Origin of the sequence: Streptomyces sp. NPDC049887, assembly GCF_040656535.1 — a bacterium.
Taxonomy (GTDB): Bacteria; Actinomycetota; Actinomycetes; order Streptomycetales; family Streptomycetaceae; genus Streptomyces.
In genome coordinates this window covers 1-57671 of the sequence record NZ_JBFAMM010000022.1, presented here as the reverse complement: position 1 = coordinate 57671, position 57671 = coordinate 1, and the positions used below count along the sequence as shown (strand labels likewise).

The 57671-nt window shown below is 72.9% G+C and carries 46 protein-coding genes and 1 pseudogene (1 of these 47 running past the window's edge); 22 read left to right on the top strand and 25 right to left on the bottom strand.

Going from position 1 to position 57671, the window contains the following annotated elements:
* Nucleotides 1-1361, bottom strand: the 5' portion of a protein-coding gene (locus tag AB0J10_RS24510) for a dipeptidase (protein WP_363064625.1). Its footprint begins 4 nt before the window's first position; the window shows 1361 of its 1365 coding nt (coding positions 1-1361); the start codon lies at nucleotides 1359-1361; its stop codon lies beyond the left edge, outside the window.
* Between the two features lie 139 nt (nucleotides 1362-1500).
* On the opposite strand from AB0J10_RS24510, the gene AB0J10_RS24505 reads away from it, so the two are divergent.
* Nucleotides 1501-2799: a geranylgeranyl reductase family protein gene (locus AB0J10_RS24505; RefSeq protein ID WP_363064624.1), complete on the top strand. Its 1299-nt coding sequence runs from the start codon at nucleotides 1501-1503 to the stop codon at nucleotides 2797-2799.
* Nucleotides 2800-2912: 113 nt separating this feature from the next.
* Here the strand turns inward: AB0J10_RS24505 and AB0J10_RS24500 are convergent, their stop codons facing one another.
* A complete protein-coding gene (locus AB0J10_RS24500; protein ID WP_363064623.1) occupies nucleotides 2913-3368 on the bottom strand; it encodes a nitroreductase family deazaflavin-dependent oxidoreductase in 456 nt (151 codons plus the stop codon).
* Between the two features lie 157 nt (nucleotides 3369-3525).
* Between AB0J10_RS24500 and AB0J10_RS24495 the strand changes: the two genes are divergently transcribed.
* Entirely contained in the window at nucleotides 3526-4266 is a 741-nt protein-coding gene (locus AB0J10_RS24495; RefSeq protein ID WP_363064622.1) for a TetR/AcrR family transcriptional regulator, read from the top strand.
* Between the two features lie 150 nt (nucleotides 4267-4416).
* Nucleotides 4417-4737 (top strand): annotated as a pseudogene (locus AB0J10_RS24490) (hypothetical protein); the annotation flags it as partial.
* Here the strand turns inward: AB0J10_RS24490 and AB0J10_RS24485 are convergent.
* The 3 genes from AB0J10_RS24485 to AB0J10_RS24475 form a co-directional block, all read right to left on the bottom strand.
* Nucleotides 4701-5027, bottom strand: a complete 327-nt coding sequence (locus AB0J10_RS24485; RefSeq protein WP_363064621.1) for a DUF6332 family protein — start codon at nucleotides 5025-5027, stop codon at nucleotides 4701-4703. The pseudogene AB0J10_RS24490 and the gene AB0J10_RS24485 sit on opposite strands and share 37 nt — an antisense overlap.
* A 408-nt stretch (nucleotides 5028-5435) precedes the next feature.
* Entirely contained in the window at nucleotides 5436-6176 is a 741-nt protein-coding gene (locus AB0J10_RS24480; RefSeq protein WP_363064620.1) for a maleylpyruvate isomerase family mycothiol-dependent enzyme, read from the bottom strand.
* Nucleotides 6177-6384: 208 nt separating this feature from the next.
* Nucleotides 6385-7671 (bottom strand): MFS transporter, encoded by a 1287-nt coding sequence (locus AB0J10_RS24475; protein WP_363064619.1) that lies wholly within the window; start codon nucleotides 7669-7671, stop codon nucleotides 6385-6387.
* 213 nt (nucleotides 7672-7884) lie between these two features.
* Between AB0J10_RS24475 and AB0J10_RS24470 the strand changes: the two genes are divergently transcribed.
* On the top strand, nucleotides 7885-9111 hold the full coding sequence (locus AB0J10_RS24470) for an ROK family protein (protein WP_363064618.1): 1227 nt from the start codon (nucleotides 7885-7887) through the stop codon (nucleotides 9109-9111).
* Nucleotides 9112-9415: 304 nt separating this feature from the next.
* Nucleotides 9416-10234 carry a class I SAM-dependent methyltransferase gene (locus tag AB0J10_RS24465; RefSeq protein ID WP_363064617.1) on the top strand — a complete coding sequence of 273 codons (819 nt, stop codon included), beginning with the start codon at nucleotides 9416-9418 and terminating at the stop codon, nucleotides 10232-10234.
* A 235-nt stretch (nucleotides 10235-10469) separates the two neighbouring features.
* On the opposite strand, the gene AB0J10_RS24460 is transcribed toward AB0J10_RS24465, so the two are convergent.
* Together AB0J10_RS24460 and AB0J10_RS24455 are read right to left on the bottom strand one after the other, a co-directional pair.
* A complete protein-coding gene (locus AB0J10_RS24460) occupies nucleotides 10470-10991 on the bottom strand; it encodes an ATP-binding protein (RefSeq protein WP_363064616.1) in 522 nt (173 codons plus the stop codon).
* Between the two features lie 209 nt (nucleotides 10992-11200).
* Nucleotides 11201-11539 carry a hypothetical protein gene (locus AB0J10_RS24455; RefSeq protein WP_363064615.1) on the bottom strand — a complete coding sequence of 113 codons (339 nt, stop codon included), beginning with the start codon at nucleotides 11537-11539 and terminating at the stop codon, nucleotides 11201-11203.
* 182 nt (nucleotides 11540-11721) lie between these two features.
* Here AB0J10_RS24455 and AB0J10_RS24450 point away from each other — a divergent pair, with 182 nt between their 5' ends.
* Complete coding sequence (locus AB0J10_RS24450; RefSeq protein ID WP_363064614.1) at nucleotides 11722-12837, top strand: PLP-dependent cysteine synthase family protein; 1116 nt, start codon at nucleotides 11722-11724, stop codon at nucleotides 12835-12837.
* A 152-nt stretch (nucleotides 12838-12989) separates the two neighbouring features.
* On the opposite strand, the gene AB0J10_RS24445 is transcribed toward AB0J10_RS24450, so the two are convergent.
* The 3 genes from AB0J10_RS24445 to AB0J10_RS24435 form a co-directional block, all read right to left on the bottom strand.
* A complete protein-coding gene (locus tag AB0J10_RS24445; protein ID WP_363064613.1) occupies nucleotides 12990-13469 on the bottom strand; it encodes an SRPBCC family protein in 480 nt (159 codons plus the stop codon).
* 321 nt (nucleotides 13470-13790) lie between these two features.
* The gene (locus AB0J10_RS24440; protein WP_363064612.1) at nucleotides 13791-14246 is read right to left on the bottom strand and encodes an SRPBCC family protein; all 456 of its coding nucleotides are present in this window, start codon (nucleotides 14244-14246) and stop codon (nucleotides 13791-13793) included.
* Entirely contained in the window at nucleotides 14243-15097 is an 855-nt protein-coding gene (locus AB0J10_RS24435; protein ID WP_363064611.1) for a DeoR/GlpR family DNA-binding transcription regulator, read from the bottom strand. The genes AB0J10_RS24440 and AB0J10_RS24435 overlap by 4 nt, the downstream gene beginning before the upstream one ends.
* A gap of 220 nt (nucleotides 15098-15317) precedes the next feature.
* Here AB0J10_RS24435 and AB0J10_RS24430 point away from each other — a divergent pair, with 220 nt between their 5' ends.
* Nucleotides 15318-17786: a hypothetical protein gene (locus AB0J10_RS24430; protein WP_363064610.1), complete on the top strand. Its 2469-nt coding sequence runs from the start codon at nucleotides 15318-15320 to the stop codon at nucleotides 17784-17786.
* Here AB0J10_RS24430 and AB0J10_RS24425 read toward each other — a convergent pair.
* The 3 genes from AB0J10_RS24425 to AB0J10_RS24415 form a co-directional block, all read right to left on the bottom strand.
* Nucleotides 17756-20173 (bottom strand): right-handed parallel beta-helix repeat-containing protein, encoded by a 2418-nt coding sequence (locus tag AB0J10_RS24425; protein WP_363064609.1) that lies wholly within the window; start codon nucleotides 20171-20173, stop codon nucleotides 17756-17758. The genes AB0J10_RS24430 and AB0J10_RS24425 overlap by 31 nt on opposite strands.
* 474 nt (nucleotides 20174-20647) lie before the next feature.
* Nucleotides 20648-21472 (bottom strand): MOSC N-terminal beta barrel domain-containing protein, encoded by an 825-nt coding sequence (locus tag AB0J10_RS24420; RefSeq protein ID WP_363064608.1) that lies wholly within the window; start codon nucleotides 21470-21472, stop codon nucleotides 20648-20650.
* Between the two features lie 57 nt (nucleotides 21473-21529).
* Entirely contained in the window at nucleotides 21530-21982 is a 453-nt protein-coding gene (locus tag AB0J10_RS24415) for a DUF6643 family protein (RefSeq protein ID WP_363064607.1), read from the bottom strand.
* A gap of 250 nt (nucleotides 21983-22232) precedes the next feature.
* On the opposite strand from AB0J10_RS24415, the gene AB0J10_RS24410 reads away from it, so the two are divergent.
* Nucleotides 22233-23495, top strand: coding sequence for a TerD family protein (locus AB0J10_RS24410; RefSeq protein WP_363064606.1), 1263 nt, complete (start codon nucleotides 22233-22235; stop codon nucleotides 23493-23495).
* Nucleotides 23496-23508: 13 nt separating this feature from the next.
* Here the strand turns inward: AB0J10_RS24410 and AB0J10_RS24405 are convergent, their stop codons facing one another.
* Nucleotides 23509-24690, bottom strand: a complete 1182-nt coding sequence (locus tag AB0J10_RS24405; RefSeq protein WP_363064605.1) for a glycosyltransferase — start codon at nucleotides 24688-24690, stop codon at nucleotides 23509-23511.
* Nucleotides 24691-24748: 58 nt separating this feature from the next.
* On the opposite strand from AB0J10_RS24405, the gene AB0J10_RS24400 reads away from it, so the two are divergent.
* The 6 genes from AB0J10_RS24400 (at nucleotide 24749) to AB0J10_RS24375 (ending at nucleotide 31484) form a co-directional block, all read left to right on the top strand.
* Nucleotides 24749-25552 (top strand): aspartate/glutamate racemase family protein, encoded by an 804-nt coding sequence (locus AB0J10_RS24400; protein ID WP_363064604.1) that lies wholly within the window; start codon nucleotides 24749-24751, stop codon nucleotides 25550-25552.
* 133 nt (nucleotides 25553-25685) lie between these two features.
* Nucleotides 25686-26249 (top strand): hypothetical protein, encoded by a 564-nt coding sequence (locus tag AB0J10_RS24395; RefSeq protein WP_363064603.1) that lies wholly within the window; start codon nucleotides 25686-25688, stop codon nucleotides 26247-26249.
* Nucleotides 26250-26502: 253 nt separating this feature from the next.
* Nucleotides 26503-28107, top strand: coding sequence for an apolipoprotein N-acyltransferase (lnt, locus tag AB0J10_RS24390; RefSeq protein WP_363064602.1), 1605 nt, complete (start codon nucleotides 26503-26505; stop codon nucleotides 28105-28107).
* Between the two features lie 9 nt (nucleotides 28108-28116).
* The gene (locus tag AB0J10_RS24385) at nucleotides 28117-28599 is read left to right on the top strand and encodes an NUDIX domain-containing protein (RefSeq protein WP_363064601.1); all 483 of its coding nucleotides are present in this window, start codon (nucleotides 28117-28119) and stop codon (nucleotides 28597-28599) included.
* A 55-nt stretch (nucleotides 28600-28654) separates the two neighbouring features.
* Complete coding sequence (locus AB0J10_RS24380) at nucleotides 28655-29482, top strand: 3-hydroxybutyrate dehydrogenase (protein WP_363064600.1); 828 nt, start codon at nucleotides 28655-28657, stop codon at nucleotides 29480-29482.
* Between the two features lie 109 nt (nucleotides 29483-29591).
* Nucleotides 29592-31484, top strand: a complete 1893-nt coding sequence (locus tag AB0J10_RS24375; RefSeq protein WP_363064599.1) for a GAF domain-containing protein — start codon at nucleotides 29592-29594, stop codon at nucleotides 31482-31484.
* 337 nt (nucleotides 31485-31821) lie between these two features.
* Here AB0J10_RS24375 and AB0J10_RS24370 read toward each other — a convergent pair whose 3' ends face one another.
* The 8 genes from AB0J10_RS24370 to AB0J10_RS24335 all read right to left on the bottom strand — a co-directional run bounded on the left by AB0J10_RS24370 (nucleotide 31822) and on the right by AB0J10_RS24335 (nucleotide 40901).
* The gene (locus tag AB0J10_RS24370) at nucleotides 31822-33219 is read right to left on the bottom strand and encodes an MFS transporter (RefSeq protein ID WP_363064598.1); all 1398 of its coding nucleotides are present in this window, start codon (nucleotides 33217-33219) and stop codon (nucleotides 31822-31824) included.
* Nucleotides 33220-33610: 391 nt separating this feature from the next.
* A complete protein-coding gene (locus AB0J10_RS24365) occupies nucleotides 33611-33943 on the bottom strand; it encodes a putative quinol monooxygenase (RefSeq protein WP_363064597.1) in 333 nt (110 codons plus the stop codon).
* Between the two features lie 347 nt (nucleotides 33944-34290).
* Nucleotides 34291-35370, bottom strand: a complete 1080-nt coding sequence (locus AB0J10_RS24360; RefSeq protein ID WP_363064596.1) for an ABC transporter ATP-binding protein — start codon at nucleotides 35368-35370, stop codon at nucleotides 34291-34293.
* A 1-nt stretch (nucleotide 35371) separates the two neighbouring features.
* The gene (locus AB0J10_RS24355) at nucleotides 35372-36460 is read right to left on the bottom strand and encodes an ABC transporter ATP-binding protein (RefSeq protein WP_363064595.1); all 1089 of its coding nucleotides are present in this window, start codon (nucleotides 36458-36460) and stop codon (nucleotides 35372-35374) included.
* Nucleotides 36457-37302 carry a carbohydrate ABC transporter permease gene (locus tag AB0J10_RS24350; protein ID WP_363064594.1) on the bottom strand — a complete coding sequence of 282 codons (846 nt, stop codon included), beginning with the start codon at nucleotides 37300-37302 and terminating at the stop codon, nucleotides 36457-36459. Before AB0J10_RS24350 ends, AB0J10_RS24355 begins: the two co-directional genes overlap by 4 nt.
* Nucleotides 37299-38177, bottom strand: coding sequence for a sugar ABC transporter permease (locus AB0J10_RS24345; protein ID WP_363064593.1), 879 nt, complete (start codon nucleotides 38175-38177; stop codon nucleotides 37299-37301). Before AB0J10_RS24345 ends, AB0J10_RS24350 begins: the two co-directional genes overlap by 4 nt.
* Nucleotides 38178-38255: 78 nt before the next feature.
* Nucleotides 38256-39857 carry an extracellular solute-binding protein gene (locus AB0J10_RS24340; RefSeq protein ID WP_363064592.1) on the bottom strand — a complete coding sequence of 534 codons (1602 nt, stop codon included), beginning with the start codon at nucleotides 39855-39857 and terminating at the stop codon, nucleotides 38256-38258.
* A gap of 18 nt (nucleotides 39858-39875) precedes the next feature.
* Nucleotides 39876-40901 (bottom strand): NAD(P)-dependent alcohol dehydrogenase, encoded by a 1026-nt coding sequence (locus AB0J10_RS24335; RefSeq protein ID WP_363064591.1) that lies wholly within the window; start codon nucleotides 40899-40901, stop codon nucleotides 39876-39878.
* A 181-nt stretch (nucleotides 40902-41082) separates the two neighbouring features.
* Here AB0J10_RS24335 and AB0J10_RS24330 point away from each other — a divergent pair, with 181 nt between their 5' ends.
* On the top strand, nucleotides 41083-42867 hold the full coding sequence (locus AB0J10_RS24330; protein ID WP_363064590.1) for a GAF domain-containing protein: 1785 nt from the start codon (nucleotides 41083-41085) through the stop codon (nucleotides 42865-42867).
* A gap of 125 nt (nucleotides 42868-42992) precedes the next feature.
* Here the strand turns inward: AB0J10_RS24330 and AB0J10_RS24325 are convergent, their stop codons facing one another.
* The 3 genes from AB0J10_RS24325 to AB0J10_RS24315 all read right to left on the bottom strand — a co-directional run bounded on the left by AB0J10_RS24325 (nucleotide 42993) and on the right by AB0J10_RS24315 (nucleotide 46696).
* Nucleotides 42993-44282 carry a cation:proton antiporter gene (locus AB0J10_RS24325; RefSeq protein ID WP_363064589.1) on the bottom strand — a complete coding sequence of 430 codons (1290 nt, stop codon included), beginning with the start codon at nucleotides 44280-44282 and terminating at the stop codon, nucleotides 42993-42995.
* Nucleotides 44269-44910, bottom strand: coding sequence for a flavin reductase family protein (locus AB0J10_RS24320; protein WP_363064588.1), 642 nt, complete (start codon nucleotides 44908-44910; stop codon nucleotides 44269-44271). Before AB0J10_RS24320 ends, AB0J10_RS24325 begins: the two co-directional genes overlap by 14 nt.
* Nucleotides 44911-45097: 187 nt before the next feature.
* Nucleotides 45098-46696: a tryptophan halogenase family protein gene (locus tag AB0J10_RS24315; protein ID WP_363064587.1), complete on the bottom strand. Its 1599-nt coding sequence runs from the start codon at nucleotides 46694-46696 to the stop codon at nucleotides 45098-45100.
* Nucleotides 46697-46953: 257 nt separating this feature from the next.
* Here AB0J10_RS24315 and AB0J10_RS24310 point away from each other — a divergent pair, with 257 nt between their 5' ends.
* The 7 genes from AB0J10_RS24310 to AB0J10_RS24280 all read left to right on the top strand — a co-directional run bounded on the left by AB0J10_RS24310 (nucleotide 46954) and on the right by AB0J10_RS24280 (nucleotide 57589).
* Entirely contained in the window at nucleotides 46954-47940 is a 987-nt protein-coding gene (locus AB0J10_RS24310; protein ID WP_363064586.1) for a BTAD domain-containing putative transcriptional regulator, read from the top strand.
* Between the two features lie 26 nt (nucleotides 47941-47966).
* Complete coding sequence (locus tag AB0J10_RS24305) at nucleotides 47967-49541, top strand: aldehyde dehydrogenase family protein (RefSeq protein WP_363064585.1); 1575 nt, start codon at nucleotides 47967-47969, stop codon at nucleotides 49539-49541.
* Entirely contained in the window at nucleotides 49538-51370 is a 1833-nt protein-coding gene (locus tag AB0J10_RS24300) for a non-ribosomal peptide synthetase (protein WP_363064584.1), read from the top strand. Before AB0J10_RS24305 ends, AB0J10_RS24300 begins: the two co-directional genes overlap by 4 nt.
* Before the next feature lie 3 nt (nucleotides 51371-51373).
* On the top strand, nucleotides 51374-52123 hold the full coding sequence (locus AB0J10_RS24295; protein ID WP_363064583.1) for an alpha/beta fold hydrolase: 750 nt from the start codon (nucleotides 51374-51376) through the stop codon (nucleotides 52121-52123).
* A gap of 66 nt (nucleotides 52124-52189) precedes the next feature.
* A complete protein-coding gene (locus AB0J10_RS24290) occupies nucleotides 52190-52411 on the top strand; it encodes an MbtH family NRPS accessory protein (RefSeq protein ID WP_363064582.1) in 222 nt (73 codons plus the stop codon).
* 1 nt (nucleotide 52412) lies between these two features.
* Complete coding sequence (locus AB0J10_RS24285) at nucleotides 52413-53645, top strand: cytochrome P450 (RefSeq protein WP_363064581.1); 1233 nt, start codon at nucleotides 52413-52415, stop codon at nucleotides 53643-53645.
* Nucleotides 53642-57589: an amino acid adenylation domain-containing protein gene (locus AB0J10_RS24280; protein WP_363064580.1), complete on the top strand. Its 3948-nt coding sequence runs from the start codon at nucleotides 53642-53644 to the stop codon at nucleotides 57587-57589. Before AB0J10_RS24285 ends, AB0J10_RS24280 begins: the two co-directional genes overlap by 4 nt.
* Nucleotides 57590-57671: the final 82 nt, after the last annotated feature.

Below are 57671 nucleotides of genomic sequence, written 5' to 3'. Positions count from 1 at the left end.
GCCCGGCGGGAGCGCGCGTAGTTGACCAGGAAGTGCGCCTCGGCCACGGACAGACGCTCCAGTTCCTCCGGCGAGACGCTCTCGTTGACGGCGTGGATCCGGGCGTCGGGCTCGCTCAGCCCGATCAGCAGGATCTCCGCCGACGGGTACAGCTCGGCGAGCGTGTTGCACAGCGGGATCGAGCCGCCCATGCCGGCGGCCTGCATCTCCTGGCCCGGGTAGGCGATCCGCATGGCGTCGGCCATGGCCGTGTACGCCGGGCTCCGCACGTCGGCGAGGAACGGCTGGCCCTGGCCGACCTGCTCGACGCTCACCCGGGCGTTCCACGGCGTGTGCTTCTCGATGTGGGCGAACAGCAGCTTCGTCGCCTCGGCGGCGTCCTGGCCGGGCGGGACCCGCAGACTGATCTGTGCGCGGGCGCTCGCCGGCACCGACGGGGTGGCGCCCGCGACGGGGGCGCAGTCGATGCCGATCACCGTGACGGCCGGGCGCGCCCAGATCCGGTCGGCCACCGTGCCGCTGCCGATCAGGTCCACACCGTCGAGGACCTTGGCGTCCTCGCGGAAGTCGGCGTCCGGGTACTGGAGTCCCTCCCAGGCGGTGTCGGCGTCGAGCCCCTCGATCACCGTCGATCCGTCCTCGGCGCGAAGCGAGTCCAGGACGCGGATCAGCGCCGCCAGCGCGTCGGGGGCGGCGCCGCCGAACTGCCCGGAGTGCAGATTGCCCGCCAGGGTGTCGATCGTGACCCGGATCATCGTCATGCCGCGCAGCGTCGCCGTGACGGTGGGCAGTCCCACCCGGAAGTTGCCGGCGTCGCCGATGACGATCGTGTCGGCGGCGAGCAGGTCCGGATGCGCCTCGGCGTACCGCTCGAGGCCGCCGGTTCCCTGCTCCTCGGAGCCCTCGACGATCACCTTGACGGAGACGGGCACCCCGCCGTTCGCCTTGAGGGCGCGCAGCGCGAGCAGGTGCATGATGAAGCCGCCCTTGCAGTCGGCGGCGCCGCGCCCGTACCAGCGGCCGTCGCGCTCCGTCAGCTCGAACGGGGGCGACACCCACGCCGACTCGTCGAGCTTCGGCTGTACGTCGTAGTGCGCGTACAGCAGGACGGTGCCGGCGCCCTCGGGGCCGGGCAGGAAGCCGTACACGGACTGCGAGCCGTCGGGGGTGTCGAGCAGCGCCACGTCCTGGAAGCCCTCGGCGCGCAGCGCGTCCGCGACCCAGTTCGCGGCGGCCTCGCACTCGCTCCTGGGAGCCACCGCCGGGTCCGCCACCGATTCGAACGCGACCAGCTCCGCGAGCTCCGCCTTCGCGCGGGGCATCAGGGACGCGACGGTCTCGGCGATCGGATTCGCGGTCATGGGCACGCTCCTTGTGGGTGCGACGTTGTGTGTAGTGCGAAGGTACGGCGATCCTCCCACAGCGGGACGGGCGGGGGTCGCGCCGTAGGATGCCGTGGAGACCTTGGACCGAGCGTCGGATCGGGAGCAGAAGCACATCGTGAGCAGCGAGAACGCAGATGCCGTCAACGGGCGGGACGAGCCGGTGTGGGACGTCGTCGTGGTCGGCGCGGGCCCCGCGGGAGCGTCGGCGGCCTACGCGGCCGCGGTGACCGGCAGACGGGTGCTCCTTCTGGAGAAGGCCGAGCTGCCTCGCTACAAGACCTGCGGCGGCGGGATCATCGGTCCCTCGCGGGACGCACTGCCGCCCGGTTTCGAACTTCCCCTGAAGGACCGGGTGCACGCGGTCACGTTCTCGATGAACGGCAGGCTGGCCCGTACCCGTCGTTCGCGGCGGATGCTGTTCGGGCTCATCAACCGCCCGGAGTTCGACGCCGCTCTGGTGCAGCACGCGGAGAAGGCCGGCGCGGTCCTGCGCACCGGTGCGACCGTCTCCCGGGTCGAGCAGCACGGACCGGCCGTGCCCGATCGCCGTACCGTCGCGGTCGTGCTCGCCGACGGCGAGACCGTCCTCGCCCGCGCCGTTGTCGGGGCGGACGGCAGCGCCGGCCGCATAGGAGCCCATGTCGGGGTGAGGACGGACCAGGTGGATCTGGGCCTGGAGGCCGAGATCCCCGTGCCCGCCACGGTCGCGGAGGACTGGGCGGGCCGGGTGCTCATCGACTGGGGCCCGATGCCGGGGAGTTACGGCTGGGTGTTCCCGAAGGGCGACGTGCTGACGGTCGGGGTGATCTCCGCCCGCGGTGAGGGCGCCGCCACCAAACGCTATCTGGAGGACTTCATCGCCCGGCTGGGACTGGCCGGGTTCGAACCGGCCGTCTCCTCCGGTCATCTGACCCGCTGCCGCAGTGACGACTCGCCGCTGTCGAGGGGGCGGGTGCTGGTCTGCGGTGACGCGGCGGGACTGCTGGAGCCGTGGACCCGGGAGGGCATCTCCTTCGCGCTGCGCTCGGGCCGGCTGGCCGGGGAGTGGGCGGTGCGGGTCGCGGAGGCGAACGACGCCGTCGACGCCCGCCGCCAGGCGCTCAACTACGCGTTCGCCATCAAGGCGGGGCTGGGCGTGGAGATGGGCGTCGGTCGGCGGATGCTCGCGGTGTTCGAGCGGCGCCCGGGAATCCTGCACGCGGTGATCACGGGTTTCCGTCCGGCCTGGAAGGCGTTCTCGGACATCACCCGCGGGGCCACGACGCTGGCCGGCATCGTGCGGACGCACGGGTTCGCCCGGCGCGCCCTGGAGGCCATGGACCGCTCCCGCCCCGCGCCGCCGGCCCCGCTGGACGGGACGGCGGACGCCGCCCGTGGGAGCGACGGGGAGGACGGGGCGCGCGTCACGCCCTGATCGCCGGCCGCGCGGTGATCACCGTGCGATGTGCGGTCCGGGCGCGGCCGCCCGCGGCCGGGGTCGCTTCTCCGTGCGGGGGGCCTCCGCACGGGGACGCCGCTCCACGGGGATCACTTCTCCACCGTGATCAGGAACACCGGATGGTCGGCGGCGGCCGCCAGGAGCTCCTGGTCCGAGGACTTGGCGGTCACGCCCTTGAAGTACTGGTTCACCTCCCAGCCCCAGCGCTTCAGATAGGCGCGAAGGACGGGGACCTTCTCGGTGTCGTCCACCATCTCGGTGGCGGTGAACGTACGGACCCTGCGGCCGACGCGGAGTTCCCCGCCGCCCGCCGCGCGCATGTTGCGGACCCACTGGGAGTGGCCGCGGGCCGAGACCAGGTACTGCTCGCCTCCGTGGCTGTGCGGATTGACGGGGATGCGCTGCATCCGGCCGCTCTTGCGGCCCCGCACGGAGAGCTCTGCGGACCCGAGCAGGCTGACGCCGTGCCGGGCCAGCCGGCCGACGAGGTTGTTGAAACTCCGAGCGATCGGTCCGGCCTTGATGTAGTGCGGCGACGACGACATGGCGACGACCTCCGTGGACGTGACCCCGGACCGGGCACCGGATCCGGGAGAGAGCACTGCTCTCGCTCGAGGGCAGTGTGCACGAGGCTCGCCCGTCCGTGCAAGAGCAGTGCTCTCGTCGTTGGTCGGTGCTCTCGGTCGTGGCAGACTGCTCCCCATGAACAGTGAGCACCGCACCGGCCGGTCCGGCGGCACCGGCCCCGCCGTCCGGGGAGCGAGGGAGCGGGCCCGCGGTGAGATCACCGCGGCCATCAAGGCAGAGGCGCGCAGGCAACTCGCCGCCGACGGCGCCGCCAGGCTCTCCCTGCGCGCCGTCGCCCGGGAGCTCGGTATGGTCTCCTCGGCCCTCTACCGGTACTTCCCCAGCCGGGACGATCTGCTCACCGCGCTGATCGTGGACGCGTACGACTCCGTCGGCGCCGCCGCCGAGAAGGCCGCCGGTACCGACGGCGACCCACTCACCCGCTGGGTCGCCGTCTGCGCCGCCGTGCGCGCCTGGGCCCTCGGGCACCCGCACGAGTACGCGCTGATCTACGGCTCGCCCGTACCCGGCTACGCCGCCCCGCAGACCACCGTCGCGCCCGCCTCCCGGGTGGGCCTCGCCCTTGTCGGCATCGCAAGCGACGCCCACCGCGGACCCGGTACCGCGCCCCCCGAACTCCCCGAGGAGATGCGCCCTGAGGCCGGGCGGATGGCGGCGGACCTCGCCCCCGAACTGCCGCCGGAGCTCGTGGTCTCCCTGGTGGCCGCCTGGTCGCAGCTCTTCGGGCTGATCTCCTTCGAGGTGTTCGGGCAGTTCCACCGGATCGTGGAGGACAGGGACGCGTTCTTCGCACAGGCCGCGGCCCGGATCGGCCGGGAGGCGGGGATCGCCCCGTCCGCCGGGGCCCGGGGCTGACCCCGGCCGGGGCGTCACGACCGGCACCGTGCTCCGCGGGAGTGCGTGTGGCCACCGTTCGCCGAGCCGAGGAGCGCGACGGCCGGCCGGGTCCGGGCGCTTTGGAACCGCGGTGTGCGGCACGGGCGGTGGTGGGGGCGACGCCCCGCTGCCGCGGGCGCGACGCGCCGGCTCATCGCCGTGTCCGCGGCCCCCTCCAAGGAACCCGCCGGTGCCGGTGCCCTCGCAGAACTCACCGAGCGGGAAAGGGAGGTGACGGTTCTCGTCGACATCGGTCTGCCCGGCGAGGAGATCGCCCGCCGCCTCGTGGCCTGCCCGCCCACGGCCAGGACGCACGTCGGCCGGACGACGGTGGAGCCGGGCGCCCGGGACCGTGCCCGATCCGTCGTCCCCGGCCACGATTCGCGGCCGGTCCGGCGGCCCGCCCGGGCGGATCAGGGGCCACCGGCCGCCCCGTTCCCTCCGGTCTGACCGGGCCGCACCGGTCGACCGGCCTGACCGGCCCGGTCCGGCAGGCCGCGTCGGTCCGCCTCGCGGGAGAACCGCCGCAGCACCGTCACCACCCGCAGCGGGAAGACCAGCGCCGCCGCTGCCGTGGCGGCGAGGAGCAGCCCGCGCTCGACTGCGTACGGCATGGCGAACATCAGCTTCGGTCCCGCGATCGCCCCGAACACCGCCGCGGCCGCGAAGGCCGCGCTGAGCAGTGCGTAACCGATCTCGACGGTCATCTCGTCCCGCTGTGCCTGTGTACGTTCCCCCATGCGGGGAGTGTCTCAGGGCTGCGGTGAGTCCGGCCAGAGCTCCCCGTCCCGGCTGACAGCCCGGCTGGAGAAGGGCGGCCCGGTGTCCCGCCACACGTGCGGCGACGACCGGCGCGGGGCACGGGTGGTGCTCAACCGACGGGGCACGCGAGTGCCACGCGAAGGTCGGGCCGCTCCGGCGGGCGGTGCCTTCCCGGCCGCCTGCGGACCGGACGGCCCGCTGACGGCAGGGCGTTCGCCCGCCCGCGGAGGGCCCCACCGGGTCCCGTGTGTCCGACGGAGCGACGGGCGCGGGAGGGGCCGCGGCTCACGGGTCGGACGCGGGGCCGCTCCGGCGCGCGGTGTCTCGGTGCGGGAACGCGGCGCGGTGGTCGCCGGTGGCCGGTACGGTCGGCGGAGCGGGGACGCTCAGGCCCAGGTGATCGCCGAGTTGTCCCGCCACAGTCGGGCGATTTCCTCGTCGCCGTCCAGCGTCACGGCCGTTACCGGAAGCCGGTTCCACAGCACGAGGTGCAGCCGTTCTGCCGGACCGCTCAGCTCGCAGTCCGCGGGCCCTTCCGACGAGCGGTCGGTGCGCGGCGGTTCGGTCGACAGCCGCACGGTCCACACGTCGCCGGTGTCCGTGGTCCGCACTCGCAGGACTTTCGGTGCGTCGCTCCTCACCCGGCTTCGCCGGCGGCCGTGGAACGCGCGCAGCAGCTCGTCGATGCCGTCGGCGGCCGGCCGCTCGGGTACGGGGCCCGGTTCGCCGAGCGCGGCCTCGGCGTCCACACGGTGGACGGCCGTCTCATGGGCCTGACGGCGCGCCCAGAAGGCCAGCGGAGAGGGCGCAGGGAGGAAGGTCCAGCAGTCGAGGTCGGCCGGGGCCCCGGACAGTGCCTCCACGAGCAGACCGTGTCCCTCTTCGAACCACTCCAGCAGGGCCCTCCCGTCCAGCTCGGGCTCACCCGCGTCCGGGCGGTACTCCGCGTACCGCTCGGTCACGAACGCCGTCGCCCAGCGGTGCACCGTGCCGGTGTGCCGCAGCAGGTCCCTGACTTGCCACCCCGGGCAGGTCGGCACGGCTGCGTCCGGTCCCGCCGCCTCGGCGGCTCCGGCCAGCAACCGGCCCTCCGCGCCCAGGTACTCGATCAGTTCGGCCGTCTCCATGGCGGCATTCTGCCGGAGGCGCGCCGACAAGGGGGCTCCGCCCGGGAGTTCGGCCCGGAGTGGGTGGGGACGGGAGGCGGCGGGGGCGTCCTTCAGGCACCGCGCGGTCGCGAAGTATGCGGCCGCTCCGCGGCGGCAGCCGTAGGAACAGGCCGTGCGGGACCACCTGGACGAGGACCGAGACCTTCGCGTCGGCACCCCCACCGCGTCAGCGCGGCTCGCTCCGGCACTGCTCCGCTCCGGCAGGCGACGCGGTGACGGGTGGACGCCGGTCGTCGGCCGGCACCTCCGCGGTCGTTCCGGCCGGGATTCGGCGGACGGCACAACCGATCACCGAGGCCGTGGCGGCGAGCGCGGCCACCGTCGTCAGTGCCACCGGCAGCGAGAACCAGTCGGCGAGGAAGCCGATCGCCGGAGGCCCCAGCAGCATGCCGCCGTACCCCAGGGTGGAGGCGGTGGCCACACCGGCGGGCCCGGCGAGCGCACCCGCTCGCGCCACCGCGACGGGAAAGATGTTCGCCAGTCCGAGTCCGGTCACGGCGAATCCCAGCAGGGCCGCCCAGACCGTCGGCGCCAGTGCGCCGAGCAGCATTCCGGCGGCTGCCGTCGCGCCGCCCGCGACCAACGTCCGGGTCTGGCCGAGCCGTTCCAGCAGGGTCGTGCCGGAGAGCCGCCCCGCCGTCATCGCCAGGGCGAACAGCGAGTATCCGGCTGCCGCCACCCCCGAGTGCGCCCCGAGGTCCTGTTCCAGGTGGAGCGCTCCCCAGTCGGCCAGCGCCCCTTCGCCGTACGCGGTGCACAGGGCGATGACGCCGAAGACCGCGACGAGCCGCCTTGTGCGGCGGGAGGGGCGGACCGGGTCGTTCCCGCGCTCGCCGGGGGACGCGGACCGGCCGGTGCTCTCGTGGACGGCGGGAGTGGGGTGCCGCAGCAGCACCGGTCCGGCCGCGGCCGTGACGGCGAGCCCGGTGACGGTGAGGGCGAGCAGGTGCGAGGAGGCCGAGAGGCCCGCGGCCACCAGTCCGCCGAGGCCGGCGCCGATCATGCCGCCCAGGCTGAAGGCGGCGTGGAAGCCGGGCATGACGGGCCTTCGCAGCGCCGCGACCAGGTCCACCGCGGCGCTGTTCATGGCCACGTTGATCCCGCCGTACGCGGCTCCGAACACCAGCAGCACCAGGCCGAGGTCGAGTGCGGAGTGGGTCTGTGCGGGCAGCGCGATGCCGAGCGAGAGCAGAACCGCGGCCGCGACGGTCAGTGGACGGCTTCCGAAGCGCCGGCACAGGCGCCCGGTGAGCGTCATCGTCACCACGGCGCCGGCGGAGACGCCGAGGAGAGCGAGGCCGAGATCGCTCGCCGAGGCGCCGGTCTGTTCCTTGATGGCGGGGATGCGGACGACCCAGCCCGCGAAGAGGAAGCCGTCGAGGGCGAAGAAGGCCGTGAGCGCGATCCGGAGCCGGGTGAGGGAGTGGGGCGAGGGTTTGTTTAGTAGCGGCACAAAATGAGGATAGGGGCCGCCGCCACCCCCGCACAACCGCGCCGACCGACCGGGCCCATGTACGGGGAACCTGCGCGATCCGCGTCCGGTCGCGCTCGGGGGACGGGGTACGCAGGCCGCGTCGGCCTCTTCCCCGGAGCCGTCCTCCGCCCGCAGGGCGCCGCCCCCCGACGGAACGCCCCTCCGTCTGCGGGATCATGGGAGACTTCGCCCATGAACGGCAAGGCGACGAGCACCAGGACGCGGCTTGAGCGAGGCCGCAGCGCCCTCGGACCCGCACTGGAACTGGTCCACACGGGCCGCGCGCCCACCCGGGCCGTGCTGACCGCCGAGCTGGGCGTCACCAGGGCCACGGCCGGTGCGGTCGCAGCGGAACTGGAGGCGCTCGGTCTCATCAGGGTGGACTCCCGGCCCGGAGCGGCCGCCGGCTCCCAGGGTCGTCCCTCCCACCGGCTCGCCGTCGACGAGAACGGCCCCGTCGCCCTCGCCGCCCAGGTGCACGCCGACGGATTCCGGGCCGCGCTGGTCGGACTCGGCGGCACGATGGTCGCGACCGCGCCCGGCTGCGTCACGGTTTCCGCCGATCCCGCCCAGGTGCTCGGCGAGGTCGTCGAGGCGGGCGCGGAACTGCTGGCGGAGTCCGGCCGACGCTGCGTGGGTGCCGGGCTCGCCGTGCCCTCCGCCGTCGCCGAGCCCGAGGGCACCGCCCTCAACCCGCTGCACCTCGCCTGGCCGGCGGGTGCACCGGTCCGCGACATCTTCGCCGACTGCGTGCAGGCGGCCGGCATCACAGGACCCGCTTTCACCGGCAACGACGTCAACCTCGCCGCCCTCGCCGAGCACCGGCACGGTGCCGGCCGCGGTGCCCGGCACCTCCTCTGCGTCGCCACCGGGCACCGTGGCGTCGGCGGTGCGCTCGTCCTCGACGGCAGACTGCACACCGGCAGCGCGGGCCTGGCCCTGGAAGTGGGCCATGTCACGGTCAACCCCGAGGGGCGCGCCTGCCATTGCGGCAGCCGCGGCTGTCTCGACGTGGAGGCCGACCCGCTCGCGTTCCTCACCGCGGCCGACCGCGACCCCGGTCCCGAGGTCTCCCTGCTCCAGCAGGCCAGGGATCTGCTGCGCACGGAGTACGGCGACCCGACCGTGCGGGCGGCGGCCGAGGAGATCGTCGACCGGCTGGGCCTCGGGCTCGCGGGGCTCGTCAACATCCTCAACCCCGACCGCATCATCCTCGGCGGCCTGCACCGCGAACTTCTCGACGCCGACCCGGAACGCCTGCGGGCCGTGGTCGCCGACCGCAGCCTGTGGGGCCGGAGCGGCAGTGTGCCCATCCTGCCGTGCACCCTCGACCACAACAGCCTGGTGGGTGCGGCGGAACTGGCCTGGCAGCCGGTGCTCGACGATCCGCTGAGCGCGGCGGCGCAGCGCGTTTCGTGAGCGCCCGCGGACAGTGAGGCCGGTGTGCGGCCCGGGCACCGCGGGCGTGGCCCTGGAGTTCGCCCCGATCGCCTGCCGGGCGCGGCGCCCGGGAGCTTCGGTACGTCGGAACGGCGGCCTCAGGAGGTCCGCGGCAGGAGCGCCGGGGACCGGGGATGCCGGGGCGGCCGTGCCGCCGGCCTTGCGCTCCGACACCGGGTCGTGGGCGACGGGCGTGCCGCGGGACCTGAGGGCGGACAGTCGTCGCGCCGCGGGCGGCCGCCCGGGGCCAGAGCCGACACGCCGGTGGCCCACGGGAATTCGGATGCGGCCACGGGCCGGTCGCCGTACGGTCCACGGCATGGCCGACGACGCTCTCCCGCCCCGCCTGACCCGCCTCACCTTCCACGGGCCGCTGTCCGAGGAGCGTGCCGACCGACTCGTCGCGCGACTCGCCCGCCGGGAGCCGGCCTGTGTGCTCGACATCGGCTGCGGCTGGGGCGAGTTGATGCTGCGGCTTCTGGAGGCGGCGCCCGGAGCCAGGGGCGTGGGGATCGACCTGAACGGGGACGACCTGGCCCGCGGACGCCGCAGCGCCGAGGAGCGCGGGCTCCTCGAGCGGGCCCGGTTCCTCGATGAGTCCGCCGCCGGCACCCGGCACGGGCCCGCCGACGTCGTGCTGTGCGTGGGCTCCGGCCAGGCGCTGCTCGGTCCGGACGGCACCGACGCCTCCGCGGCTCTCCCGGCGACCACCACCGCGCTCCGCGCGCTGCGTTCACTGGTGGTCCCGGGCGGGCGCGTGCTCTTCGGCGAGGGGTTCTGGCAGCGCGTTCCCGCGGCGGAGGAGCTGGCCGCGATGTGGCCGGACGCCCGGGCCGACGACCACCTCCTGTTGGCCGATGTCGTCGAGGCCGCCACCGCGGCCGGATTCCGTGTCGAGGCGATCGAGACCGCGGGCGAATCGGAGTGGGAGGACTTCGAGTCGGGCTATCTGGCCGACGTGGAGGAGTGGCTCGCCCACCACCAGGGGCACCCGCTCGCCGGCAGCACCCGCGAGCGGGTGGACCGTCACCGGGCGAGCTGGCTGCGTGGTTACCGGAACGTGCTGGGCTTCGCCTACCTCACGCTGATCCCGGTCGTCTGACCTCGGCGCACCCGTACTCCCCGGGCAGTGGGCACACCGCCGCCGGCCGCACGACGGCCGGAACGCCCTTCCGGGGTGACGCTCCTGCCGTGCGGGGGAACGTCATGAGCGGTTCGGACCGCAGGCGACGGGCGGCCCGGCCCGACACCCGCACCTCGACCGGCCGCCCCGGAGTGCGGGGCGGCCGGTCGGACGGCATGGACGTGGTCGGCCGGGTCCGGCCCGCGGTGCCGCCTCAGGTCGCCACGGCCGCCCGCACCGGGGCGCGTTCCCGCGGTTCCGCCTCGACGACGGGGAAGGGGGTGGTGGCCGCACCGAACACCGCGGTGACCGCGTACGGCGACGGTGCCGCCGGGGCCGGGAGTGCCGTGGGCAGCGTGAACCAGACGACCTTGCCCGCGTCGCCCTTGGGCAGCACTCCCCAGCTCTCGCTCACGGCCTCGATCAGCGCGAGTCCACGGCCGGTGGTCTCGAGCGGTCCCGCGGATCCGAGCACCGGTATCCGGGGGTCGTGGTCGTGCACCGAAACGGTGAGCCGGTCGAAGAGCAGCTCCATCTCCACGGTGCACAGTTTGTCGGGCTGTGCGTGCCGGTGGACGTTGGTCAGGAGCTCGGTGACGCCGAGAGCCGCCTGGTCGATCAAGCGATCGAGCTGCCAGTAGCGCAATTGCGCCGACACGATTCTGCGGACCTGACCGATCCGCGACGGAAGAGCCTGGAGCTCCACCGTGCAATGCCTGCTTGCCTCGCTGATCACGGCTGCGACTCCCCGAATGAGGTCCGGAAGAAGACGAAGGATCGGATCCAGCAGTTGGCTGCTGCCTGCTGTCTGTGCCGGCGGGACTGAATCACAGTGTCACCACCGGTGAACCCTGAGTGATGAGTCAAGAGTGAACCCGGCGTGACACATCCGCAACTCCGCGCACACGCGGCGCAGGTGGGGGACGGTTCGGCGGCTCAGCCGGGTCAGCTCCCGGCCTTGCGGAGCACCTTCAGGAGCCGCCCGGTCAGCGCCTCGTCGCCGAGATCCCGTCGGGGGCCGCTCAGCGTCAGCCGGTAGCGGGTGCCGTTGACCGTGGCGACCGCGCTGTCGCCGCTTCCGGTGAACCAGGGCCTGCCCACCCTGACCGCCTGCACGGGCGCGCTGTCGATGACCCGTCCGTAACTGGTCAGCAGGGCGAGTGTGCCGCCCTCGACCAGCACCTGACCGGCCGTCGTGAGCGAGCGTGGCCACCGCTCGATCCGCACGCCCGTGGCGCTGAACTCCGGCTCCGGCATGGCTGCCGTGAACTCCGCATCCGACATGGCCGCCCCCTTCGCGCCCGCTCCTGCACCTCAGTCTGCACAGGCACCCGCACGGGCACCAGAGCGCCTCCCCGCCGCTTCCACAAGCAACCCCTATGGATCCCCAAAGTGAACGTTTGTGCAGGTGAGGGGCTTATCGTGGACAGTGGGAAGCGTCGGTCTGAGAGTGAGGAGCGGGGCGCATGACCACCTACGAGGCGATGGCCACCGTCGATGTGGACCGCAGCGATCCCGAGTACCGGGCCTGGCTCAAAGAAGCCGTACGGAAAGTGCAGGCCGATGCCAACCGCTCGGCCGACACCCATCTGCTGCGCTTCCCGCTGCCCGAGTCGTGGGGCATCGATCTCTACCTCAAGGACGAGTCCACCCACCCGACGGGGAGCCTCAAGCACCGGCTGGCGCGATCGCTCTTCCTGTACGGGCTGTGCAACGGCTGGATCCGGCCGGGCAAGCCGGTCATCGAGGCGTCGAGCGGCTCGACCGCCGTCTCCGAGGCGTACTTCGCCAAGCTGATCGGCGTGCCCTTCATCGCCGTGATGCCTCGCACCACCAGTGCGGAGAAGTGCCGCCTCATCGAATTCCACGGTGGCAGGTGCCACTTCGTCGACGACTCGCGGAAGATGTACGAGGAGTCCGCGACCCTCGCCGCCCGGACCGGCGGGCACTACATGGACCAGTTCACCTACGCCGAGCGGGCGACCGACTGGCGCGGCAACAACAACATAGCCGAATCGATCTACCAGCAGCTGAAGTTGGAGCGCTACCCGGAGCCCGCGTGGATCGTGGCCACCGCCGGTACCGGCGGCACCTCGGCGACCATCGCCCGCTACGTCCACTACATGCAGTACGACACCAGGGTCTGCGTCCCCGACCCGGAGAACTCCTGCTTCTTCGACGGCTGGACCCGGGGCGACGCGCTGGCCACGAGTGACTGCGGATCGCGTATCGAGGGCATCGGACGGCCCCGCATGGAGCCGAGCTTCGTGCCCGGAGCCGTCGACCGGATGATGAAGGTGCCCGACGCGGCGACCGTCGCCGCCGTGCGGGCCCTGGAGAAGGCCATCGGCCGCAAGGCCGGCGGCTCCACCGGCACGGGGCTGTGGAGTGCGCTGAAGATCGTCGCGGAGATGGTGGCTGCGGGCGAGCAGGGGAGTGTCGTGACCCTGATCTGCGACCCCGGCGACCGCTACCTGGACAAGTACTACTCCGACGACTGGCTGGCGGGGCAGGGGCTCGACATCGCCCCGTACACCGCCGCCATCGAGGAGTTCCTGAGTACCGGGGTCTGGCCAGGCTGACCCCGGGGACGGCTGCCGCGGGGACGACCGGCCCCGGTCCGGCTGACGGGCCCGGCCGAGTGGGCCCGCCGTCCGGCCGGCGGCCCCGCCGGCACGGGTGGACCGACCCAGCCGCCGCACCCTCTTCCGCGCGGACTCCCGGCGCCGGCCGGTCACACCGCGGGCGAGGCGAGCCGCCGGTCCAGGTTGCGTACCGCGTCACGGAAGGCGCGGCCCAAGACCGGCTTCGCGAGCCCCATCAGCAGGCGCAGCGGAGCGGTGCCGTCGACCGCCATCGTCCACCTCACCCGGGTTCCGGATCCGGCGGGAGTCAGCCGCCACTCCTCGAGCATCGCCCGCACGCCCGGGGCGTTGGTCTCGTCGATGCGGTACGCGTAGCGCTCGCCCGGCTCCGTGCTCATGATCGTCTCCCGGAATCGCGTACCGCCGCGAAGCCGGACCTCCCGGCCTTGTCCGCCCCGGGTCGGCCGGGCGGACGTGACCGCAGTGAACCAACCCGGCCAGCCCTCGACGTCCTCCGCGAGCGCGCGGTACACGGCCTGGGGGTCGGCCCGCACCTCCCCGGTGAACACCAGCCGGACGGGTGCGGACCCGGCGAAGTCCAGCTCCACGGGCCTGAGTCGGTGAACCATGAGCCGTACCTCCGGGGGCGGTGGCGCAGGAGTGGTCGAAGGGGGCGAGCACGAGGCGCCCGGGCTGCCGGGGAACCGGAAGCGGGCGAACGACGGACGGGGAGACGACTGGACGGAAGCGAGCGGGCGGGCGAACGACGGACGGGGAGACGACTGGACGGAAGCGGGCGGGCGGGCGAACGACGGACGGGGAGACGACTGGACGGAAGCGGGCGGGCGGGCGAACGACGGCCGGTCTCCCGTCCGACGGCGGATGGGGGAACCGGGCGTGAGGCCGGGCAGATGGGACCCGCACACGATATCCGGCTACCCGCCGGACGGTCACCGCTCCGGTGGATCCGGGCCACGGCCCAGCAGACCGTCCACCGCGCGGCCGAAGACCCGCCGCCCCGCCCGGGCCAGGAGCGGGCCCGCCGCAGCCGGCAGGCCCCGCACCCGTAGCTCCTCGGTCCAGCTCACCACCGAGCCGTCCGGGGACTCCCGCACCTCGATCTCCGCCCAGCCCAGTACGACCCGGCCGCGTTTCTCCAGCCGGCAGCGGCCGGGCCGTCCGGCCACCGGCGGCTCCCAGCGCACGATCTCCATCGGATCGTCGAAGTGCGCCCGGCCCACGCCCGTACGGGCCACGAACAGGGTGCCCTCGCCGCTCGGGCCCTCCGTCGTCACGGAGATCCGTGTCAGGGGCACCTGCGCGGCATGCGCCGGCCAGTCGGTCAGCCGCCGCCATGCCTCCCCGGCCGGCAGTGGCGTCGCACGCACCACCCGGAAGGCCGTCATCGCCCATGCTCCGGCCGCTCCGACGGCTCGTCGGGTCCACCGGCGAGCACCAGGTTCGGCAGGTGCTCGGCGATCTCCTCGCGTGCCCCCTCCGGCAGCCCCGAGTCCGTGACCAGCGTGTCCACCTCGTCCAGCCGGGCGAACGAACTCAGCCCGACGGTGCCCCACTTGGTGTGGTCCGCGACGACCACCACCCGGCGGGCCGAGCGGACCAGCCGACGGTTGGTCTCGGCCTCCGCCAGATTGGGCGTCGACAGCCCCGCCTCCACCGAGATGCCGTGGACCCCCAGGAACAGCACGTCGAAGTGGAGGGAACGGATCGCCTGATCGGCGACCGGACCCACCAACGAGTCCGAAGGGGTGCGTACCCCTCCTGTGAGGACCACGGCGGGGGCGCCCGGAGGCCGCCCGGAGGCCCCGCCCGCCCGCTGGACCGTGTGGAGCACATCGGCCACCCGCACCGAATTGGTCACCACCGTCAGATCGGCGACGTCGAGGAGGTGGTGGGCGAGGGCGTAGGTCGTCGTGCCGCCCGAGAGGGCGATGGCGCTCCCCGGGACGACCATCTCGGCCGCGGCACGGGCGATGTCCTCCTTGGCGCTCAGCTCCAGGGACGACTTGGCCTCGAAACCGGGCTCGTGCGCGCTGGCCTCGGCGACCGGCACGGCGCCTCCGTGCACCTTCTCCAGGACGCCCAGCCGGGCGAGGGCGTCCAGGTCGCGGCGCACGGTCATGTCGGAGACGTTCAGCCGGCGGGTGAGTTCGTTGACCCGCACGCCGCCGCGCCGCCGCACCTCGTCGAGGATCAGAGCACGACGCTGCTCCGCCAGGAGGTTCTGATTGTCGCTCACCGCCGGGGCCGGTCCTTCCGCTTCACGGTCGGGTTCGCTGCCGAGCCCGCTGTCGCTGTGTCCGTTCACCGAGGAACCTCATCCTCCCACGGTGGCTTCGCCCCGGTGGTGGGGAGAATCGGTGGAGGGGCACGCGGCGCTGCTCCGTGTTCCGGGATTCTGGTCGCGCCGCCGATCCTCCCACCGCCGTGATGCCACCGGCAGAGAGCGAGCCGCAGAAGTGTCCCCAGCCGCACCGGACCCCGCGCCGCAGCCCGGGGGAGCCGCACTGGAACTGCTGGTCCACGGCGTCGGCGGAGCCACCCCGCAGGACATGCTCGGCGATCCCCGCACGGTGCGGGTCACCGGCGACGCCACGGCCGCCGTGTACCGGCGTACCGACGACTCCGACGCCGAGCACCGTCCCGACCTCGATCGTGACGGGCCGATCCCCGAGGCGTACTGCTGGTCCAATCTCACCTCCGGCAACGGAGCCAGGGCCCTGTGGCTGCTCCTCCTGCCGTTCATGGTCGTCAATCTGGCCCACTGGATGCGGCCCGCCGCCACCGGCAGGACCCGGACCTTACGGCTGTACGGGATGCTCGTCCGGCTTGTCGCGCTCAGCCTCACGGTGCTGTTCACCGCGGCGGCCTGCGAGGTCGCCCTCGACCTGACGGCGTGGCAGTGCGCCGGCTCCGCCCGCTGCTCCCGGGACAGCTCCTGGATCGGCTTCCTCTCCGCCTCCAACGACGGCTGGTGGTCCCAGCCCGGCCGCCGGCTCTCCCTCGCCGCCCTGCTGCCGGCGGCCCTGGTGGGTCTGCTCTGGTACCTGTCCAACCGCACCTGGAGCGCCTACGAGGCCCAGCGTCCGCCGAACCCCACCGCCACACCCCCCGACGCCTCCGCTCGCCCGCAGGGCGAGGACTCCGCGGACACGGCGAGCGGCCACGGAGCCCACGGCCCCGAGGCGGGCGACAGCTCCCCCGGAACCGGGAACGGCGAGAGCCCCGCCCTCACCGCGCGGACCGTCCGGCCGGCGCTCGGCCGGCCTGGATTCTGGTACGGCCGCCGGCTGGTCGCCCGGCTGCGCGCGGCGCACACCGCCGCCGGGATCCTGGTCGTCGCGGCAGCCGTGACCGGCGCCGCCGCGCGTCACGACCGGAGCGCGGGCGTCCGCGCCCTGGAGGTCTCCGGCTGGGTCCTCGAGGCGGTGCTGGTACTCGCCGGCGTCTTCGTCGTCGCCGTCGTCATCCGCCGCGGACGCGGCGAGGAGCTCATCGACAACCGGATCGACCGTGCCGTCGTCCGCCGGCTGCCCTGCGCCTCACTCGTCCTGCTCGCCGTCGCGATGGTGTACGGGTCCTGGTCCCGCCCCGGCTGGGAGTCCCAGGGCACGCTCCCCGGCGAGGTCGCCTTCCGCGTCATCGCCCTCGCCCAGGGGGCGCTCGTCGTCGTCCTCGCCGTCGCCGCGCACCTGCTGCACCGCCGCGCCCGGCACGGCCGGGCCGTCCTGCGGGGCCTGGGCGGTCCCGCGGTCGCCCTGCTCGCCTGCGCGCTCGGGGGCGTGATGACGGGTGGCGTCGCCCAGCGGGTCGCCGACTGGCTCGACGGGTCGGGCACCCCCGGGGAGGGGGAGGGGGCGATCCCGGGGCCGCCGGTGCTGCTGAGCTGGCAGGCGTCCGTCATCCCCGTCCTGCTGCTCCTGCTGCTGGTGCCGCTCTGCGTCCTCGGCGCACGGACCTGGCGCAGGGCGCGGGCCCTCGGGGAGCGTGTCGAGCAGGACTATCCGCACGAGCGGCCGGACCACGTGCGTACCCGCCGGATCGCGGGCACTCGCGCCCGGGCGGGTCTCACCGACGCCGCGCCCGTCGTCCTCGGCGTCGTGTGCGTCGCGACGCTGCTGCTCGGCGCGGGCGCCGTCGCGGGGGCGTGGGCCAGTGCGGAGGTCCCGGGCGAAGCGTTCGACCGGGCCCACCCGGTCGTCGAGGCGGCGGCCGACGTCGCGCAGGCCCTCGGCTCCTGGCTGATCGGACTGCTCTTCATCCTCTTCGTCACCTGGGGCAGGCGTGCCTACCGGGACGCCGCCGCCCGCCGCACCGTCGGCATCCTGTGGGACGTCGGCACGTTCTGGCCGCGCGCCGCGCACCCCTTCGCACCGCCCTGCTACGCCGAGCGGGCCGTTCCCGATCTGACCTGGCGCATGGCCTCATGGACGTCGGCCACCGGGGGGCGGCTCGTGATCTCCGGCCATTCGCAGGGCAGTGTGCTCGCCGCGGCCGCGGTCTGGCAGCTCACCCCGGCCACCCGTCGGCGCGTCGCCCTGCTCACCTACGGCTCACCGCTGGAGCGGCTCTACGGCCGCTGGTTCCCCGCCTACTTCGGTGCCGTGCAGCTGCGCGGGCTGCACCGGGAACTGCACTGCTGGCGGAATCTGTGGCGGCACACCGACCCGATCGGCGGCCCGGTCCGGCTCCCCGCCGAGGACGGCAAGCCCGAGGTCGACCGGGAAGCACTCAAGGACCCCGTGGTGTACGGGCGCACGGACACCCACCCCCTGCCGGAGCCCGTTCTCGGCCACTCCGACTACCAGGCCGACCCGGCGTTCGCCGAGGAGCGCCGGGCACTGCTGGAACGGCTGCCGCCCGCACTGCCCCGTCAGCGCGACGAGGCCGCCCCGGCTCAGGGCAGTTCGGGCAGGTCCTCGGGGTAGAGCAGCGACAGGTCGTCCGTGTTCGGCTCGGTGAGATCGGCGACCCGGCCCGCGTGCCGTTCGACCATCGACTCGAAGGTCTGGCGCGCGGTCCGTCCGTTGCCGAACGCCGGGCCCTTCGGCAGTGCCGTGAAGTACTTCTGCAGGGCCTCGGCCGTGCCCTCGGCCAGCCGGTACTCGTGCTCCTCGGCCTGCTGCTCCACGATGCGCAGCAGCTCGACGGGGGCGTAGTCGCTGAAGGTGATGGTCCGTGAGAAGCGGGACGCCACACCGGGGTTGACCGAGAGGAACCGCTCCATCTCGGCGGTGTACCCGGCGACGATCACGACCACGGCGTCCCGATGGTCCTCCATCAGCTTCACCAGCGTGTCGATGGCCTCCCGGCCGAAGTCCCGGCCGGAGTCCTCCGGGGAGAGGGCGTACGCCTCGTCGATGAACAGCACTCCGCCGCGGGCCCGTTCGAAGGCCTCCTGGGTGCGGATGGCGGTGGATCCGATGTGCTCGCCGACCAGGTCGACCCGGGACACCTCGACGAGATGGCCGCGCTCCAGCACCCCGAGCGACGCCAGGATCTCGCCGTACAGCCGCGCCACGGTGGTCTTGCCGGTGCCGGGAGAGCCGGTGAAGACCAGATGGCGGCGGACCGAAGCGGCCTTGAGGCCCGCCTCCTGGCGGCGCCGGCCCACCTCGATCATGTTCGTGAGCGTCCGCACCTCGCGCTTGACGCTCTCCAGGCCGACCAGGGCGTCCAGTTCACCGAGGACGGCGTCGGACGTCCTGGCCGCCGTCGTGGGCGCGGGCGCGGGGGTGGCGGCGGGCTCGGGTTCCGCGGTCCGCTGGCCGGGGATCACAGGCAGCAGCCCGGGGGTCTGCGCGACGGTGGCCACCGCCGGGGCCGTCACGGGCGGAGCCGAGCACACACCGCTCTCGTCGCTGGTGCAGTCCTCCACGACCGTCCCGTCCTCGGGGTACTCGTACCCTCCGCGTGCGCAGCGCTCCGTGCGGCAGCGCGTCAGGGTCGTACGGCAGCCGTCCATCACATGGAAGCCGTAGCCTCCGCTGCCCGAGACCCGGCAGCCGTGGAAGGTGCCGCGGCCCTCGGCGGATACGTAGAAGCCGGCCTCGGCCGGCGAGGTGACCGTGCACCGCTCGATGGACGGATCCGCGCCCTTGGTGACGATGACACCCGTCTGGGCGCCGTCGATGGTGCAGTTGCTGAGCGTGCCGCCGCTGCCGTGGTCGCGGAACCAGGCGCCCGTGGAGGCCTCCCGGACACGGCAGTCGTCGAGCTGGGCGGTGGCCCCGTCGCTGACGGACACGGCGGTGTTGCGCACCTGGGACAGATCGCTGTCGACCACGTCGGCACGCGAGCCCCGGTCCAGGACGAACAGGGCGTCCGGGACGTCGTGCACGCGACAGGACTCGAGCACCGCGGTCGCGCCGTCACTGACCCATACCGCCGGGTAGTCGCCCGTGCTGTCGTGGATCTCGCACTGATTGGCGTCGACGCGGGTCCCCGGGTCCCACACCGAGAGGCCGTTGCGGCCGAACCGCCGCACCGTGGAGCGGGTGAGCGTGAGCACCGAACGCGACCTGAGGTCCACCGCGTTCTCCGGTACGTCGTGGATGTCGCAGTCGGCGAGGGTGAGCACCGCGTCGGTGTCGAGCGTGATGCCGTCGGAGGAGGTGCGGTGCACCCGCGAGTCCGTCAGATGGGCCGTCGCCCGCGACGTGACCTGCATACCCGCGCCCTTGATCTCGTAGACTTCGCAGCCGAGCGCCTCCAACGAGCTGCCCTCGCCGGTCACACTCAGCCCGGTGCCGGAGGCGTGGTGCACCCGGCAGCGCTCCAGCCGCGGGTGCGCACCACCGCGCACCGACACCCCGGCCTGCCCGGCGGCGACGACCTCGCACTCCTCGAACACCCCGCCCGCGCCGTCCAGTACGCCGATCCCGACGCCGGCCGGATTGTCCACCGTGCACCTGCGGACCGTCGGCCGGGCCGCCCCGCGGACCTCGATGCCCGACGCCGAGCGCGTCACGATCCGCAGATCCGTGAGCTCGGGGGCGCCGTCCTCGACGAGCAGCGCCGGCGCCGTGGCGTCCTGCCCCTCGACGTGCAGGTCCTGTACGGTCGCCGAGGCGCGCACCGTCAGCGGCACCCCGTCGGAGGGGGCGATGCGCACCGAGCCCGCCGATCCGTCCGTCCCGCGCAGGGTCACGGCACGCCGGAGTACGAGGTTCTCCCGGTACGTGCCGGGAGAGACGGTGAGGATGTCGCCGTCGGCCGCCGCCTCCAGGGCCGCGGCGAGGGAGGCGTACTCACCCGTGCGGCGCCGCCACCGCGATGTGCCGGTGTGCGTCACCTGGACCGTGCCCTGTGCCATGGTGCTGCTCTGCCCCCACCTCGTGCGTCGGTCGCGCCCGTGCCGCGCGTCGCACCACCGTAGCGTGCGCGGGAACCGGGGGTTGACCGGTCAGCCGCCCGTGCGTGTGCGGCCCCGGTCGGGACCGGCTTTCGCCCGCGCCCGGTCGAGCGCCTCGTATCGCCGCCGCGGCTGCCGCAGCGATGCCGGCGAGCACGGAGTGGGCCCGTGCGGGGTGCGGGGCCATCGGGCGGGACCGCCGGTCCGTCCGGGTCCGGAAGGTGTCGCCCCGAGGCCGCCCGCACCGCTCCGCCCCCCCTTGCGCGCCAGCCGTGGCGTCCTTGATCAGCGGGGCGGTCCCGGGGCACCGATCAGGTGTCCCTCGCTCTCCCAACGAGCGTGCCCCGCGACGGGTTCCCACGGAAAGGGTGGTTGACGCGGGTTCGGCCGGGACGGCCGGGCGAGGACGGGTACACGCGGGTTCGGCCGGGCGGATCAGGCGAGGACGCGCACCGGGTCGCCGACGCGGACGGTGCCGGTGTGCTCGGGCACCAGGTTCTGGCCGAAGACCAGCCGGTCCCCGAAGCGGCGGTGCCGGGCGAGGGTGCGCAGCGGCTCCTTGCCGCGCTCGGCCGTGGCCTGGTCGGTGGTCGTCACGACACAGCGGCCGCACGGCTTGGCCACCCGGAAGGACACGTCGCCGACCGCGATCCGCCGCCAGTGGTCCTCGGCCCACGGGGCCGTGCCGTCCACGACGAGATTGGGACGGAAGCGGTTCACCGGCAAGGGGCCCTCGTCCGCGTGGTCGCCCTGGGCGATCAGCGAGTTGAGCGCGTCCAGGGAGGCGACGGAGACGAGGAGCAGCGGGAAGCCGTCGGCGAAGGACACCGTCTCGCCCGGCAGCGCGTAGTCCGCGTCGATCGGGCGGCGGTACGCGGGGTCGTCGAGATGCACCAGCCGGACCGGCACTCCCAGGTACGCGCTGAACCACCGGTCGGAGGCGGCACCCGCGGGCACCGCCTCCACCTTCTCCCCGAACATCTCCACGGCGGCGGTGCCGGACGGCTCGGGCACCGCCACGGTCAGCGGTGCGGCACCCGGCGCGGTCAGCCGGACGGCGCCGTCCGCGAGGGGCGCGGCGGCGGCCAACGCCAGGCGCGGCTGCTGGCGTTGGGTGACCACCCTGCCCGCCGCGTCGACGAGCATCCACCGCCGGTCGCCCGCTAGTCCCCAGGGCTCCACGGCGGCCTCGGCCGGCGCGTGCCCGGTGACGGACTTGACCGGATGGACGTGGAGGGAGCGGAGCACGGGGGTCGCCATACGGCCATCCTGCCAGGTGCTCCGCACCTTCCGCCGGTCACGCCGGTCGGACCGGCGTCAGTAGCCGCCTCCCTGGTACGGCCGGTTGTACGGATCGTCGTACGGCGCGGGTGTGGGTATCGGCCGCGGTGCCACGGCCGGCCGCATCGCCTCGTAACCGCCCGCCATCGGGCGGGTCATCGGCTGCGGGTGGCCGCCCGGGTAGCCGCGCGGACCGGCGGGCTGCTGGGGGATGTACGGGGCCGCCGCCTGCTGCAGCGGGACCGGTTGCGGCACGGGCTGGGGGTAGCCGTAGGCCGGACCGGGCTGGGAGGGGGCCGCCGGGAGGGCGGGGAGGGCCGCGGGCAGCGCCGGCAGGTAGCTGCTGCCGGTGTCGTACGCGGAAGGCACTCGGATCGGTGCGATCTGAGGCGTGCCCCGCTCAGCGACCAGGGAGTCGTAGATCGGGGTGTCGGGGAACGACGGCGCGGAGTAGTAACCGCCACCGTAGGTGGAGCGGGGGGAGGTCATGGCACATAAGTTAAGCCCACGATGTGCTGGTTGGGGAGCCCGATAAGAGGGTTGTTTGACGTGTTACCTGTGACTGGGATTCCCCAATCAGAGCGAATCTGGGAAAAACGGTCGTCCCGCGGCGACCGGATCGTGTAAAGAGCAAGCTGAGAAGGGGTTACCCACGGGTCGCGGGGGGTGTGCGGGCGGCACCGCGGCTACCTTGTCCGCACACACTTCTCCGGGCACGAGGACCGCGATGGGGGCGAGGATGTCCATGCTCAAAGGAGCCAATGTTCCGGTACCCGCACTGAACGTCCAGGTCGAGTTGGGCTGGAGTTCGGGAACGGGGGTCCCGGACGTGGACGCGTCGGCGCTGCTGCTCGACTCCGGATCGGGAAAGGTCCGCTCCGACGCGGACTTCGTCTTCTACAACCAGCCGACCCACGCGTCGGGCGCGGTGCGCCACGAGGGCAAGCACGCCGCCGGTGGTGCCACGACCGACCGGCTCGCGGTCGATCTCGGTCGCGTCGAGCCCGACGTCGAGCGGATCGTGCTCGCCGCCTCCGCCGACGGAGGCAGCTTCGGGCAGGTGCCAGGGCTGTACGTACGGGTCGTGGACGCCGCGGCGGGCACCGAGATCGCGCGCTACGAGAGCCAGGACGCGACGGTCGAGACGGCCTTCGTCCTCGGTGAGCTCTACCGGCGCCAGGGCGCCTGGAAGTTCCGGGCCGTGGGGCAGGGGTACGCCAGCGGACTGGAGGGCCTCGCCACCGACTTCGGCATCACCGTCGACGAACCCCGGCAGGCGGCGCCCGTGGCGCCGCAGGTGCCGGCGACTCCGGTGGCGCCGGCGTACACCCCGGCACCCGTCACCGCGCCGCCGCACGCGCCCGTACGGCTCACCAAGGTCACACTGACCAAGGAGTCGCCGACCGTCTCGCTCAGCAAGCAGGGCGGCACCTCCGGCGTCATGCGGGTCAACCTCAACTGGGAGGTGCGCAAGCAGTTCACGGGCTGGGGGGCCAAGCTCGGCCGGGCCGTGGCCATGCACGCCGATCTCGACCTCGACCTGTGCGCGCTCTTCGAACTCACCGACGGTCGCAAGGGAGTCGTCCAGGCCCTCGGCAACGCCTTCGGCGCCCTCCACCAGCCCCCGTACATCCACCTCGACGGCGACGACCGCACCGGCGCGGTGGCCGCCGGCGAGAACCTCACCATCAACCTCGACCACCGGGACAAGCTCCGCCGCGTGGTCATCTTCGTCACCGTCTACGAGGGCGCGCGCAGCTTCGCCGGCCTGAACGCCACCGTCACCCTCCAGCCGCAGCACGGCGCCCCCGTCGACTTCTCGCTCGACGAGTGCACCGTCCCGTCCACCGTCTGCGCCCTCGCCCTGATCACCAACCAGGGCGGCGACCTCGTCGTCCAGCGGGAGGCCCGTTACCTGGTGCCGGAACGCGGAGTGAGCCCCCAGCGCACCATCGACCACGCCTACGGCTGGGGCATGAACTGGACACCGGGGAGGAAGTGACCTAGGCGGGGCGTCAACGGTCGGGTGCGGCCTCGGGGCGGGAGTACGTACGCCCCTTCCAGGCCGCGCCCCGCCCCCGGTAGTGCTGCACCGCCGAGTCCACCGTCATCAGCAGGTAGAGCAGAGCGGTGAACGGCAGCGTCGGGGCGAGCCACAGCGTCTGCCGGTAGTAGCGGAGCACCGGGACGTACGTCGCCGCCATCACCGCCCACGCCACGAGTCCCGCCCAGCCGGCCACGGCGGACCCCGGTGCCCCCGGGAGCGCCGCGGCGTACACCGCGACGGGCGGCACCAGATAGACGACCGTGAGCCCCGCGACCGTCCCCGCGAGCAGCAGCGGACTGTGGCGAAGCTGGGCGTAGGCGCTCCGGGACACCATCCGCCACAGGTCCGCGAGCCGTGGATAGGGGCGGACGCTGTCCACCCGCTCCGCGAGCCCCAGCCAGATCCGTCCGCCCGCCCGGCGCACCGCCCGCGCCACGGCGACGTCGTCGATCACCTCCTGCCGCACCGACTCCGGGACAGCGGCGCGTTCGGCGGTCTCCGTGCGCATCAGCACACATCCACCCGCCGCGGCCGTGGCACGCGCGGGTTCACGGTTGATCCAGCGGAAGGGGTAGAGCTGGGCGAAGAAGTACACGAAGGCGGGCACGACCAGACGCTCCCAGCCGGTCGCCACCCGCAGGCGGGCCATCTGCGACACCATGTCCAGGCCGTTCGCGTTCGCGGCCGCGACCAGTTCGCTCAGACTGTCCGGCTCGTGCGCGATGTCCGCGTCGGTGAGCAGCAGGTAGTCGGGCCGGAGGGCGCGGGCCAGGGCGATGCCGTGCCGAAGGGCCCACAGCTTGCCCGTCCACCCCGGCTCCGGGTCGCCCGGCGAGGTCACCGTCAGCGGCAGCCCGTCGTACTGCTCGCCCAGCTTGCGGGCCAGTTCGCCCGTGCCGTCCGTACTGCCGTCGTCCACGAGCACCACCGCCGCCCTGCCCGGGTAGGTCTGCCGCAGCAGCGACGGCAGGCTCTCCGGCAGCACACCGGCCTCGTCCCTGGCCGGCACGACGATCACCACCGAGGGCCATCGCACCGGCGCCGACCGCTGCGGCAGCCGCTGGTCCGTACGCCAGAAGAAGCCCTGCCCCAGCAGCAGCCACAGCCACGCGGCAAGGGAAGTCAGGGCGATCCACGCAAGGGGGCTCATTCGCCGCAGTGTGCACCACATCGCGGGAACCGCAAGGCCCGTCGGCTAGGGTGACCGGGTGAAGATCGCGCTCATGGACTCGGGAATCGGCCTCCTCGCGGCGGCCGCCGCGGTGCGCCGGCTGCGGCCCGACGCCGATCTCGTCCTCTCCTCCGATCCCGACGGCATGCCGTGGGGTCCGCGCACCACGGAGGATGTCACCGAGCGCGCCCTCACCGTCGCCGGGGCAGCGGCAGCGCACCGCCCGGACGCCCTGATCGTCGCCTGCAACACCGCGTCCGTCCATGCCCTCCCGGCGCTGCGCGCCGCGCTGGAGCCCGACCTTCCGGTCATCGGCACCGTACCCGCGATCAAGCCCGCGGCCACCGGCGGCGGCAGCGTCGCCATCTGGGCCACCCCGCTCACCACCGGGAGCCCCTACCAGCGGCGGCTCATAGCGGACTTCGCCGACGGTGCCCAGGTCACCGAGGTGCCGTGCCCCGGCCTCGCCGACGCCGTCCAGTGGGCGGACGAGGCGGGAGTGGCCCGCGCCGTGGCCGCCGCGGCAGCACTCACCCCTTCGGACGTACGCGCCGTGGTCCTCGGCTGCACCCACTACGAACTCGTCGCCGAGCAGATCCGCGCCGCCGTGGCGGTGGGCCGCCCGGAAGGGCTCCCGCCGGTGGTGCTGCACGGCTCCGCCGTCGCCGTCGCCACCCAGGCGCTGCGTCGCGCGGGTGCCCGTCCCGCGCCTTCGGCCGCACCGGACGGCGGGCTCACGGTGCTGCTCAGCGGCCGTGAGTCGGAGCTTCCCGGAGCGGCCCGGGCGTACGCAGAGGGCAGGCTGCTCGAAGCGGTGCAACCGGTCACGCCCGCACACTGAGCGACAGGCTGCCGAGAGCCGGTTTGCGCGGGACGACCTGGGCAGAAGCGGAGCAGAGGAGCCGCTTCCACGGCTTCGCGGACCTGCCCACGAGGCAGTGCTCCCGAGCCGGAAGGTGAGTACTGTGCGAAGCATGACGGACCACCCCCGTGACAAGGGGCAGGCCGGAGAGCCGCCGCCCGCACTCTGGACCGGTCGCGCGACCAACCGACTCCAGTGGGTCCTGGCCGCCGCAGGAGCGGCCTGTATGGCCCTCGGGATCGAAATCGCCGTCGACGCGCCGTGGACGTCGGGCGTCGTCGCCCTGCTGATGTCGGTCGTCGGCTGCGTCGCCGCCGGTCTGCTGATGCTCTTCGGGACCCTCGCCTTCGTCCACGTGGCGGTGAAGGTCGACAAGGACGCCATGGAGGTGCGCTGCGGCCACATGGGGGTGCCCCGGCGCAGGATTCCGCTCGCACAGGTCGTCGGCGCCGAGTTCGTCCCCCAGGTCACGCCCTGCCACTGGGGCGGCTGGGGCTGCCGCTGGCGTCCGGAGCAGGGCACCGCCGTGATCGTCCGACGGGGCGAGGGAATCGCGCTCACCCTCGGCGACGGCCGCACCTTCACGGTCACCGTGGACGACGCCGAGACGGCGGTGCAGGTGATCCGCGACCACCTCCGGCCGGGCGCGTCCACGGGGCCGACGAAGGCCGCCTGACCGGCGGTGGAGCCCGTCCTCCCGCTGCCGAACCCGTTCTCCCGTCCGCACCGGGCGGCCGCCTCCTCCACCGCCGGGACGAGCGCCGGCCGGATGCCGGGACGATCAGCGGCCCCGTGCTACGCCGCCGACCTCCGCACCGAAGCCGCGAGCCGCCGGGGCGTCCTCCGTGCCGGGGCCCGCGAGTGGCACGGTCGGCGCCGTGCCGGGCCGAGCCGACGTCGGCGGGTCGCGCCGCCGTAGACTCCGGCACGTGAGCGCCACCATCACCCCCACCGGTACCCGGCAGCCCGTGCCCGCCTCCTCCGACCGGGCCGGCCGGCTGCTGCGGCGGCTCGCCAGGCCCGCCGGGGCCCTGCTGTCCGGCGGCATGCTGTTCCTGAGCTTCCCGCCGCGCCCCCTGTGGTGGCTGGCGCTCCCCGCCTTCGCCGTGCTCGGCCGGTGCCTCCACGGACGGCGGGCGCGGGCCGCGTTCGGGCTCGGCCACCTCGCCGGGCTGGGCTTCCTGCTGCCGTTGCTGATCTGGACGGGGGAGGAGGTCGGCGCCGTCCCGTGGCTGGCCCTGGCCACGGTCGAGGCGCTGTTCGTCGCGGTGACCGGTGTCGGGATCGCCCTCGTGTCCCGGCTGCCGCTGTGGCCGGTGTGGGCGGCCGCCGTATGGGTCCTCGGCGAGGGGCTGCGCGCGCGGGTCCCGTTCGGCGGATTCCCCTGGGGCAAGATCGCCTTCGGCCAGGCGGACGGTGTCTTCCTGCCGCTCGCCGCGCTGGGCGGCACCCCCGTGCTGGGATTCGCGGTCGCGCTGTGCGGCTTCGGCCTGTACGAGACGGCCCGCCGCCTGCGTGAGTACCGGAGGACGGGCGAGCTCCCGCGGGGGCCGCTCGCCGCTGCCGCGCTCACCGTCCTCGTCCCCGTCACCGCCGCCGTCGCCGCGCTGCCCCTCGTCGACGACTCGGCCGAGGACGGCACGGCGACCGTCGCGGCCATCCAGGGCAACGTGCCGCGGCTCGGCCTCGACTTCAACGCACAGCGCCGGGCCGTCCTCGACAACCACGCGAACCGCACCGAGCAACTCGCCGCGGACGTCGCCGCGGGCCGGGTGCCCGAGCCGGACTTCGTGCTGTGGCCGGAGAACTCCTCGGACCTCGACCCGTACCGCAACGACGACGCGCGGACGGTGATCGACCGGGCCGTCAGGGCCATCGGGGCGCCGACCGTGATCGGCGCCGTCCTGACCCCCGACACCGGGCCGCTGCGCAACACCCTGATCACCTGGGACCCCGAGAAGGGGCCGGTGGCCACCTACGACAAGCGGCATGTGCAGCCGTTCGGCGAGTACATCCCCATGCGGCCCTTCGTCCGCCTCTTCAGCTCCGACGTGGACCGGGTGCGCCGCGACTTCGGCCCCGGCGACAAGGTGGGCGTCTTCGATCTGGCAGGCACCAGGGTGGGCCTCGCCACCTGCTACGAGGCGGCCTTCGACTGGGCGGTGCGGGACACCGTCACGCACGGTGCCCGGCTGATCTCCGTACCCAGCAACAACGCCACCTTCGGCCGCAGCGAGATGACCTACCAGCAACTGGCGATGTCGCGGGTGCGTGCGGTCGAGCACAGCAGGGCCGTCGTGGTACCCGTTACCAGCGGTGTCAGCGCCGTCATCCGGCCGGACGGGACGATCGTGCGGCAGACCCGGATGTTCACCCCGGACGCCCTGGTCGCCGAGGTGCCGTTGCGGTCCTCCCTGACCCCCGCGACCCGCATGGGCACACTCCCCGAGGGCGTCCTCGCGGCGCTCGCGCTCGGCGCCATGGGCTGGGTGGGTCGCACCCGCGCGAAGGAGCGTCGGGCCGCGGCCCGTTAGGGTCGGTTCATGGGCATCCCCGACTTCATCCGTGAGATCCGGACCACCGCCGGTCACCAGCTGCTCTTCCTGCCGGGGGTCAGCGCCGTGGTCTTCGACGACGACGGACGGGTGCTCCTGGGAAGACGCGCCGACACCGGCAAGTGGTCGATCATCGGCGGTATCCCCGAGCCCGGTGAGCAGCCGGCCACGGCAGCGGTGCGGGAGGTGTACGAGGAGACCGCCGTGCGTTGCGTGCCGGAGCACATCGTGCTCGTCCAGACCTTCGCGCGGCCCGTGACCTACCCCAACGGCGACCGGTGCCAGTTCATGGACGTGTGCCTGCGCTGCCGGGCCGTCGGCGGTGAGGCACGCGTCAACGACGAGGAGTCGCTGGAGGTGGGGTGGTTCCCCGTCGACGCGCTGCCCGAGCTCGAGGAGTTCGCCCTCTTCCGGATCAAGCAGGCGCTCACCGACGGCCCGACGTGGTTCGACTCCACGGTGGTCGGTTGAACTATGGGCGTTGACCACATCGGTCGGCGTTCTCGCTGTCCCTAGGGTGCGGACCATGACCATGAACCAGGGTCCCGCCCCCCACCCCGTCCCCTCCGCCGGAAAGCCGTCCGTCTCCCTCGACCTCGGCGGACGTACCGCACTGGTCACCGGTGCCGCAGGTGGTATCGGGCGTGCCTGCGCCCTGCGGCTCGCGGCGGCCGGAGCCGCGGTCCGCGCCGTCGACCGGGACGCGGTGGGCCTCGACGCGCTGCTCGGACGGGCCCAGGACCTCGGTCTCGCGGGTGCCGTGGAACCCCTCGCGCTGGACCTGACCGACCTCGACGCCGCGGAGGAGGCCGCAGCCGGTACCGACGTGCTGGTGAACAACGCGGGCCTGCAGCTCGTCCGCCCCATCGAGGAGTTCCCCCCGGACGTCTTCCGGACCGTGCTCACCGTGATGCTGGAGGCCCCTTTCCGGCTGATCAGAGGAGCGCTCCCACAGATGTACGCCAAGGGATGGGGGCGCATCGTCAACCTGTCCTCCGTGCACGGGCTCCGCGCCTCGGCCTACAAGTCCGCCTACGTGGCTGCCAAACATGGTCTGGAAGGACTGTCCAAGACCGCCGCCCTGGAGGGCGCCGCCCGTGGAGTCACCTCCAACTGCGTGAACCCGGGCTATGTGCGCACCCCCCTCGTGGAGCAGCAGATCGCGGACCAGGCCGCCGCCCACGGCATCCCGGAGGAACGGGTGCTCACGGAGGTCCTGCTGAAGGACTCGGCCCTGAAGCGGCTCGTCGAACCGGAGGAGGTCGCGGAGGCGGTCGCGTACCTCTGCACCCCGCAGTCGTCCTTCGTCACCGGTGCGTCGCTCGTGCTGGACGGCGGCTGGACCGCGCACTGAACGGACCGTGGCGACGGATCCGCGAGCAGCGGGTGACGGAGTTGTCCACACGGGTCCCGCCGTCCACAGGGCTGGCGGGACCCCCGGCCCGGCAGGTATCCCTGTGACCATGTCCCATGAACAGGCCTCCTACCTGGAGCTGCTCGCACGCGGCGCGCCCGCCGAGGCGTACGACCGGCCCGCGTTGCTCGCGCGCGCGGACGGCGCCGGCCCGGAGACGCTGTCCGGCCTGGAGCACGCCAAGCAGCTCGCCCTGCGGGTGCGCGCCGAGCTCGAAGGCAGACGCCGCCGCGAGGCGGAGCTGTCCGCGCTGTTCGAGACCGCGCACGACCTGGCCGGGCTGCGCGACCTCGACGCGGTGCTGCGGGCCATCGTGCAGCGCGCCCGGTCGCTCCTCGGCACCGAGGTCGCCTACCTCAGCCTCAACGACCCGGCGGCCGGGGACACCTACATGCGGGTCACCGAGGGCTCGGTGTCGGCCCGCTTCCAGCAGCTCCGGCTCGGCATGGGGGAGGGGCTCGGCGGACTGGTCGCCCAGACCGCCCGGCCGTACGTGACCGACAGCTACTTCGACGACGATCGCTTCCGGCACACCCGCGCCATCGACTCGGGCGTCCGCGACGAAGGACTCGTCGCGATCCTCGGCGTTCCGCTGACGCTGGGCAGCCAGGTGATCGGCGTGCTCTTCGCCGCCGACCGCCGCGCCCGGGTCTTCGAGCGGGAGCAGGTGGCGCTGCTCGCCTCCTTCGCCGCCCACGCCGCGGTCGCCATCGACACCGCGAATCTGCTGGCCGAGACGCGGAGCGCGCTGGCCGAGCTGGAGCGGGCGAGCGCCATCATCCGGGACCACAGCGCCGTCATCGAGCGGGCATCGGACGTCCACGACCGTCTCACGGAACTGGTCCTGCACGGCGGCGGGGTGCGCGACGTCGCCGGAGCCGTGTCCGAAGTGCTCGACGGCACGGTGGAGTTCGCGGAACCGGACGCGCCCTCGCTGGCCGGCGTGGAGTTCACCGGCGCCGACGGCCACGCCGTGCGGCACGCGGACGACTGGGTCGCCGCCGTGTCCGCCGGAGGGGAGCTCCTCGGCGCGCTCGTGCTGCGCGGCCATCCCGCCCTGGACCCCGTCGACCGACGCACTCTCGAGCGGGCCGCGATGGTCACCTCCCTGCTGCTGCTGGCCCGCCGATCCGCCGGCGAGGCCGAGCAGCGGGTGCGTGGGGAACTGCTGGACGACCTGCTGGACGCACCCGGACGCGACCCCGGACTGCTGCGCGAGCGCGCCGCCCGGCTGCGGGCCGATCTGGACGCCCCGCACGTCGTGCTCGCCGCACGGATCGACGCCCCGCCGGCCGGAGAGGGCGGCGACCGGGCCACCGCCGACCGTCAGCGACTGTGGTCCGCGGCCTCGCACCTGGCGGCCACCCGCCAGGGGCTGGCGGCGACCCGCGACGGCGGCACGGTGCTCCTGCTCCCGATGGGTTCCGGCGACAGCGCGTCCGAGCTGGCAGGCCGGACCGCGAAGCATCTCGGCGGCACTCTCCGCGAGCCCGTCACCGTCGGCGCCTCGGCGCCGGTCGAGGTACCCGCCACACCCGGCTCGGTCCCCGCGGCCTACGCGGAGGCGCGGCGCTGTGTGGAGGCCCTTCGGCTGCTGGGCCGTTCCGGGGAAGGGGCCGCGGCACCGGACCTGGGGTTCCTCGGTCTGCTGCTCGCCGACACCGGCGACATCGAGGGCTTCGTCCACCGCACCATCGGCCCGGTCGCCGACTACGACGAACGCCGCGGCACCGACCTGGTGCGCACCCTCGACGCCTACTTCGCCGGCGGCATGAGCCCGGCCCGAACCAAGGACGAACTGCATGTCCATGTGAACACGGTCGCCCAGCGGCTGGAACGCATCGGCAGACTCCTCGGCGAGGACTGGCAGTCGCCGGCCCGTGCCCTGGAGATCCAGCTGGCGCTGCGGCTGCACGCGATATCGGGGGCGGTCGTGCGCTGACCGGGCCCCTTCGCGGGGCTGTGCCTCGCGGACCGTCCCCGGGGCGGCGGCCGCGGGACCGGCAGGGTATGCCGCCACGGTCGCCGGACGCGCCCCCGGAGTTACCGCGTCCGCTCCTCCTCCGGCCCTCGCGCCAGGGATGGGCAAGGACGCCCGCCGTCGCCCGCGTCCTGACAGCGGGTCCTGACCACGGGCTCGGTCCATGGGGCCTCGCCACGTGCACCCCGAACGGCTTCCCCCACCGGCGGGCGCACCCGGCACGCACCCACCCCCTCGCACGCCGGGAGCCGCGTGGACCGTGCACTACGGTCCACGCGGCTCCGGGGAGGGCGGGGGTTCAGGCGGAGGCCGGAGCGTCCGCGCTCGACCCCCGGGCGCCTCGGGCCGCGTCGTCGCCCTGGACGTCCGCCTCGACGGAGGCCAGGTCGCGGTCACGGGTCTCACGGGCGCACGCCACGGCCACGATCGTGAGCAGCGCGGCCGCGATGACGTACAGCGCGATCGGCGTGGAGGTGCCGTAGTCGGCAAGCAGCGCGGTGGCGATCAGCGGTGCGGGAGCCCCGGCGGCCACCGAGGAGAACTGGGCCCCGATGGAGGCGCCCGAGTACCGCATGCGCGTCGCGAACATCTCCGAGAAGAAGGCCGCCTGCGGTGCGTACATCGCGCCGTGCAGCACCAGTCCGACCGTGACGGCGAGCAGCAGGCTGCCGAAGGACCCGGTGTCGATGAGCGCGAAGAACGGGAACATCCACGCGCCCACGCCGACCGCGCCGATCAGGTACACCGGCCGGCGGCCGATCCGGTCGGACAGCGCGCCCCAGAGCGGGATCACCGCGAAGTGCACGGCCGAGGCGATCAGCACGGCGTTGAGGGCCGTCTGCTTGCTCAGGCCCGCCGAGGTGGTGGCGTAGACGAGGATGAAGGCGGTGACCACGTAGTAGCTGATGTTCTCCGCCATCCGGGCGCCCATGGCGATCAGGATGTCCCGCCAGTGGTGCCGCAGCACCGCCACGAGCGGCATCTTCTCCACCTGTCCGGACTCCGCCTTGCGCTGCTCGGCCTGCGCCAGCGCGGCCTTGAACACCGGTGATTCGTCGACGGAGAGGCGGATCCACAGTCCGACGAACACCAGCACACCCGACAGCAGGAACGGTATGCGCCAGCCCCATGATGTGAAGGCGCTCTCCGACAGCAGGGCGGTCAGCGCCGCCAGCACCCCGGTCGCCAGCAGCTGGCCCGCCGGGGCCCCCGTCTGCGGCCACGAGGCCCAGAAGCCTCGCCGGCGTGCATCGCCGTGCTCCGACACCAGCAGGACGGCTCCGCCCCACTCACCGCCGAGCGCGAAGCCCTGGACCAGCCGCAGCACCGTCAGCAGCACGGGGGCGGCGCTCCCGATGGTGGCGTGCGTCGGCAGCAGACCGATCGCGAAGGTCGCCCCGCCCATCAGCAGCAGACTCAGCACCAGCAGTTTCTTGCGCCCGAGGCGGTCGCCGTAGTGCCCGAACACCAGCGCCCCGAGCGGCCGCGCGGCGAACCCGACCGCGTACGTCAGGAACGACAGCAGGGTTCCCACGAGTGGATCGGAGTTCGGGAAGAAGAGCTTGTTGAAGACCAGCGCCGCGGCTGATCCGTAGAGGAAGAAGTCGTACCACTCGATGGTGGTGCCGATGAGGCTCGCGGCGACGATGCGCCGCAGTTTCGAGGACTCGGGTGGAGCGGTTGCCGAGGCGGCCATGAACACCACTTCCAGGCGTTGGCGGGGACGTTTGCGTGTCGGCACAACGTAGAAAGTGGCACGTCACCATCACATGTGGTGGGACACCATAGTTCTACCTGCCGGAGTGCACCAGCCCACCATGGAGGCGGTGTCAGGCTCTCCGCGAGGCCTCGATGAGGCCATGCGGAGCGCTGCTGGATGCACCCCGTATCGATGCATTTTGGCGGTTCTGTGGTGACTCCGGTGACCGGCGGCCGTACCGCCCCCGCCCCGTCACCGGCGCCCCACTCGTCACCGGCATCTCACTCGCCACCGGCGCGTCGCCCGGCACGGCCCTGCCGGGCGACCGCGAATCCGCCGAGGACGGCAGCGGCGCGCGACGGACCGGCCGCACCCCGAGCCCGGACCGCTACTCCTGACCGGGGACGGCCATCTCCCCGAGCGGCGACCAGTCGTCCTGCGGAACGTTCATGTGGACGATGCGCGGCGTCTCGGCCAGATGGGGCGGCAGTGTCTGCTGCGCCGCCCGGAAGTGCGCGGACCGCACATGCGCGCCTCCGGCCTCTTCGTCGCGGAAGGCCTCCACCAGGACGTACTCCGTCGGGTCCTCCACGCTGCGCGACCAGTCGAACCACAGACAGCCGGGCTCGGCGCGCGTGGCCCGGGTGAAGTCGGCGGCGATCTCGGGCCAGCGGTCGGCGTGCTCGGGACGGACCCGGAACTTGGCGGTGATGAAGATCATGGAATTCCTTCGCTGATGTCTGTGGTGATGTCCGCCGCGCGGCGGCGCGGCACGGAGAACGTCCGGGCCGGCCCGGAGCCCCACCCGCGGCCGGTCTCGTCGTGCACGACCGGCCGGTGGCGAGCCGAACCGAGGCGCGAGGTCGTTCCTCCGTCCTCCCGAGGCCGCACGGGCTCGCCGAGACAGGATCGTACGACCTCCCGTCCGCCGCCGGTCCGCGGACCTGCGGGAACGAACGCGCCGCAACGGTCCCGGGACGACTTCGCCGCCCAGCGTCCCGCCGCGGCCGTCCGGGCGGCTGCAGCCGCAAGGTGACGCGCAGGGCGCGTGCGCATCCCGACGGGCCGTCAGGACCGGAGCACCAGCCGGCCGTCCGCGTACGGCAGGACCTTGGCGCGCGGGAGATGGACCAGGACGCCCTCACCCGCCGGAACCCCCTCCTCCCGCGGTGTCTTGGTCCTCACGAGCTGCCCGGCCACCTCGACCTCGAGCACCCGCTGCGCACCGTGGTCCGTGACGCTCCGCAGTCTGCCGGGGAAGGTGTTGGGACCGGGCTCCGTGACGACTTTGACGTACTCGGGCCGGACGCCTACCTGGAGCCGGGCCGGGCTCTGCGGGATGTCCCAGGCGACGGCCAGCGTCCGGCCGTCCAGGGTGAACTGCCCGTCGGTTTGGTCCACGGTCAGGAAGTTCATCGCCGGTGAGCCGATGAAGTAGCCGACGTAGGTGGACGAGGGCGCCTCGAAGAGCTGCTCCGGGGTGCCCTGCTGTACGGCGCGGCCGTCCTTCATCACCAGCACCTCCTGCGCGAAGCTCATCGCCTCGTACTGGTCGTGCGTCACATAGATCACCGTGGGTCGGAACTGCTCGGTGATCTCACGGATCCGGCGCCGCAGCGAGTGCTTCAGCTGCGGGTCGATGACGGTGAGCGGCTCGTCCATCAGCACGGCCGCCACGTCGTCGCGGACCAGGCCGCGGCCGAGGGAGATCAGCTGCTTGTCGTCGGCGGTGAGCCCCCGGGCGGGCTGCCTCAGCCGGTCGTGCAGGTCCAGGGCCTCGGCGACCTGCCGGACCTTGGCGTCGATCCTCGCCTTGTCCCAGCGCCGGCACTGCAGCGGGAAGGCGAGGTTCTCGTAGACCGTCATGGACCTGTAGATCACCGGGAACTGGAAGACCTGGGCGATGTTGCGGGCCTTCGTGGGCCGGTCCGTGACGTCGACTCCGTCGAACAGCACCTTCCCCCGCGAGGGTCTGACCAGCCCGGAGAGGATGTTCAGCAGCGTGGTCTTGCCGCACCCGGACGGACCCACCAGCGCATAGGTCTTGCCCGGTTCGAAGGTCAGCCTCAGCGGCTTGAGGGCCCACCGCTCCTCTTCGACGCCCGGCGCGTACGCGTGCCCGACATCGACGATGTCCAACTGCGCCATGTCAACGCCCTTCCACTTCAGCGAGCTCGTATGAAGGTGTCCGCACGAGCGCCCCTTGCTCGTCGAAGGCGAACAACCGGTCGTCGCGCAGGTGCAGTTCGACCGGGTCGCCGAGGCCGATGTCGTGAATGCCCTCGACCTGCACGACGAAGGGGGTCTCGCCGACGGCAACATGGACGAAGGTCTCGGAACCGGAGATCTCCACGAAGACCGCCTCCCCCTCGACTCCGCCGGTGGCCGGGCCGACGTCGGTCGCGCGCAGGCCGAACTGGTAGCGCCCGTCGGGCAGGTCGGCCAGGTGCGCTGGGGCGGGTGCGGCCTGGAGACCGGCCGCCACGATCCGGCCGCCCTCGATCCGGCCCGCGAAGATGTTCATGGGCGGGTCGTTGACGATGGACGCGACCGTCGTGGTCGCCGGGCGTTCGTACACCTCCTGCGGGGTGCCGGTCTGGAGGATCCGGCCCTCGTGCATGACCAGCACCACGTCCCCGAGCATCATCGCCTCGGCGGGTTCCGTGGTCGTGTAGACGACGATGGTGTCGCCCCGGTCGGAGAAGAGGGTCCTGAACTCGTCGCGCAGTTGTTCGCGCAACTTGTAGTCCAGGTTCGCCAGCGGCTCGTCGAGCAGCAGGATGCCGGTCGCGCGGGCCAGGGCGCGGGCCATCGCGACGCGCTGCTGCTGGCCGCCGGAGAGCTGGGAGGGCTTGCGCTTCTCGAAGTCCGCCAGCCCCACACGCGCCAGGCTCTGCCGGACCCGACGCCGGATCTCGTCCCGTGGCAGCCCGGCCCGCTTCAGCGGGAAGGCCACATTGTCGAACACGTTCAGATGCGGGTAGTTGATGAACTGCTGGTAGACCATGGCGGTGTCGCGCCGCCACACCGGCGTCCTCAGGAAGTCCGCTCCCGCCCGGGTCAGCGAGCCGGAGTCCGCCTTCTCCAGGCCCGCGAGCACCCGCAGCAGCGTCGTCTTCCCGGCCATCGTCCGGCCGATGACGGTGTGGAGCCGTCCCGGCTCGAAGGTCGCGGTCACGTTCCTGAGGTGGTCGACGCCGTCGACGGTCAGGCACAGATCGGTGGCGCACAGGTTCATCGGACGGCTCCCGACAGGTTCCCCTTGGACAGCAGGCGCTCGACCCAGAGGGCGAGCAGGACGAGCGGTGCCACGCCGAACAGCGCGGCGGCGGACAGCGTCCACCACGGTGGAATGGAGGAGTTGAGGGCGACGACCGCCTGGGGCAGCGTCTGGACCTCGGTGAAGGTCAGCCGGAAGGCGAAGAAGAAGTCGTTCCAGCCGAACACGGCGCAGAACATCGCGGCCACGGTCAGGCCGGGCAGGGAGTTCGGCAGGATCGCCCGGACGAAGGTCCGGAACGGAGGGCAGCCGTCCAGCATCGCCATCTCGTCGATCTCCCGCGGGATGCCGTTGAAGAAGTCGACCATCACCCAGACCGCGATGGGCAGCAGCAGCGCCACCGTCACGATGACCAGTCCGGCGATGGTGTCCAGGAGGCCGCCCCACTGCAGGAGGTAGAAGAAGGGGATCACCAGGACGACGGGCGGCATGATCCGCTGGGAGACGAAGAAGAAGACGATGTCGCCGTTCTTGATGAAGCCCAGCCTGAAGCGGTAGCGGGACAGCGCGTACGCGGCCAGGGACCCCAGGGCCAGGCTGACGGCGGACGCGGCGACGGTGACGACGGCGCTGTTGAGGAACGGCTCGATCACATCGACACCGCCGGCGCCGCCGAAGATGTTGCGCCAGCCGGTGAGGGTGGGCTCGTACTGCGCCCAGGGGACGTAGGTGGGGCCGCCCTGGACCGCGTTGGCGTTCTTGAAACTGGTCGTCATCGCCCAGAGGAACGGCCCCGCGACGAAGCAGGCCCACAGCGCGATCACGGTGTACTTGAACACGGGGTAGAGGCGCGACCTCATGAGTCCCCCTTCAGCTTGAAGGCCCTGGTGAGCAGGGCGGCGACGACCGTCAGCGTGACGATCATCAGGACGAGGTAGGTCAGGGACATCGCCCCGCTGTAGCCGGTCTGCTGATCGCGGAGGCCCTGGATGTAGAGGTAGTAGCCCGGGGTCTCGGTGGAGGATCCCGGCCCGCCGGACGTCAGGACGTAGACGCTGTCGGAGAGCTTGGACGCCTCGATCAGCCGGATGATGACCGCGGCTACCGAGACCGGCGCCATCAGCGGGAACGTCACCTTCCGAAAGGTGCGCCAGGTGCCGGCGCCGTCGATCGCCGCTGCCATGAACGGCTCCTTCGGCAGACTCAGCAGGCCGGCCAGCAGCAGCAGGAACATGAACGGGGTCCACTGCCACACCTCGACGGTCATGAGCGCGACCAGCGCCGGCCCCGACTCGGTGAGCCAGGGGATCGCGGTCAGACCCAGCGTCTCCAGCAGGTCGTTCGCCGGTCCCAGGGACTCATGGAAGATCGTCTGCCAGATGGCGGCCATCACCACGGGCGTGGTCATCATGGGGACGAGGAAGAGCACCCGCCAGAATCTGCGGCCGCGTACCTCGCGCCAGACCAGCAGGGCCATGCCGAACCCGATGAGGTACTGGATCAGGACCGTGCCGCCGGCGAGCAGGACCAGCCGGGTGATGGAGGCCCAGAAGCGGCTGTCGTGCAGCATCGCGGTGTAGTTGGCCCCGCCGATGAAGTCCAGCTGCGGGTTGCTGACGTTCCAGCCGGAGAAGCTGACGCGGATGGTGAACAGAAGCGGGAAGATGATGATCAGAAAGAGCGTGAGCAGTCCCGGCAGCAGGAACATGCTCTTGTGCCGGCGCAGGCCGTCCATGGTTCTCCTTGCGGAAGGGGGGTGCCCCCGGGTGGCCGGCCCGGACCGGCCGGCCACCCGGGGCGTGCTGCGGTCGGATCAGGAGTCGGCCTCGAGCACGACCACGTTGCGATAGGCGCTGCGGACCTTGTCCCTGCCGATCTGATCGGTGATCGCGGACCATTCCCTGGCCACGCCGTCCAGCGCACGCTGGGGCGAACTCTGTCCCGCCAGAGCCGCGGCGACGCCGTTGGCCAGCGCGGACATGTACTGGTTGACGCCGGGAACGCGCAGGTCGAAGACGCGGTTGGGGCTCTTCTCCATGCCGGAGAGCGTGCTCGTGTAGGACGCTGCGACGTCCTTGTCCCACCCCTGCTTCTCCCAGAACGCCGGGTCGAAGTGGGCGTTGCGGTACGGGTTGACGCCGAAGCGGCCGATGGTCAGGTCGAGGGCGGTGTTGGCCTCGTTGCTGAAGAAGCACAGGTAGTCGAAGGCCATCTGCTGACGGCTGGAGGCCTTGGCCACCGCCGAGGTCCATCCCCAGGTGAAGTAGGGCGCCTGGTTGGCCATCTTGTCCCAGGACTCCGTGGCGCGGTTGTAGACCTCCGTGGAGCCCGGCAGCGGCGCCGCCCGGACCTTGTTGCGGATCCTGCTGTCCGGCTGCTGGGCCTGGACGAAGGCGTCGTCCCAGGAGTAGGACATCAGCGTCTGGCCGCCTCCGAAGGAGAAGATCTCGTCTCCCAGGCCGAAGTTGGCGCCGCCGGGTGCCCAGGTGGACTTCGCCTTGACCATGTCCTCCAGCGCGCGGACGAAGCCGGGCGTGTTGATCAGCGGCTTCATGGTCTCGGGGTCGAAGAAGACACCGCCCTTGACGTGCGGATGCTTCACATACGGCGCCGCCCGGCTGATGAACGCGGAGAACGTCAGGTCGTCGCGCTTGGTGACCTCGGCGCTGCCGTAGTTCTTCCTGCCGTCGCCGTCGAGGTCCTTCCCGCTGAAGACCTGGGCGATCTCCTGGTACTCGGCCCAGGTCCCGGGGGCCCGGAGCTCCTTGCCCGTGGCCTTCCGGTACTCCGCCTGCCGCTGGGGGTCCTCCAGCACATCGGTGCGGATCTTGAGGTAGTGCCGGTCACCGTCCACCGGGTACTGCACGACCTCCCCGTTCCAGGTCGCCACGTCCATGTAGGCCTTGGTGACGTCCTTCATGCCGGGGCTCTCGAGGTACTTCTCCGGCACCGGCGCCAGGTACGGGGCCAGGTCGCCGATCCAGAGGGACGGGTAGAACATGACGTCGTACGCCGGCTGGCCCGCCTGGAGAGGGGTGAGGATCTTCTGGTGCAGCTCCCCGAAGGGGACGTTGACCACCTCGACCTTCCCTCCGGTGATCTCCTCGAACTGCTTGGCGTGCAGTTGGGTCGGCTCACCGATGACCGGGACGGCATGGCTGATGATCTTCAGCGTCTGTCCGGAGTAGTCCCTGCGGCTGATCGACTCGTAGCTGCAGGGGCCGGGGACGTCCTTGACCTTCGTGGTCGGGTAGTTGTTGCCGTACTTCTGGTAGCTGATCTCCGAACCGGGCTTGAAGAGCGCGGCCTTCTCCTTGGGCTTCTGCTGTTCCTCGTTCTGGGCGGTGCACGCGGTGGCGGCAAGGGCCGCGACGGCCGCGACGGCGACCAGGCCCGGGTACGGTCTGCTGCGCATGTGTCTGCTCCTGCGGTGTCAGGGAATCAAGATCGCTCGGCCGCGTACGGCTCCGGCGTGCAGGTCGTCGAGGGCCTGCCGGAAGGAGTCGAGGGGGTAGCGCTGGGTGTGCAGGGTGACCTTGCCGCGGGCCGCGAGGACCATCAGCTCGGCGAGGTCGTTGTAGGAGCCCACGAGGTTCCCGATGAAGTTGATCTCCGTGGAGATGACGTCGATCGTCGGCACGTGGAGGTGACCGCCGTAGCCGATGACGTAGTAGTTGCCGTTGCGGCGCAGACAGGCGACCCCCGTCTCGACGGCGCCCCCCTCACCGACGAAGTCCAGGACGGCCTCCGCCCCGTGCCCCCCGGTGAGCTCCCGCACCCGCTCGGCCTCGCTGCCGTCCGCGGCGAGCGTGTGGTCGGCGCCCAGTTCCCGGGCCAGCGCCAGGGCTTCCGGACTGCGGTCGATGACGATCATCTCGACGGGCGACAGTGCCCGGAGCACCTGGATCCCGATGTGCCCGAGTCCGCCCGCGCCGATGACGACCGCCCGGTCACCGGGCCGCAGCACCCGGGCCGCCTTGGCGACGGCGTGGTACGCCGTCAGCCCGGCGTCGGCCAGCGCCGCCACCGAGGCGGGGTCGAGGGACGGGGCGAGGGGCACGACGGAGCGGGCGCCGGTCCTGACGTACTCGGCGTAGCCGCCGTCGGCGTCGATGCCGGGGAAGGCCGAGTCCGTGCAGTGCACGTCGTCGCCGTCCCGGCAGGCGCGGCACAGACCGCAGGTCGCCAGCGGGTGCAGGATGACCGGGTCACCGACCCGGACGTGGGTGACGGCCTGCCCGACCTCCGCGACCCAGCCGGCGTTCTCGTGACCGATCGTGTAGGGCAGGGTGACGCCGCTCTTCTCCTTCCACTGCCCCTCCAGGATGTGGAGGTCGGTCCGGCAGACCCCGGCGCCCCCGATCCTCACGATCACGTCGAGCGGACCGGTGATCTGCGGGTCCGGCACGTCCACCAGTTCGGGCGGCTTGTCGTACTCGATGACCTGCACGGCTTTCATGGCGGCTCCCTGCGAGTCGGGGGTGATGGTGCGCCGATTACACAGGCCGCCGCTCATGGGCCGATGTCTCAGAAATCGCTCGCGGATGTCTCAATCTGATACACGGTGTGGGTGCCGCCCCGCCGAGCTGGTCCAATCACTGCAGTGAAGGATTTGTGACGCGCGCGATACGGGAGGGTTAATGCCCCGCCACCAGCCCGGAAGCTCGCTGCAGGCCGCCAGGGAGCTCTATCTGGAAGTCACCAGGGATCCCAGTGCCCGTCCGCTCGTGGTCGCCTCGTGGCAGCGCTCGATGGAGCACCGGGTGAAGTCGGGCAGCCTCGACGCCCCCTACCTGGACGACCCCAACCTCGACAGCCCCCTCGCCAGGGCGGCGCTGCCGATCCTGGACAGGCTGCACGAGCAGCTCGCCGACGACCCGGTGGCCACGATGATCACCGACAGGAACGGCGTGGTGCTCTCCCGGAAGGTGTCCCACGAGGGGCTGACGACGAACCTCAACCGCGTGCAGCTGGCCCCGGGCCATGTGTTCGCCGAGCGCTATGTGGGCACCAACGGCATCGGGACCGCGCTGGCCAGCGGCCGCCCTGTCATGATCGCCGGAGTGGAGCACTACGTCGAGGCGTTGCGGGACTTCCACTGCGCCGCCGTACCGATCCTGCATCCCACCCGGCGCACGCTGCTGGGGGCCTTCAACCTCACCACCGTCCGTCAGGGCTCCGGCGGAATGCTGATGGCCTTCGCCCGCTCGGTCGCGGCCCAGATCGAAGGGGAGATCGCGGCGATCACCTCGCGGCGCGAACGGGCCCTGTTCCACGACTACATGGCCGCCTGCTCCTCGGTGCGCCCGGAACCGGTACTGGCCCTCAACCGCGATGTCGTCATGATGAACGAGCAGCTCAGTGCGGCCGTGACCGGGTCGGACCACTACGCGCTGCTCGACCATGCCCGAGAGATCGCCGACACCCCGCGGACGGAGGGGACGCGCAGCATCGCCCTGCCCTCCGGACGGGTCGCCGAACTCAAAGTCAGCCGCTGCCGGCGCGAGGACAGCGACGCGGGCGCCGTCCTCAGAGTCCGGCTGATCGGACGCCCCCAGTCCGGACCCGCTGCCTCAGCCGCGCCTGCCCGGCCCGACCCGGGGCTGGTGGGGTCGTCCCCGCAGTGGCTGCGCGCGGTCGCCGACAGCCGGGCGGCGTTCGTCGCCGGGACGCCGCTGCACCTCCTGGGAGAGGCCGGCGTCGGCAAGAGGACGCTGGTCGAGGCCCTGCACCGGGCCCACGGCGGCGGACGCCGACTCGAGACGGCCCAGCCGCCGCCGTCCGACTCGCCCGCCGTCACCGAGCGCTGGCTGCACGACGTGGGAGAACTGCTCGCCGTGCCGTCCAACGTGCTGGTCCTGCGCGACGTCCACCTGCTGGGTGACCGGTTGCGGGAGCGGCTGGGCAAGCTGCTGGCCCACCTGGACGGCACCGCTACCGGGCAACTGGTGCTGACCGGCCAGCCCTCGACGGCCGGCGCCGACGACCGGCTCGGCCGGCTCGGCGACGCCCTGGTGGAGGTGCCGCCCCTGCGTCATCGCCACGGGGACATCGAGCACCTGGCACGCTTCTTCCTGCGCAGGTACCGGCCGAGCACGGAGAGCAGGTTCTCCCCGGAGGCCCTGACCATGCTCCGGCGATGCCCCTGGCCCGAGAACGTCCGGCAGTTCGAGTCGGTGGTGCGCGGGCTGGCTCGGCGGCCCGCGGGGCCGGTGATCCACGCGGAAGACCTCCCCCCGGAGTGCCGGGTTTCCTCGCACAAGGTCCTGACCACCATCGAGACGCTGGAACGCGATGCCATCCTGCGCGGGTTGATGGACCGCAACTCCAACGTCCAGCGCACCGCCCAGGACCTCGGTATCTCCCGCGCCACGATGTACCGCAAGATGCGCCGTTACGGGATCGTCCCGTCGAACCTGACCTGACCTGACCTGACCTGACCGGGACCCACTTGACCCCTCCGCCGGGTGGGATCGTGGCGCCCTGCCGGTGAGCGGTCGCTCACCGGCAGGAGAGCTGTGCGCGGGCGGGCGGCGGCCGGCGGAAGCGCTCAGCCCGACGGCGCGGCCGCCTCGGCCGTTGGTGCCGCCGCCGGCTGCGCCGGCGCCCGCTGTTCCCCGCGCTGAAGGCGGCTGACGACCGGCGCGGTGACCGCCGTGGTGATCAGGGCCACCAGGACCAGCATGGTGAAGAGGTCCGGCCCGATGACGCCGAGTTCGAGTCCGATGGTGAGCACCACCAGCTCCGTCAGGCCCCGGCAGTTCATCAGAGCCCCGATCGCCGTGGCCTCCCGCCAGGACCGCCCGCACAGGCGGGCGGCGACCGAGGCTCCGCCCCACTTGCCGAGCACCGCCACCCCGAGCAGTGCGCCGGCCCAGAGCCACTGCGCGGGGTCCGCCGCCAGGGCCCCGATCTCCGTGCTCAGCCCGGTGTGCACGAAGAACAGCGGCAGCAGGACGGGAACCACCACGGCGCGCAGCCGGGCTGCCGACGCCTCGATTCGCCGGTGGCCGCGCGGCGCGGCCACGCCGAACAGGAACGCGCCGAACAGCGTGTGCACCCCGATCAGGTCCGTGGCCAGTGCGGACAGGCACAGGCCGCTGAACAGCAGGACCAGGACCACCCCGTCGTTGGCCCGGTCCGCACGACCCCGCGCCGCCCACCGGGCGAGCAGGGGCCGGACGACCAGCAGCATCGCGGCACCGAAGGCGAGCGTGAGCCCGGCCGCCGACACGGCGTCGAACGGCGACCCGGCCGCGGCCAGCGCCCCCACGAGCGCCAGCAGGCACCACGCGGCCACGTCGTCCACCGCCGCGCACGCCATCGCGAGCGCGCCGAGCGGAGTTCCGTACAGCCCCCGGTCGACCAGGATCCGGGCCAGCACCGGGAACGCCGTGACGCTCATGGCCACCGCCACGAACAGGGCGAAGGGCAAGAACCCGACCCCGTCCGGGGCCAGCCGGCCGTACAGCGGGAAGGCCAGTAGCGCGCCCAGGCCCAGCGGCACCAGGATGCCCGCCTGGCTGACCACGACCGCCGTCCGTGAACTGCCGCGCAACGTGCGGAGGTCCAGCTCCAGCCCGACGAGGAACATGAAGCCCAGCAGGCCGAGCTGGCCGAGCACCGAGGTGTACGGCAGGACCGAATCCGGGAAGAGCCGGGTCTGCGCCTCGGGCCACAGCCAGCCGAGCAGGGACGGGCCGAGGACGATGCCCATCGCGATGTCGCCGACCACGGGCGGCTGGCCGAACCTGCGCAGCAGCGCGGCGCCGGCCTGGCAGGCGAGGATCGCAGCCGGTACGGCGACGAGCACCGCGGGCATGATCTCAGCCGCGGACACGGGCGGCTCCTTCGGGCGGTACGACGTGCGGCGGGCGGGGGGACGCGGCCGGCGGGGGCGCCGCCGCGGCGGCGGACCACTCGGCGTAGCGGCGCAGCCCGTACAGCAGAGGCTGAGCCGACGGGCGCACGGTGACCCGGCGGGCCTCGGCGAAGACCGCCGTGTGGTCGCCGAAGGCCGCGGTCTTCACGACCGCGCAGTCGGCGACGGCGTGGGCGGACGCGGTCAGGTGCGGGCCGCCGGCCCCCAACGGCAGTCGCCACTCGGTGCGTTCGAAGCGGGTCGGGTCGCCCGAGGCGAACAGGTCCGAGGTGCTCCGGGCCCGCTCGTGCAGCAGGTTGAGTGCGAACTGCCCCTGCGCGAGCAGCGCCTCCAGGGTCGGGCTCGCCGTGCGTATGCACACCACCAAGGTGGGCGGAGCAAGCGCGACGCTCGCCAGCGAGCTGCACGTCAGGCCGCGGGGCAGACCGTCGGCATCGAGGGTGGTGACGACGGAGACGCCCGAGGGGAAGGCAGCCATGAAGGGCCGGAGGTCCGCCTCGCGGAGGACGACGGGGTCCTCCGCCGCCGGTGTCCCCTCGGCCGGTTCTCCGTCCGGTATGTCAGGACGAGATGGGAAGGTGGGCATGTCTGACTCCCTGTGGATGACGAAGCAGTACGGCCCGGCGTCCGGCGGACTGCGCCGGGCGCCGGGCCGTGGGAACGGCTGTGGACCGGGTCCTGGACCGGCCCGGATCCGAGCCGGAGTGCTTGCGGAGCCTGGGAGGTGTCGGGGGCGGGGACCGGGGGGAACTGAGCCCCCGCCCCCGACCGGCCTACGAGTGGAGCCGCTTCAGGTACTCGTAGGCGCTCGGCAGCGTCTCCAGCAGGTTCTGCTGCTGGCGCTTGACCGTCTCGAACAGCGGCTCCGCCCCGGCCACGGACTCCGGCTTGTAGGCCAGGGCGGGGAGCGGGGCGTCCGGCTCCAGGCCCAGGCCGGCGAAGATGCAGTAGTAGCTGCCGTTCGTCCAGAAGTTGCGGAACTCGGCCTCGAAGTTGCCGTAGTACGTCGACTCGTCGGTGATGGGGGAGTTGATGGGCAGGCCGGCGCGGTACGCCGCTATCTTCCGCTGGATGTTGTCTGGGAGCGTCAGCTTCTTGTTGGCCTGCCAGAACGGCGTGTCGTTGCGCGGGGCGTAGAAGAAGTGCGCCTGGATGAAGTCGCGGGTGTCGTCGAACATCACCTCGATCTCACGGTTGAACGAGTCGATCAGACCCTCGTTGAAGGTCGTGTCGGGGAAGTGCTTGGCCAGCTGGTAGACGGCCGCGGTGATGAAGTAGATGCCCGTCGACTCCAGAGGCTCCAGGAAGCACGACGACAGCCCGATGCTGACGACGTTCTTCACCCAGGCCCGGCGGTTGCGGCCCACCCGGAACCTGATGTGGTTGAAGGCCGTCTTCTCCGGGTCCAGTCCCCACATCGCGGCGAACTCGGCCGTCGCCTCGTCCTGGTCGGTGAACTTGCTCGAGTACACGTAGCCGGTGCCGAAGCGGCCCAGCATCGGGATCTTCCAGGCCCAGCCCGAGGACATCGCGATCGCCGAGGTGTAGGGCTCCACGCCGCCGGCCTCGTCGTCGTGCGGCACGGCGGTGGCGACCGCGCTGTCGCACAACAGGTGGTCGCTCATGTCGACGAACGGCTCGGCCATCGCCTTGTTGATGAGCAGCCCGCGGAAGCCGGAGCAGTCCACGAAGAGGTCGGCGTCCAGGTCCTTGCCGCTCTTCGTCCGCAGCGAGGTGACGTAGCCCCGTTCGTCCTGGACCACCTCGGTCATCTCGTCCTCGACGTGCCGCACGCTCTGCTTCTCGACGGCGAAACGGCGCAGGAAGTCGGCCACGAGCTGGGCGTCGAAGTGCCAGGCGTAGCGGGTCGCCGAGCGCCCGTCGAGCCAGCGCGGTGCCTTCATCGCGTCCATGATCGGGGGCTCGCGGAAGCAGGCGTAGTCGAACGGCTCCGTCGTGCGGCCCTCGTACTTGCGCTTGAACCAGTAGTGCGACAGCGGTGTCTGGTCGTAGTCGGGCAGCAGCCCGAAGGGGTGGTAGAAGTGGTCGGGCCGGCCGTCGGCAAGCGTCCTGGCCGCCGACTCTCCCCGGCCCTCGGTCCGCCAGTTCACGAACCGCACGGCCATCTTGAAGCTGGCGTTGCACTCCCGCATCCACTCGTCCTCGGGGATGCCGAGGTAGTCGAAGAACGCCCGCTGCAGGTTGGGCACGGTCGCCTCGCCGACCCCGATCCGCGGAATCGTCGGCGCCTCCAGCACCGTGATGTCGACCGTTCCCTGGAGAGCCTTGCCGAGATACGCGGCGGTCATCCAGCCGGCCGTTCCGCCGCCCAGGATGACGACCTTCTTCAGTCGGGTGTCGGTGCTGGTCATGGAGCAGCCCTCATTTCTGAGTCGGGAAGCGCGGTCGGGCGCTGGGAGCCGGCGGAGAGGCGGGCCGGACGCGGCACGACCGACCGGGGCAGGACCTGAACCTCCGGCGCCGGCCGGGACCGTCGGAGCCTCAGCGTGCGCGGCCGCTCTATGACGGAACTACAGAGGCGCTATCCGGCCGGTATAGGCCGGATGTAGACCCCGGGAACAGAATCGCCGCAGGCAGAACGGCATGCGGCGGACCCCAGGAGGAAGCGATGACCACCGCGGTGACCGGAATTGCACGGCATGCGGTACGCATCCGCTTCCTGGGCGACTTCGAGTTGACCGTGAACGGCGCGCCGGTGCGGCGCTGGCGGGCCGGAAAGTCCCGGGGACTCTTCCAGTACCTCGTGATCCACCGAGGTCAGACCCTCACCCGCGACCGGCTGTACGAGGCACTGTGGCCGGGCTCCGACGGGGCCGCCGGCGACAGTTCGCTGAAGGTCGCGGCGCACGCACTGCGGCGGGTCCTCGACGCCCACCCCGACGGTTCCGGAGAGTCCGGGATCCGGCTGCACTACCGCGACTTCGGCTATGCCCTCGACATCGCCGACCTCTGGTCGGACGTGGACCGCTTCCAGGAACTCGCCCACGCCGGGCTGCGGGCCGCCTCGTCCGGCGACCGGGCCCGCGCCCGTGAACCGCTGAGGTCCGCCGTCGCGCTGTACGCGGGCGAGTTCCTGCGCGGAGAGGGTGCCGACTGGGTCGCCGAACACCGCGAGTACCTGCGGTCGCTGGCCCTGCGAGCCCTGGACGTGCTGCGCGCCGACGCAGCCGAGCGCGAGGACTTCCCGGACCTCATCGACGTCTGCCGCCGCACCCTCGGCATCGACCGTCACCACGAGGAGACCTACCGGGCGTTGATGACGGCGCACGGGGTGCGCGGCGAACACGCCTGCGTGCGTCGCTGGTACGAGCTGTGCGCGCGCCGGCTTCGGGACGACCTGGCGGTGGCGCCGTCCCGGGAGACCGACCGGCTGCTCCACGCGATGCTGCCCGCCCGGGCCTCGGTCACCCCGACGCGCACCGTACCGGTGACCACCGCGGCACTCCCCGGACTCCGCCCGCGTGCCGTACGGCGGTCCCGGCCCGACGCCCGGGCAGCCGCCCCGGGCTTCGCCACCCCCACGGCCGGCTTCAGGGCCGGGCCCCGGCCGCCCACAGCCGCCCCGGGACTCGTACCGCCCGCACGAACCCAGTGACCGAGCGACCCAGTGAGGAATCCACCGTGACCGTGCTGACCGTGCCGCAGGACTCCGCCGCGTCGACGGCCGAGCCGTCCGCACCCGCCCTGCCACCCCGCTACGACGACCAGTGGATCGGCGGCCGATGGACGGCCTCCGACGCCGAGAGCCGCCTCGTCGTCACCGACCCGGGCACCGAGAGGCCGCTCGCCACCGTGCCCGCCGGCACCCCTCGCGACGCCGACCTGGCCGTGCGTGCCGCGGCCGGGGCCTTCCCCGGCTGGGCGGCCACGCCCGTGCGCGAACGCGCCGCACTGCTGCGCCGCGTGGTGGAGGGACTGGAGCGCCGCGCCGAGGACTTCGCCCGCGTCATCACCGCCGAGGTGGGCGCTCCCACCCGCATGGCGCTGCAGACCCAGGTCGGGCTGGCCGTGGGCATGGCCGCGCACTGCGTCGAGACCGCCGCCGCCTACGACTTCGAGGAGCGGGTGGGCCACTCGCTGGTGGTCCGCGAGGCCGCCGGTGTCGCTGCCTGCATCACCCCGTGGAACGTGCCGCTGCTGCTCACGGTGCAGAAGCTGCTGCCCGCACTGGCGGCGGGCTGCACCGTCGTGCACAAGCCCAGCGAACTCACCCCGCTGCACGCCCGGCTGCTCGCCGAGGTGTTCGCCGAGGCCGATCTGCCGCCCGGTGTGGTGAACATGACCGTCGGCACCGGCGACACCCTGGGCACCGCGCTCGTCGCCCATCCGCTCGTCGACGTGGTGTCCCTGACCGGGTCGACCCGTGCCGGGCGCCGGGTGTCGGCCGTGGGAGCCGACGGTGTCAAGCGGATCCACCTGGAACTCGGCGGCAAGAACGCGAGCCTCGTCCTGGACGACGCCGATCTGGGGACCGCCGTCGGCGCCACGGTCGACCAGGTGCTCTTCAACACCGGCCAGACCTGCCTGCAGTGGAGCCGGCTGCTGGTGCCCCGTGAGCGCCAGGACGAAGCGGTGGAACTCGCCGGCCGGATCATGGACGGCTATGTGACCGGCGACCCCCGCGACCCCGCGACGGACCTGGGCCCGCTGGTGTCCGCCGCCGCGCACGCCCGCGTGGGCGAGTACATACGCCGCGGCGAGACGGAGGGCGGGGCCCGGCTGGTCCACGGCGGCGCCGGCCGGCCCGACGGGCTGCACACCGGCCACTACGTCCGCCCCACGATCTTCGCCGACGTCGACCCGCTGTCCACCATCGGGCAGGAGGAGATCTTCGGGCCGGTGCTGTGCGTCATCCCCTACGACGACGAGGACCAGGCCGTACGGATCGTCAACGGGACGCGCTACGGGCTGCACGGCGCGGTCTGGTCGGGCGACGACGCCCGGGCCGAGCGCGTGGCACGCCGGTTCCGCACCGGCCTCGTCGACGTCAACGGCGGCTCGTTCAACCCCGCCGCCCCGTTCGGCGGGTTCAAGCAGTCCGGCATCGGCCGCGAGTGCGGCGCCGCCGGACTGGAGGCCTTCCTCGAGACCAAATCGATGCAGCTGCCCCAGGCGTCCGGCGGCCAGGTGGTCGGTCCGCGCCTGCGCGCCGCCGTGCCGGCCGGGGACCCCGGCCAGGAGAGGAACGACGCATGACCGCCCACCCCGCCGCCGCGCCGGCGGTCCGGCCCGCCCCCGCGGGACCGGACGCCGCTCTCCCGCCCCTGTTCGCGGCGCTGGAGCGCTGGAGCCGCGAACGGCCCGACGACCCGGCGGTCAGCGCCGGGGACGGCGCGCTGAGCCATGCCGGGCTCGCCGCACGCACCGCGGCGATGGCCGCTGGTCTGTCCGCCGCAGGCGCCGGTCCCGAGACCGCCGTGGGCCTGCTCCTCGGGCGGTCCCGGGACAGCGTGCCCGCGCTGCTCGCCGTGTGGAGCCTGGGCGCCACGGCGGTGCCGCTCGACCCCGGGCACCCCGTGGACCGGCTGGCGTCCGCGCTGGCCGACGCCGGGGTCTCGGTCCTGGTCACCCCGGAGGTGCCCGCCGGGCTGGACGTCACCGGAGTCCGCACCCTGGACCCGGCGGGTCCCCCCTGCCGGCCGAGCGCCGCGGTCGGCCCGCTCGACGTGGCCGCTCCCGGGCCGGACACCTGCGCGTACGTCATCTACACCTCCGGAACCACCGGCCGTCCCAAGGGCGTCGAGGTCACCTACCGAGGCCTCGACACCTTCGTGCGCGCCCTGGCCGGGCTCGGTCCGCAGCCCGCCGGTCTGGGCCTGAACGCCGTATCGCCCGCCTTCGACGGCTGGCTGTGGTGCACCCTGCTCTACCTCGTGCACGGCCAGGGCGTCGCCCTCGTCGACCTGTCCCTGGACGGGCTGCGCCGGGCCGCCGAGGCCGGCCGCGAGCCGATTCCCGCGGGACTGCGCACCGCCTCCCTCACCCCGTCGCTGCTCGCGGCCCACGGCGGCGCGCTGAGCGGGGCCGAGGTCGTCGTGGTCGCCGGCGAGCAGTGCCCGGCCGCACTGGCCGGGCGCTTCTCGCGCGACCGGCGGCTGCTCAACGTGTACGGGCCGACGGAGGTGACCATCGCGGCCACCTGGGCCGACAGCGAGAGGGGTGACGATGTGAGCACCATCGGACGGCCGCTGCCCGACTACCGCGCCTATGTGCTCGATGACGACCTGATCCCGGTCGCCGAGGGCATCGAGGGCGAGCTCCACCTCGGCGGGCCCGCCGTTGCCCGCGGCTACCGCAACCGGCCGGGGCTCACCGCGGCCCGCTTCCTGCCCGACCCGTTCCAGGGCGGCGGCGCGCGGATGTACCGCACCGGGGACCTCGTGGTCCGCCGGCCCGGAGGCGAACTGGAGTACCGCGGCCGGCGCGACGACCAGGTGAAGGTCCGCGGCCACCGCATCGAGCTGGGCGAGGTCGAGCGGGTGGCCGCCGAGCTCCCCGAGGTCGTCGCCGCCGCCGCCTGCGTCCTCGGCTCGGGCCAGACGCTGGGGCTCGCGGTCGTCGCGGCACCCGGCGCGGAGGGCGCGCTGGCGGAATCCGTGACCGGGCACTGCGCCAAGCTGCTGCCGGAGGCGGCGGTGCCCGCGACGGTCCGGGTCGTCGACCGCATTCCCACCCTGACCACGGGCAAGGCCGACCGCGACGAACTCGCCCGCCGGCTCGCGGAGCCCCCACGGGAGGAGGTGGCGGGCGACGCCAACGCGCGCGAGCGCGAAGTCATGGCGGTCTGGGCCGAGGCCCTGGAGCGCGAGGTCCCCGGACCCGACGCCGACTTCTTCGAACTGGGCGGACACTCGCTCGCCGCGGCCCGCGTCGTCGCCGACCTGCGGCGGACCACCGGGCTGCGTCTCACGCTCGGAACGCTGCTCTCGCGACCGACCGTCGCGGACGTCGCCGCCGAACTCGACCGCCTGGCCGCCGAGTCGGGGGCACCGGAGACCGCTCTGCGCACCGCCGAGGGGGCCTGAGCCATGGGAAGCTGGATCTCCACCTGGCCCACCGGCCCGGACGACGCGACCCTCCCCGCACTGCTCTGCCTGCCGCAGGCAGGGGCCGGCTGCCAGCAGTTCCGCGCCTGGGCCAAGGCCCTGGCCGGAGTCGCCCAGGTCCACGGCGTGCAACTGCCCGGCCGTGAGAACCGCTGGCGCGACCCGATGCCGGAGACCTTCGGCGAGGCCGTGGAGGCGATCACCGCAGAGCTGCGACCGGTCGTCGCCGGTGGCCGCCGGCTGGTCGTCTTCGGCCACAGCTTCGGCGGACTCCTCGGCTACGAGATCGCCCGCCGGGTGACACCCGCCGTCCTGGTGGTCAGCGCCTGCCGCGCGCCCGGGCACTGGGACGGCGCCGGGCGGGGCATCGTCGAGGACGACGGGGAACTGGACAAGCTCTTCGACACCGCCGGGCTCGATCCGGCGTTCCTCGACGAGGACACCCGGGCCCTGATGGTCGCGATGCTCCGCAAGGACGCCGTGCTGTCGTTGAGTTACACCCACACCCCCGGCGACCCGCTGGGCGTGCCGGTGCACGCCTGGAGCGCGGCCGGCGACGAGACCGTCACGGTCGGGGACCTGGCCGGCTGGGCCGCCGTCACCACGGCCGGTTTCCGGGTGCACCGCGTCGAGGGCGGCCACCACGCCGTGCTGCGCCGCCCCGCGGCGGTCCTGGAACACCTCGCCGCACTGCTGCGGGACGACACGACCGCGGCCGCCACCCCCGCCTGACCGGCGGGTGATCCGCCGACAGGGCAGTCCCCTTCCCGCAGCACCGCCCCGAGCCCGGAGGACGCCGTGCCCACGACCCATCAGGTTCTCGTCAACGACGAGGAGCAGTACGCCCTTTACCCCGCGGCGCGCGAGGTGCCCGACGGCTGGACACCGGCCGGGTTCAGCGGCAGCGAGGAAGAGTGCGTGGCCCATGTCGACGCGCACTGGACCGACACCCGCCCACGCAGCGTGCGCGAAGCGACCGCCGCCACCCGCGCCGGCACCGGCACGGGCGAAGGAGCCTGAGATGCACATCGACCTGCTCGACCCGGAGCCCTTCGGGCGCAACGACTTCTGGCCCGTCTTCACCTGGCTGCGTGCCAACGACCCCGTCCACCGGCATCCAGGGCCCGGCCGTGGGGACGAGGGCTTCTGGGTACTCAGCAAGCACCGCGACATCGTACGGGTGTACGCCGACAGCGACACGTTCAGCTCGGCCCAGGGCATGCGGCTCGGCAGCGACCCCGCCGCCGTCACCGCCGTCACCCAGCGCATGCTGATCGTGTCCGACGCACCCCACCACACCCGGCTCAAGCGGGCTCTCCACCAGGCGTTCGGGCCGCAGCAGATGCCCCGGCTGGAAGCCCTCGTCACCCGTGTCGTCGCCGAACTCGTCGCCGAGACCGCCGAACTGGACGAGCTGGACTTCATCGACCTGGCCAAGCAGCTCCCCAACAGGGTGGTCTGCGCCATGATGGGCATCCCCCGCGCCGACTGGGCCTGGATCGGGGCGCTCACCACCGACGCGTTCGACTCCCCGGACGAGTCCGTGCGCAGCAACGCCCACTCGGAGATCTTCCTCTACTTCATGGAACTGCTGGCCGAGCGGCGGGCCCGTCCCGGCGACGACCTGGTCAGCCAGATCGCCCACGACACCCTCGTCGACGAGGGCGACGGAACAGCACGGCCCCTCAGCGACGAGGAGATCGTCTTCAACTGCAACGGAGTCCTCTCCGGCGCCAACGAGACCACGCGCTACTCGGCCGCCGGCGCGGTGCACATGTTCGCGCAGCTGCCGGAGCAGTGGGAGCTGCTGCGGAGCCTCGGACCCGCCGGGATCGCGCCCGCCGTGGAGGAGATCCTGCGCTGGACCACACCGGGTGTGCACGCCCTGCGCACCGCCCTGCGCGACACCGAGGTCAACGGGACGCCCATCGCCGCCGGCGACCGGGTCACGCTGTGGAACGTCTCCGCCAACCGCGACGAGGAGGTCTTCACCGACCCGCACGCCTTCCGCGTCGACCGGCGGCCGAACCGGCACGTCGCCTTCGGTCACGGACGCCACCTCTGCCTCGGGGCCCGGCTCGCCCGCTTCGAACTCGGCGCCCTGCTCACCGAGATGCTCGGCAGGCTCGACGGGTTCGAACCGACCGGACCCGCGCTCTTCAACTCCTCCAACTTCACCTGGGGCATCAGGAGCCTCCCGGTGCGGCTGCTGCGCAGCCGAGTCCCCGCACCCCGAGAAAGGGCCGCGCTGTGACCACCGCACTGACCGACTTCAACCGCACCGACACGGACTTCCCCCGCACCGGCTACCCGGAGCTCCTGGCCGCGCAGGCCGCCCGTACCCCCGCGGCCCCCGCCCTGGTGCACGGCGGCCGGGTCTGGACGTTCGAGGAGCTGGAGACCGCCACCAACCGGCTGGCGCACGCCCTGATCGCGCGCGGCGCCGGACCCGGTGAACGGATCGGTCTCTGCTATCCGCGCGGGGCCGACTACGTCATCGGATCCCTCGGGATCCTGAAGACGGGCTCCGCGATCGTGGCGCTCGACCCGGTCAACCCCGACGAGCGGCTCACCGCGATGATCGCCGACGCGGGGCCCCTGCTGGTGCTCACGCCCCCCGAGACCGCCGCGCGCCTGCCCGGGGACGTGGCCCGCGCCGAGGTGGCCACCGCCGGTCTCGACCGGCCCGGCACGCCGGTCGGCGTGGCCACCGGACCCGACACCGTCAGCCACCTCATCTACACCTCCGGGTCCACCGGCACCCCCAAGGCCGTCCTGGAACGGCACGGCGCACTCACCAACCTGGTGCACTGGACCGCCCGCGCCTACGGGGTCCGCCCCGGTGACCGGGCGTCCTGGATGTCGACACCGGGCTTCGCCGTCCAGATCATGGAGTGGCTGCCCTATCTGCCCCTCGGCGCCGCCGTCCACATCCCCGAGGCGGGCCGGGCGCAGACGCCGGAGCAGATCCGCGACTGGCTCGTCGCCGAACGCATCACGCACACCATGCTGGTCGCCGCTCTCGCCGAGCCCGTCTGGGCGCTCGACTGGCCGGTGGACACCGCGCTGCGCGTCCTGGTGACGACGGCCGAGCGGGTGCACTCCTGGCCGCCGACCGACACACCGTTCAGGGTCGTGATGACGTACGGAACGACCGAGACCACCAACGTCCTCACCTGCCTCGACCTCGGCGCGGGCGTGGACTTCACCAGCCAGGCCACCCCCGAGGCCATCCGCACGACCCGTCAGGTCCCCGTCGGAGTTCCCATCGCCAACATGCGGGTGCACCTGCTGGACGAGCACGACCGGCCGGTCCCCGACGGCGAGGTGGGGCGGCTCCACGTCTCCGGCGCCGGCGTGGCCGCCGGCTACCACGGCCGCCCCGACCTCACCGCGGCGAAGTTCCGCACGGGCGTCGCCGTCGACGGCGATCCGCACCCGGTGCTGTACGACACCGGGGACCTGGCGCGCCGCCGCGAGGACGGCGCCGTCGAACTCCTCGGACGCTCCGACGCCCAGGTGAAGATCCGCGGCTTCCGGGTCGAACTCGGCGAGGTCGAGACCCATGTGGCCCGCGTCGGCGGTGTCGCCGAGGCCGTCGTGGTGGTCCACGAACGCGCCGCCGACGACCGGCGGCTGGTGGCGTTCGTCGCCGCGGAGCCCGGCACGGACCCGGGCCCCGCGGGGATCCGGGCCGCCGTGGCCCGCACCCTGCCCTACTACATGGTGCCGTCCGCGGTCGTCGTCCTGCCGGCCCTTCCCCGCCTGCCCAACGGGAAGGTCGACCGGCGCGCCCTCCCCGAACCGCCCGAGCCCCACGACGGCGTCGGCACCGGATACGAGCCCCCGCGCAACGAGGTCGAGGACGGGCTCGTCCGGCTGTGGGCCGGGGCGTTCCGCACCGAGGTCGTCGGCGTCCACGACAACTTCTTCGACCTCGGCGGTCACTCGCTGCTCGCCTTCCAGCTGATCGACGAGATCCGCCGGCGCTACGGCGTCGAGCTGAGCCTGTCCGACCTGTCCTCCCGCCCGACCGTCGCCGAACTGGGCGAGATCGTCACCACCCGGCGCGAGGGCGGGCGGGACGGCTTCGGCGGACTGCCCGCCATCGTGCCCGACCCGGCCGGCCGGTTCACGCCCTTCCCGCTGACCGAGAGCCAGCAGGCGCTGTGGATCGGCCGCGGCGGACTCGTCGACCTCGGCAACGTCGGCTGCCACGGCTACTTCGAGTGGGAGAGCGAGCGTCTCGACGTACTCCGCTTCGAGACCGCCTGGCGCCGCCTCGTCGAGCGCCACGACGCCCTGCGCACCCGCATCCTCCCCGACGGCACCCAGCAGGTGTACGAGGAGGTCCCGGAGTACGAGATCCCCGTCACCGATCTCGGCGCGCTGGACCCGGACGCCCGCGAGGCGGAACTCGCCGTCCTGCGGGACCGGCTGTCCCACCAGGTCCTCGACGCCGACAGCTGGCCCCTGTTCGACGTGCGGATCAGCCTCCTCGGCGCCGGCCGCGCCCGAATCCACCTCTGCCTCGACTTCCTCGTCGCCGACGCCTGGAGCTACTTCCAGGTCCTCGTGCCGGACCTCGTCGCCCTCTACGCCGACCCGGCGGCCCAACTCCCGCCGCTGGGGCTGACGTTCCGCGACTATGTGCTGGCCGTCGGGAACTCCCTGCGGGACAGCGAGCTCTACCGCCGCTCCGAGTGGTACTGGCGGGACCGCCTCGCCGCACTGCCGCCCGCGCCGGAGCTCCCCGAGCGCCCGGCGGACTCCCCGGAACTGCCGGTCCGCTTCGAACGGCTCAGCCACGTGGTCCCCGTCGACCTGTGGAACCGCATCCAGGACCGGGCCGGCGACCGCAAGATCACCGCGTCGGGAGTGCTCGCCGCCGCCTACGCGGAGATCCTCGGCAGGGCCTGCGGGCAGGCCAGGTTCACCATCAACTTCCCGCTCTTCAACCGCCTTCCGCTGCACCCGCAGGTCAACTCGCTGCTCGCGGACACCACGACGACCCTGCTGCTCGCCGTCGAGCAGGAGGCCACCACCTTCGCCGGCCGCGCGCAGGCCCTCCAGCGGCGTCTTTGGGCCGACCTGGAGCACCGCTACTTCAGCGGCGTGCAGGTGCTGCGGGAACTGACCCGGCTCCGCGGCACGCTCGCCCCGGCGATGCCCGTGGTGATGACCAGCCTCGCCGGCCACCCGCCCAACCACGAGCAGAACGAGCTCGGCGTGCCCGTCTACGGCATCTCGCAGACCCCTCAGGTCTCGCTGGACTTCCAGGTCTTCGAGAAGGCGGGCGGCCTCACCTTCAACTGGGACCACCTCCCCGCGGTGTACCCGGACGGTCTGATCGAGGGCATGTTCGAGGAGTTCGTCTCCCTCGTCGAGTCCCTGGGGGAGGAGGACGCCTGGGAGCGCCACTCGCCGCCGCCCGGCGAGGACGCGACCGCCCCCGGGGCCGCCGGGGAACGGGACACCGGCGACGCCTGGGAACGCTACTGGGCGGGGATCGAGCGCACCGGCCGAGGCGGCGACGTCATCTGGGACGCCGACAGCGGCGAGGAGTTCACCTGGCTGCTGGACCAGGCCAAGCGGCACTTCCGGGACGACATGCCGGTCGTCGACCTCGGCTGCGGCAACGGCCGCTACAGCCGTGAACTCGCCGCGCACTACCCGCGCGTCGTCGGCGTGGACGTGTCCTCCAGCGCGATCGAGCACGCCGTCCGGGAGGCGCGGGAGTCGGGGGTGGCCAACGTCGACCACTTCGCCGTCGACATGACCGACGCGGCCCAGGCGGCCGCCCTCGGCGAAGGCCCTTACAACATCTTCGTCCGTGGCGTCTTCCACGTCCTCGACGACGCGGCGCGGGCCCGGCTCGCGTCCGTCGCGGGCAGGCTGCTCGGGCGCGACGGGGTGCTGATCGTCCACGAACCCGACTACTCCAGCAACTCCTTCGGCTACCTCGGCTTCGTCGGCGGCAAGCGCGGCCGGGCCGAGGACCTGGTGGGCCCGCTGGAGGCGGCCGGCGTACGGCACTCCCACCGCTTCACCCGACCCGAACTCGCCGCCGCCTTCCCGGCGGACGACTGGGAGGTGGTGCACGACCAGGCGGTACGGCTGCACGCGGTCGACCCCGAGTCGGACTCCGAGGCGCTGCTGCTCCCCGGCTACTACGCGGTGCTCCGCCGCAGGCACTGAAGGGCCGCCGGGCGGCGCACCCGCCCCCCGGCTGGACTCCCGGCACCTAGACGAGCCGCGCGGGTGCGGGCGGGGGGGGGGC

Coding starts and splice junctions, on each gene's coding strand:
- AB0J10_RS24500 (WP_363064623.1), bottom strand. CDS start 3,368: ATGTCGTCGTCGCCGCACTACATCAAGGCCGGACCGATCGCTCGGAGT.
- AB0J10_RS24495 (WP_363064622.1), top strand. CDS start 3,526: ATGAACAGTGAGCACCGCACCGGCCGGTCCGGCGGCACCGGCCCCGCC.
- AB0J10_RS24485 (WP_363064621.1), bottom strand. CDS start 5,027: ATGGGGGAACGTACACAGGCACAGCGGGACGAGATGACCGTCGAGATC.
- AB0J10_RS24480 (WP_363064620.1), bottom strand. CDS start 6,176: ATGGAGACGGCCGAACTGATCGAGTACCTGGGCGCGGAGGGCCGGTTG.
- AB0J10_RS24470 (WP_363064618.1), top strand. CDS start 7,885: ATGAACGGCAAGGCGACGAGCACCAGGACGCGGCTTGAGCGAGGCCGC.
- AB0J10_RS24465 (WP_363064617.1), top strand. CDS start 9,416: ATGCGGCCACGGGCCGGTCGCCGTACGGTCCACGGCATGGCCGACGAC.
- AB0J10_RS24455 (WP_363064615.1), bottom strand. CDS start 11,539: ATGTCGGATGCGGAGTTCACGGCAGCCATGCCGGAGCCGGAGTTCAGC.
- AB0J10_RS24450 (WP_363064614.1), top strand. CDS start 11,722: ATGACCACCTACGAGGCGATGGCCACCGTCGATGTGGACCGCAGCGAT.
- AB0J10_RS24445 (WP_363064613.1), bottom strand. CDS start 13,469: ATGGTTCACCGACTCAGGCCCGTGGAGCTGGACTTCGCCGGGTCCGCA.
- AB0J10_RS24440 (WP_363064612.1), bottom strand. CDS start 14,246: ATGACGGCCTTCCGGGTGGTGCGTGCGACGCCACTGCCGGCCGGGGAG.
- AB0J10_RS24425 (WP_363064609.1), bottom strand. CDS start 20,173: ATGGCACAGGGCACGGTCCAGGTGACGCACACCGGCACATCGCGGTGG.
- AB0J10_RS24420 (WP_363064608.1), bottom strand. CDS start 21,472: ATGGCGACCCCCGTGCTCCGCTCCCTCCACGTCCATCCGGTCAAGTCC.
- AB0J10_RS24415 (WP_363064607.1), bottom strand. CDS start 21,982: ATGACCTCCCCCCGCTCCACCTACGGTGGCGGTTACTACTCCGCGCCG.
- AB0J10_RS24410 (WP_363064606.1), top strand. CDS start 22,233: ATGTCCATGCTCAAAGGAGCCAATGTTCCGGTACCCGCACTGAACGTC.
- AB0J10_RS24405 (WP_363064605.1), bottom strand. CDS start 24,690: ATGAGCCCCCTTGCGTGGATCGCCCTGACTTCCCTTGCCGCGTGGCTG.
- AB0J10_RS24395 (WP_363064603.1), top strand. CDS start 25,686: ATGACGGACCACCCCCGTGACAAGGGGCAGGCCGGAGAGCCGCCGCCC.
- AB0J10_RS24385 (WP_363064601.1), top strand. CDS start 28,117: ATGGGCATCCCCGACTTCATCCGTGAGATCCGGACCACCGCCGGTCAC.
- AB0J10_RS24380 (WP_363064600.1), top strand. CDS start 28,655: ATGACCATGAACCAGGGTCCCGCCCCCCACCCCGTCCCCTCCGCCGGA.
- AB0J10_RS24375 (WP_363064599.1), top strand. CDS start 29,592: ATGTCCCATGAACAGGCCTCCTACCTGGAGCTGCTCGCACGCGGCGCG.
- AB0J10_RS24370 (WP_363064598.1), bottom strand. CDS start 33,219: ATGGCCGCCTCGGCAACCGCTCCACCCGAGTCCTCGAAACTGCGGCGC.
- AB0J10_RS24365 (WP_363064597.1), bottom strand. CDS start 33,943: ATGATCTTCATCACCGCCAAGTTCCGGGTCCGTCCCGAGCACGCCGAC.
- AB0J10_RS24360 (WP_363064596.1), bottom strand. CDS start 35,370: ATGGCGCAGTTGGACATCGTCGATGTCGGGCACGCGTACGCGCCGGGC.
- AB0J10_RS24355 (WP_363064595.1), bottom strand. CDS start 36,460: ATGAACCTGTGCGCCACCGATCTGTGCCTGACCGTCGACGGCGTCGAC.
- AB0J10_RS24350 (WP_363064594.1), bottom strand. CDS start 37,302: ATGAGGTCGCGCCTCTACCCCGTGTTCAAGTACACCGTGATCGCGCTG.
- AB0J10_RS24345 (WP_363064593.1), bottom strand. CDS start 38,177: ATGGACGGCCTGCGCCGGCACAAGAGCATGTTCCTGCTGCCGGGACTG.
- AB0J10_RS24340 (WP_363064592.1), bottom strand. CDS start 39,857: ATGCGCAGCAGACCGTACCCGGGCCTGGTCGCCGTCGCGGCCGTCGCG.
- AB0J10_RS24335 (WP_363064591.1), bottom strand. CDS start 40,901: ATGAAAGCCGTGCAGGTCATCGAGTACGACAAGCCGCCCGAACTGGTG.
- AB0J10_RS24330 (WP_363064590.1), top strand. CDS start 41,083: ATGCCCCGCCACCAGCCCGGAAGCTCGCTGCAGGCCGCCAGGGAGCTC.
- AB0J10_RS24320 (WP_363064588.1), bottom strand. CDS start 44,910: ATGCCCACCTTCCCATCTCGTCCTGACATACCGGACGGAGAACCGGCC.
- AB0J10_RS24315 (WP_363064587.1), bottom strand. CDS start 46,696: ATGACCAGCACCGACACCCGACTGAAGAAGGTCGTCATCCTGGGCGGC.
- AB0J10_RS24310 (WP_363064586.1), top strand. CDS start 46,954: ATGACCACCGCGGTGACCGGAATTGCACGGCATGCGGTACGCATCCGC.
- AB0J10_RS24300 (WP_363064584.1), top strand. CDS start 49,538: ATGACCGCCCACCCCGCCGCCGCGCCGGCGGTCCGGCCCGCCCCCGCG.
- AB0J10_RS24295 (WP_363064583.1), top strand. CDS start 51,374: ATGGGAAGCTGGATCTCCACCTGGCCCACCGGCCCGGACGACGCGACC.
- AB0J10_RS24285 (WP_363064581.1), top strand. CDS start 52,413: ATGCACATCGACCTGCTCGACCCGGAGCCCTTCGGGCGCAACGACTTC.